Raw genomic sequence first — 55,342 nt, 5'->3', positions numbered from 1 at the left:
CTTCCGCCAGACGCATCGGGTTCCAGCCGCAGACGATGACCGTCGGCCTGTCCGTCGTAACCTCGGCCACGCCGATCTGCAGGAGCGGGAGCCAGAGGTCGCGGATCGCCCGCGGACTGGAGGCGACCGTGCCCAGCTTTGCAAGGAGGCGGCCGTAGAGCTGCCCCTGGATGATCATCTCCCTCGCCGCGAGACCGTCGCCGCTGCGCATGGCGAGGACGGCCTGGCCGTAGGCGATCCGGAAGGCCTCGAAGGCGGTGCGAAGTTCCGCGTGCGCCTCGTTGGTGAGGATCCCCTCCGCCAGCAGGTCGTCCAGCGACTTCTCCCAGCGCGCATTGATCACGTTCTCCTCGACCTTGTCGTTGGCGAAGTGGCCGTTGTTGTCGTGACGGGCGTCGTTGATAGAGGACTGATTTTCGAGATCGATCGTCTGGATGGATCCGTGCTTGTCATAGCGGTTGGCCGAAACGACCGACCGCAGCAACGGAACCTTCCCGGTCTTCATCACGACGGCGCCCGTCTCGCAGAGCACCTGCAGGTCGTCGGAGAAGGACAAGCCCATCGCGCCGGCCTTCGGAGACCAGATCATCTGCGCCTTCGGGCAGGAGCGGAGCTGCTCGGCCGTCGGCTTTTTCGAAGCCCCGTCGCCGTCGAACAAATGGCTCTTCGGAACGTGGAACGCTTCGAACTCGAAGCCCGTCGCTGTCTTAGATTCCGAGGTGTTCTCCTTGAAGTCGGGACCGTCCCAATGCGACCAGCAGCGACCGAAGTCGAGGACGATCTCCGGCGAAAGCAGCTTGTCGAGGCCCCGGTAGCGGTCGCGCAGGTAGCGGCAGAGGCGGGTGTTCTTGTCTTCCGTCCAGAAGTTCAGGTCGTCGCCGCGCCGCAGGCGAACGTAGACCGCCGACTTGTCGTCGGCCTCATCCGGGATCGCCATGTTGATCAGCGAGAGGAGGCCCTCCTGCAGGTCCTTCGTTTCGACGGGCTTGCGGTAGACCAGCTTCTCCCAGCGGCGGTAGAGCTTCGGCTCGTCGCCGAGCATCGTCGCAAACTGCGAGAAGAACTGCTGATGGACGTCGTCCGGACGGATGCTGTCGCGCTTGAGCGAGGCGAGCATCTCCTTCTGGGGTTCCGTCAGGGTTCCGGGATGGCGGCGGTCGAAGAAGGCCAGCGTGTCCTCGCCAAAGGTGGCGGAGGTCTTCTGGCGCGCGCCTGAGAACAGTGGTTCGACGAGGTCCCACGAGATGCGGGCGACCGTCTCCTGCTCGGGGAGCCATGCCCCCGCTCCGACGTCCGGATTGGAGAGCAGCGCGCGGATCGAGGCGGCGACCGGAGGAGCGACGTCGTTTGATGCCTCGAGCGCGTCGAGGGTCTTCTTAAGCTCGATGACGTTGAGGCTGTCGTCGCCCTTGCTACGCAGATAAAGGGCCGGGCGATGTTCGTCGAAAACCTTGCGGAAGAAGGCCTCGGCCTTGTCCGACCCCTGCTCGATGGCGATGCGGCGGTCGCCGGCGTTCATCGGCAGCCTGAGCGCGGGAAGCGCACGGCGGACGGCTTCGCCAACGGGAAGGCCTTCCGCTCCCGTCATGAGGTCTCGCACCTCGGCCATGAAGCCGGAAAGCATGGTCACTTCAGAGACTATGCCCGCCCGCTTTAACCCTTCGAGCACGTTCGTGAGCTGGTCCTGAATGGGCTGAGACGCCCTCGGGTGGCCGGCGGCCGCCCATCTGGACATGTCGTCCGTCAGCCAGTCGCTGTTGATGACCGAAACGTGGGCGAGGCTGGCGCGGACGGAGGCCGTGTCGCTCTTTGGCACGGAAAAGATGGTGAGCGCCGTGTCGGCAGTTGTGTTTCCCCGGTGATAGGTCGCGGTCTCGTCGGAGACCTGCGCCTTGCCGATCTCGTGGAGGCCGTCCCCGGCGATCTTAGGATGGACGAAGACTTCGACCCGGCCGTGCTCGGTCGTGACCTCGGCGATCTCGCGGGCGACGGCGCAGGTGACGTCGTCGTCAAGGTCGATGATGCCGTAGAGAATGCGGGTCGGCGGGCCGTCCCCCTCCGCTTCCAACTGCTCACGGATACGGTCGGCGGCAATGCGTCCGATGATCGAAAGATTGCTCATCGCGTGGCGCCCCCTTCGGGAAATGGATTGATGACGAATGCGCAGTCGTCGGACTTGCGATCGATGAAGCCCAGAACGCGCAGTCGCTCCTCGAAGCGCCTTTCATTGGACACGAGGGTCTCGCCTGGTGCGGGCAGGACGTTGGAGGCGGACTTGGCCTCCTCGACCCCGATGACGAAGCCGTAGCGGTCGTAGAGGATGCGCAAGAATTCCTGCAGCTCGATGGTGCCGTCGACGTTGGCGACGACGAGGGCCTCGAGAAGAGAGTCGCTGGGGCTGTACCAGCCGCCGACGCCCTGCTTCAGCGTTAGAAGCCCGAGCTGGCGCGAATGGGCCGTGAACGCCTGGCCGATGGAATGGCTTCTGGTCGCCGCCTTCTCAAGCAGTTCCTGCGCCTGCTCGCCCTTCGACCGCGGGTGGGCGGTGCTGTGTGAAGAGCTGAACAGGAACCTGCTCTTCAAGGCGACCTGTGCCTTGCCGCAGTCGATGGCGCTGTCGTCGAGAGACTGCCATTCCTCGGTCTCGAAGTAGGAATGGATGTACGCCTCGACCGCCTTCTTCACGAGGTCCTTGTGGGAGCGGTAGTTCTCGATGGAGGCCGCGCGGACATGCCCGCCGGAAGACGCTCCCAGCATGTCGAGGTAGAAGATCGGACGCGCCTTCTGCCCGTAGGTGCGGGCCGCCTGCTCGACGATGTAGACGACTTCGTTGAGCGCGGTAATGCGCATCAGGTAGTCGAGGGCGTCCTCGAAGGGCACGCTTCTGCGCCTGAGCACGCTCACCCAGTCCTTGGCGAGATGGTCGTAGCGCTCAAGACGCGGCTGGGGAAGATAGGCGAAGCTGTTGGCGGCCAGCGTACGGGCCTTCTGCAGGTCGGCGTCCGGCCCCTGCAGCTTCTTCGCGATCTTGTTCCAGTGGTTCGCCTTGCCGAAGATCCGCTCCTCAATCAGCTCGGAAAGCACGGTCCTGATCTCCTCTGACGACCGCGACAGCATGAGGTAGTAGACCTCGCCCGTGCGGCGGAAGAACCGCCTGTCCAGCTCGCCGTCCCACCCGTCGGACTTCAGCGCGTAGTCCGGGAAGAGCGCGGCGTCGCCGAGCGGCTGCAGATGGCGGGATGTCCAGCGCTTCGCGTGCATCGGCTCGACTTCCGCGGAGCGCAGCAGGTCGACGGCTTCCGAGAACTTGTTGAAGTCGTCGGAGAAGGCGTCGCGCACATAGCCGAAGTCGAGGTGCGGGAAGTCCTTCTTGACGCGCGCCAGCCACTCGTTCCAGAGCGAGTTCTGGTCGGTGGAGTTGCGCTCCGAAAGCGGCAGGATGTCTTGGTCGCGGAACATCAGGTGGCGCAGGTTGTCGTTATAGTAGATGAGATACTGCACCGTCTCATGGACGGGCCGGCCCTCACCGTCGCGCGGCATGTCCGAGAGCAGCGGCTTGTCGATGCGGCGCTGCGCGGTGAGCACGAGCATCAGCTCGATCAGTGAGAACCAGGTCGGCTGGTTGTCATAGATATCAAGACCCCAGATGGCGTAGTCCGTCCACAGGGTCGTCTGCTTAAGATACTGGGAGGCGGGGACCTGTAGGGCGCCAGAGACCGGCCAGAGCATGTGGTTGTCGTTCATCGTCGGCATCCCCTTAGACGTCCAGGCTTTCAGGCTGCATCTGTCCGGTCCGCGTCAGCGACAGGACGGTCACGAATGCCTGCTCGTCCTCGCCGCCGGACGAACTGCTGTTGAGGAAGGTCGAAGAGACGAGCGCGAAGTGCCGAAGCTCCTGCTGGCACTGGCGCGAGAAGCTCGACGGAAGGCTGCCATCGGCGACGCGCATCAGGTATTCGAACTGAAGCGGCCTCAGGTCGAAGGCGTTCTCGCAGCTCTCCTTGATGGAGCGCATGTGGATGGCGACGCGCATCTGCGGCCGCCCGGTCGTCGCATGCCGCTCGATGAGAATGCGCGCGGTGCCAGCTCCCTTGTAGACGGGCTGCTCCGAGAGAGTGATCCGGCCGACCGCGCCTTCGAGGCGTCCGATGGACCTTGCCAGCCACAGGCGTTCGCCGTCCTCCGTCATCATCCCGGTCAGCGTGCGGTTGATGCCCTTGATGAGGCTACGCACGACGCGCTCCTCGACTGTCTTGTCGCCGGTCGCGAGCGCGCCCGTGAATTCGAGATATCGTCCCGCGTGCTGGAAGATCGTCAGCTTCCACGGCGAGATGTCGTCGGCGTCGCCAAGAAGGAAGAAGAGGCGTCGGCGCTGGGCGCTGATAGCCGCCTCGAAGTCGTGTCCGCCGTTCGTCAGCGACCCGCTGAGATATTCGAGCCTGTTCTGGTCGAAGGTGGAGAACCCGTAAGTCGGATCGGCCGTCTCGAGCTTTTCGAGGAGCGGGGTCTCCGGCTTGTCGATGAGGAAGCGGTCGATCTGGTTGTTGGTCTCCAGGCCGATGCCGAAGCTCTGCATCACCGAGAAAACGGGAAGCTTTTCGAGTTCGCGTGGGCGGAAGTTCAGGCCGAGCGCGTTATTGAACGGGTTCGTGTATCGATAGGCGAGGTCGCGCGCCCTCTTGCGGGCCGTACGGCAGGTCATCAGCGGCCTGTCGAGGTTGGCGGCGTCGCCAAGCAGGATGTTGGAAACCAGTACGAGGATGTAGCGTATCGGCAGGTGGCGGTCGTTCAGGGCCGCGATGCGCATGACCTGCGCGAGCCTGTGCCGGAACGGGCTGTTGGCGCCGCGCAGAAGCTCGCGGTTGAGCCGGATCGGACAGGTCGTCTCGACGGTGCAGCCGGTACAGCCGGCGTCCCATTGTTCGTGCTCGACGACGCTGTCGACGATCTGGTTGAAGACCGTGTCGTCGGCGAGCCGGCTGAGGTTGAAGACCAGCGCCGAGACCCGGCCCTGCGGATCGGCTTCGGCGTCGTCCCGCAGCATCTCCATCACGGTCGCGTAGATGACGCCGTAGCGAGTGCGGTCCGCTTCCGGATAGTCTTCGTTCGACGCCGCGTCTCGCCAGAACTTCAGGAGCTGGCCGTCGTTCGCTGCGATCAGCCATACGTTGTCCGGATTCTCGCCGGAAAGACTGGCGGCGAGGCTGGGAAGGATCTCCGCCTTAACGCTGTCCTTCACCTCCGAGAGGTCTTTTACGACGTGCAGCGTGCGTCCGCCTGACAGGGGAACGGCCAGCGCCTTGCCGCCGCTCGTCTTCCAGTCGTCCTCGTTTCCGGACAGGACGTCGAGGAAGAATTTTCTGATGTGGTAGGTCTTGCCGTCTCCCGCGGTCCCGGTCAGTATGAGATTGACCGGAGACGTACCCAGGAAGTTCTCCTGCATGCGCGCAAGACGCGGAGCGACGGCCTCGATGGGCTTCACCCCGTGGCGCTGCACCGCGATGCGGACGTTTTCGTCAACGAGAGAATCGGACGTCGCCGTAGAGCCATAGGAGCTCAGGAACGGTATCAGCGGATTGTCTGCCATTCGGTTTCCCTGTTTTCATTTGGCACCCCCCTACAGGTGGCAGATCGCGCACCCGTCCTCGTCGGACTTCTGCTTCACCTTGCGCCGCGGCATGTCCGCAATCTCGTCCAGGGTCCGGCCCTGGTTCCAGGTGAACTTGCGTCCGTTCTTACCAGTCTCGTACTCCTTCGCCTTGGCGAAGAGGTCCGGATGATGCTCCTTCAGACCCTGCCACTCGCCCTGCTGCTGGAAGAAGCAGAAGTAGCAGCCGGACCGGGAGCGCCAGTCGTAATAGGCAGGCATGCCCAGACCGCTGTCGGTCAGGATCTGCTGCACATCGTCGATGGTCACGCCCTTGTCTTTGTAGGGGTAGACCGGAGAAATGTTCGGCTCCTCCGAGATCATCACGGGCTTGCCGTTCGCGACGTACCCCTGTCGCTTCTCGTCGGCGCGGATTGCGATATATGAGTAGGCCTTATCTTTCCCCACATAGTTTTCAAAAGGATGAATCTTCAACATCCGCGTGCACCAACGCGATTGCGGGCTCGGAAGAAATCCCGAAAAATGCTCCCACAGGATGACGTCGAAAGGCGTTCGCCCGTGACGCTCGGGCACGTTCAGCATCTCGAGCGCCGTGATCCGGACGATCTTCTTGCCGAGGACGTGCTCGAGGCGGTCGAAGTAATCGTACGCTTCCGGCAGCTCGACGCCCGTGTCCGTCGTCACGTATTCGAAGTCGACGTCGGGATAGTTCATGCTCAGCCAGACGGCGAGGCTCGAACTGTCCTTGCCGCCGGAGAGCGGAACGATCTGCCGGGAGGTGGTGTCGTAAACGGCATCGTCTACATGGGTGGGAACGACGGTCATTGCTTTTCCTTTTGCTGGGACCGCTCAATTCTCTCGAGCTGACTTGCAAGATATCGCATTCTCGCACGAATGATCGGCGCCATCTGGACAGGAGGCTCTTCGGTCGACAGAGACGCCTCCTCGATCCGCGTTCTGGCCTCGCGTAGCTCCTTGCGGAAATGCTCCTTGGTGTCGTCCTGCCACTTCTCGACCCCACGGGTCATGAGCACCGAGCTGACGACGCGGGCGAGCCCCTCGACGGAGTAACGGCCCTTCTTCGTATCCCCGAGCGTTCGCAGCACCGTCTTGTCGGTCATCTTGAGGTCGGCACGACGCTGCAGAGCCTCGCCGTCGAGACAGTCGAACCATTCGTGGACCGCCTCGACGGAGCGCTTCTCGCTCCCTTCCAGCCGCAGCACGTCCTCGATGACCTCGACCGCGTCGCGAAGATAACCGTTGACAAGACCGTCGACGCCGTCACGGGCCTCCTTGAGGGCGCTTATGACGAAGGTCAAGCGGGCGGCGTACGGCCGCTCCTGCGGGCCGAAGATCGATGGGAGCGTGTCGAGGATCAGCTCGGCCGGATCCTGTGCTTGGCTGACGGCGCGCAGAAACTTGCTCGCAGAATCCGACATGCGCCGGGAACTTCTGGCCCCTTGCGCCACCGAAGACCCCCAGGTCTCCAGCGCGAGGTTGGCGAACAGCACCTTCTCCTCGAACCTGCCAGGCCTCTCGTACAGGAAGACGTTAGCGAACTCCTCGAGATACCGCAGGATCTGCGGCGAACTCTGGTGCACCTCGATCTCGACCTCTTCAGGCTGCTCGAACATCTTGACCGAGACGAAGCCCATCACGTCGCGGACGTAGCCTTCCTTGGTCCGGATCGTCACCGCCTTCGCGAAGGCTTTGTATCCGGCCATCACAAAAATCGGCACGAGGCCGGCTGCCATGCCGATCGGAGGCCTGCGTAGCACTTCCACCAGTTCGGAGAGCTTGCGGCGTCCTCGCTGCGTATAGAAGTCCTCGACGCGAGACCACGCGGTCATCAGCCCCTTGTCGGCAAGCTCCGAAGGGTCGGCGAAGACGCCGACGCCATCGCGCTCGAAATGGAGGCCGGTGCGTGCGAGCACGGTACGGTAAATCGACGCTTCGGCTGAGCCGTCGCCCTCGGGATAACCGAGACCGGGCACTCCAGAATGGCTGACGAGCCGGGTGATCATCCGGATACGGGCCGTAGACATGTTACGGGAAATCTTCGTGCGGACGATCTGGTCGTTCACGACCTTGGGGGTCAGCGGATACCATCCGTCCAGAATGTCGGAGACGGCGATGCTCGCTGGGCGATCCGCGCTCACCCTCAGTCGCGCTCCGTCTGTCCACCATTCGGAACTGCTCGGTCGGTCGGTGGTGAGTCGGTGCATGACGACCGTTAGCTGACGACGGGCGATCGCGAGAAGTTCATCGATTTCGCGCACGACAAGCGGGTCTTCGGACAGGAACGCCTCGTCCCGCTTGAGCGAAAGCAGCGCCTCTACCTCGAGCGCGGCCTCCGAGACGGGGACGGCTTCGGTCGGAAAAACGAGGATGGTCCGTGGGGACGGATTCTTTGCCAGCGCGCGGGCGAGGGCCACCTGGTCGGCAGTGTCGGCGAGCACGTAGATAATGCGGCCCCAGTCGGCCTCGAAGGGCGCGTCGAGGGTCTTCTGAAGGTCGCCCGCCCTCACGTAGCCGCCGGTCAGATACCGCGAGACGTTATTACGGACGTTGTGGCGCACGGGCCGGATGAACGGGGCGGCGTGCTGTCTTGCGAGGAACGCCATCAGATCGAAATCCGGCGAAAGCCGGATGCGCTCGTCGCGAAGTCGTGAGGCTACGTCGACGTCCGCTCCGTGCCAGACCGACATTTCGTCGTTCAGCTTGCGGTGGATGACGAGCTTCCGCTTCGCGAGGCTGTCGATGACACGTTCGGCCTCCTCGACGGTCGCGCCCTTGGAGACGAGCGCGCCGACGAGCACCGACCGCTTCAAACGCCGGCGCTCGCCAGACGCTCCCGCCTGCAGGAGGAAAGTCGCGGCCAGCGCCTCGCGTTCGATCTCGCTGTCGGCGCGCGATCGAGCGCTCTCCACCTCGACCCACTGTCTGTGTAGTCCGCCGATGCCGACATCGGACTGAATAGCTTGCGAGAAGGCCTCGTAGACCTCATTCATGCCAACCGGACGGTCGAAATCCGTCTGCTCGATGAACGAGAAGAGAGTGCGTTCATTCTGTCCGACGCGGGCAACGAGACGCGGAAGCGCCTGTAGCGCCGCCGCCGTCAGTGGCCATGCCCGCTCTTGTAGGTTCCGCATCTCGTCGGCGTCGGAGACGTCGTCGAACCAGCGCCCCTCGATCGCGCGGGATACCGCCTCCGCACGCATCACCTCCGGAAGCGGAGCGACGGCGCCTGCGCGCGCGGACACGAGCTTCGCGGCGAGCGCGTAAAGCTCGCGGCTGTCTTCGACGAACATGTGCTGTTCGAAGCGTCCCTCAATCTTGCGCCACTCGTTGCGGCTCGTCTGGTTGAGCGTTTGCGCGTAGGCGAGCAGGTTCTGGTGGAGTAGAAGCGTAAGACTGATCGTCGGCCCCTCTGGTCGGACGACGAGTTCTGACAGGTCCTGGATGGCTTCGAGGTCTCGGGTGCGGGCGTCGCGGACGAGGCCCTCGAGATGACGGCCGAACTCGTCCCAGACGATTGCTACGTGGTCGACGTCCTTGAGCTTCCGGATCGCGGCGACGGCCGAACGGACGGACTTCACATCGCCTAGGTCGAGCGCTTCGGCGATCTGCGCCGGAAGGTCGGACACGTAGCCGGAAAGGACGACGGCCTTGCCGCGGGTCTTCGCTGCCACGCGCTCCCTGATCGCTTCCGCGACCTGCGCGTCGACGCCGACGATTTTGGAGGCGAGGTCGGAGAGGACGCCGGAGGACGCAGGGTCGTTGATGGTCGCCAGCACGCCGATGCCGCCCGAGAGCGATTTTCCACTTCCGTACGAAGCGATGACCATCGTGGCCTTATGTCCGAGAACCGCGGCGATGAGCGGAACGGAACGAGAGGTCGGATGGTAGTGGGAAAAACGCTTGGGATGACCGACGTCGTCGCGGATATTGACGGATTTGAACATCTTGGCGCGCATCAACGTGCTCCGATCCGCCTGAAGTGGAGTGAATACCATTCGGGCGCGGTCATGCGTGGCATCGTGATGGTGCGGGTCGACCCGAGCAGCGATAGCCGGACGCCTCGGTCCCGGTACTCCTCGGCGGCGGCGTGGGCCAGCTCGTTGATGGTGTCGCCATCGACGTTGAATAGACGGGCGGGCGACCCCCGGCGGCTGATGAGGTCGGAAAGCGGCAGGGTCTCTGTGTCTGCATCGGTAACGATCCACTGGACACAAGCGAGAAATGCCTCGACCGGAACCGAGTCGAGCGGGGCGGTCTTTTCGAACCGGCCGGTGTCGGTGTGCTTGACGAGAAGCCCTAGCGTCCGCAGGGGCGAGATCGTGAAGTCTTCGGGATCTTGCGCCTCGCTCGCCGGTAGCGACGCGTAGGTTCCGAGCAAGCAGGCGACCTCACGCTGCAGCACGGTGATCGTCGTCTGGTTGACGGCGTGGTCGCGCACGTGGCGAAGCAGGCCTTCGACGCACGTCTCGCGGTCGAACACCCCAGAGCGGAAGTCGTTGAAGAACCAGTTCCAAGCCGTCCCAGGACGGCGGGCCAGGATCATGTGAACAAACCAAGTCGATACAGAGTATTCGAAATGGCCGTCTAACTCGGAAACCAGTCGCCCGAATGAGGTTGCGGTGAGAGGCGAGTGTCGGCCCTCGGAAACGCTACCTCGGGAGGCTAGACCCGTGGCTTCGACCCAGAACTGGAGCGACTTCGCCATGTTCTTGCCAAGACCAAGCGCGTCCGCGGTCTCGATGTCACCCTTGAAGAAACCAGCAGAGATGATCCGCGATAGGCCCTTGTCCAGCCAACCTTCCCGTAAGGCGAAAGTCTCGTGGCGGCCAAATTCGAACTTAGTTTTGCCGACCATGCTACTTGTAAGCCCTTACGCGGCCGACAGCTTCCACAATCAATGGAATGGCTCGGTCGACCTCTTCAATGGTGTTGAGGACAGAAAAGGAGAAGCGGAGGCATTGAAAAGCCTCCCTCTCGGAAAGACCGACGGCTCGTAGGACTGGCGAGGCAGAAGGTTTCATCGACGAACAAGCGGAGCCATTCGAGCAGATAACCCCCTCGGCATCAAGCTGCGCAAGAAGAGTGTCCGCGTCGGCTCCGCGAAACATGACATTGCTGGTATTCGGCAACCTTGGAGAATCCGAGCAGATGACTTTTGTGTCTGGGATTTCCTTTAAGAGCCTGTCCTCAAAACGGCCGCGCAGCCCAGCCAGTTTGGACACTGCACTGTGGAAGTCTTGCCAGCGCTCAGCCACAGCGACGCCCAAGCCCACTATCCCCGGCACGTTTTGTGTTCCCGAGCGGAAACCTCGTTCTTGGCCGCCGCCTAGTATCGTTCGCGGAAGAACATCAGAGAGTCGGTCCGACATCCATAGGAAACCAGTTCCTGTCGGACCATGCAACTTGTGGCCGCTAAACGAAATGCTGTCGGCAAACTCAGTCGACAGTCGAATGCGTCCAAATGCTTGCGCGGCGTCGACGTGAAGGTAGACTTGCGCCACGGATGCTCGACAAAGAGCGGCCACTTGTTCTAGGGGTTGCAGAACGCCCGTTTCGCTGTTTGCGGCTTGTACACAAACAAGAACGATATCATTCGCTGACCTCTCCGACAAAGCCTTCGCCAAGTCATTTAATTGTATCACCCCATCGGGGCCGACCGGAATTGTCGTGGAACTCCCCGCGGCCAGAGCGGGCGCCGCTATCGATGCATGCTCAACGGCGGAAGTTATAATACTACCGTTTAGCTGGTAAAATCCATTTACTACAATGTTGTTAGCTTCTGTGCCGCTGGATACAAAAATGATGTTTTCTGGATCATCGTACCCGAGCGCCACGCATATAGATTCACGCGCACCGGCTAGGAGTCTGCGAGCGAGTGCACCTTGTGAGTGAGCGCTTGAAGCATTTAGCGGGCCTTTTGCTGCAGCCTCGGCTATCGCAAAAGCTACCGGAGCGAGCATTTCTGTGGTGGCGTTAGCATCAAAGAACATTGTAAACGAAGCCTGCCAAATTGCTCCAGATAAAAAATCGAATCACGCGTCTGAGACACTGGAGGGCGTAATTGTGTAATGCATTGCTTTCTTTAGTTGCAAGTCCAGATCATATCTTTTCCGCGCAGAGCAGCTCCGCTTTGTTTCGCTTCGGGTGTCGAGTGCAATTGTACTCTAGCCTCCATGCGGCCAATCGCTTAGCCAATGGTATTTCTATCGCAACTCGGACGCGAAGCATCTCACAAAATCTTCCTGGAATCTCGCCCGTGCTTGTCTTCCAACCAATGGAGGATCTCAGGACCAAGCGAGATATTGTCGACACTGGAAAAGACAAGCTATCGCCAGAACGTGGATTTTGTAATCATTGCCAGGGAACGAGGGATTACCAAAGTGCCACGGTTTGATGGCGCCGTGTGCATTTCAGGAATGGTGTCCACGAGAGGATTCGAACCTCCGACCCCAGGATTCATACCACTTCGGCTTTCGCCGCCGCTTCCGCGTTCGTGGTCTGGACTGTCCCTTCACCATGGGCATTGAGCCGTTAGGTGCCGCCCGTCCAGTCTCTACACACTTCCCCGGATTTCTCCGGGGTTTGGCTCGGGATTGGCATGCTGAAAGGTCAGCGAAGCGTCCCCCGACTTTGAGCGGAATGACTATATAGGTTTCCCAGTACAGCCCCCAATTGAGGAATCCTGTGCTCTATCCTGCTGAGCTACGTGGACCCACAGGCATTTGCTCGATCTGGATAACCGATCCGATGGTGCCGAGCAACTTCAAAATTGAGCTAAGCTGGCGACAGTGTATCACGACGGGCGCATCAAGGAACCGCGCTCCCGATCCAGGCCTACCTGAACCCCAGGATTTCGAAGACCCGCTGGTTTTGTTCGCGGTTGTCTTTTATCGCTAGGTCAAGCATTTCGCAGAGACGTTTGACTTCGTCGTGGCTCGCGGACGCCGCTTGTAGGTCATCGAAATCTCCGAGCATGTCGACTACTGTGACACGCAGGGCATGCCCGCAGGCACGTACTGTTTGAATTGACAGCTTTAGGTTCCTTATCAAGCGTCCGAGCTCGTCTTCCGAAAGCATTTATGAAAGCCCTTTCATAGTGTTGCGGCGAACGGTCGCTTAAGCCGCGAATTAACCCGGCAGCGTTGGGTAGCTTTTGCTTACCCGTAACACTTCGGTGGGAATGAAAAAACGATATGAAGCAATGGCGAAAATTGCAGTCGGTTGAAAATAAATCAACTGTGGTGCTTGTTTCAGCGTCCAGTGACCTGCGGATTTACCAGCAGGTTGATAGTCACAATAGACGGGCTACGCCGCTGGGATCATCGCAAACGTACCCGTGAACCCGACTCTGATATCGGCAGCTTAATGGGCGACAGGCTTTCTTTTGCATCCTTGGCGCGAATCCTCTAATTGATTACATCAAGAATGGGGGGGTGCTCGTCATGGAAATCAGGAATTGCGGCGACGGTGTGCATCCGCGCGAAGTGGCAGGGGTTGAGCGGTTCAAGGCTGAGCTTCCCCACGGTTGGTATGCATTCACTAATCTCGACTTGGTGCTCGGGGCCGGCAAGGCCCGCGAGATCGACATGATCCTGGTCACAGAACACCGGATATTTCTGATCGACATCAAGGACTGGCATGGGAAAATCGAAGAGCGCGGCGGTCGCTGGATCCAAAATGGAAAGGACAAAGACAGTTCACCTGTCCAGAAGATCAATGGCATCGCCCGCGACATCACGAATCGGTTGATGGCAGAATTAAAGAAGCGACCAGAAACCAAGACTCAGCCGACGCCTCTGATCATCGGCCTTGTTGTATTGACAGCAAAACCAGACATAAGTTCGCTTGGGGGGCTCGAGGCCTCGAAGGTGCTCTACATTGACGAGTTCATCAAGGCGTCGCGATCAGAAGCGAAGTTGAAGGAGCGCTTCGGGGAGGCCTATTATCTTTCGAAGCCCCTTACGGACCCTTTTTGGAAAGACAAACTAAGTCGGTTTTTCAACACCGGCACCAACTCGCCGTTCAAAGGCGGGCGAAAGCGTTTTCAGCGTTTTCTTGCCGAAGAGCATGAGGCGTACGTACACCCAAGCGAGATTTATCGGGAGTTCAACGCCGAGGAGGAAGGCAACAAGGCAAGCCTAGGCGTCGTGCGTATGTGGGACTTTTCGAAGGCGCCAGACGGGCGATTTCAAACGAAAGAGGGTAGGCTCGAGATCGCTGGCCGGGAGCAGCAGGTTTACCATTGGCTTCGAGATCGTAACGGGCAAATTGAGCGTTCGCTCGTCGCTCCGCGAGCCGACGATCCTGACAGAGGACCGGACTACTGGGAGGTTTACGACCGGCAGCGACGCACCAAACGATTGGGCGATTTCGTAGCGAGCGAAATACCCCGGCTTCTTCTGACTGAGCGAATTGAACTTGCACGACAGCTTCTCCGTGCGGTCTCGGGGATGCATGAACAAAACAGTTCCCACTTGGACCTCGGCTCGCACAGTATCTGGCTTGAACTTCCTACTTCTGTTCGCCTTTCGCATCTCATGTCTGCGCGCTTCCCCGAAGGCAAGTCTCTTGGGTCCTCGAGATATCAATTCCTTTCAAGCTCCGCTGTGCCCGAAGACATTTTCGACATGGATCAGGGCCCTAAGAGAAAAGATGTCTATCTCCTTGGTCTCGCTGTTCACCGCCTAATATTTGGCATGGCTGCCAGTGGCGAGCCCGCAGAGTGGCGATCCGACATAGATGCGGAGGGAAAGGTCTCCGTGTTGCACCCATGGTTCGCATCAGCCCTCGCTCTCGACCCTGCGGATCGCTTCGAAGATGCCACCCAGGCACTCGCGACTTTCAACAGGCTTACTGCTTCGAAGCCAAGTTCGACGGCGTCTCTTGCGCGCCTGGAAACGTACCGAGGTCGCATCAAGTCTCAAAGGGAGTTCTTCAGGGCCTATCCTGAAGAAGGAGACCTCCTGTCTGAGAGTGGTAGGTTGGACGCTTGGCGCACGACGACGGATGCCGGACAGGCGGTTGCAAAGCTTTGGAAGCAGCCAGCCTGGGGCGACATTTCGCGAGAATCTGGATCGGTCGAAGCCTTCCTTCGGCGCGCACGTGCGCTACAGGCAGATAGTCTCCCAGGACTCGCCACGGTTCGGGAAGCGCTTTGGCTCGGCGACGCCGTCGGTATTGTTCAAGACTGGGTGGATGGGCGCAGTCTGGACGACGAGCTTTCTGACGTCGCCGAAGCATGGCCGGCAGAAAAAGCCCTTACGCTTGTTCAGCGAATTTTGCGAAATGCGCAGACGCTCCACGACCGAGGTTTCGCGCATGGCGATCTAAAGCCAGCAAACATCGTGTTAAGTCACGGCGCCGAACCGGTCTTGATCGACGCGCTAGATTACTCCCCCTCAATCGACGGCGAGATGGTCACGTCTGAATATGCGCCCGAGATTGGAACAGCATACGAGCGTGACCGCTTTGCCCTCACTAAAATTACCGAAGAAGTCTTGGGTAAGTCAGATATTGCACCTCAACTCGCGGCTGATATTGCCAATGCGATAGAGGAGATCCGCGAAAAAGCGCCCACCTTGTCGACACTCGCTCCGCTCGCTGAGAGCGTTGAGCGGGCAATAGCGACATTAATGGCCCCCAATCCCCGCGAACAAGAGCGGCAGACCATCTCCATATCATGCGTGGGCGCGAAGCTTGGTGAGTTGGAACCTGACGAAGGCTATTTTTTCCTTCGCTTTCACCGCGACCGAGCCGGCCGGCTGATCTTTGCCATACGAGGAGCCGCGGAGGAATTGTCTTTCCGGTTGGACATTGATGGGCGCCCAGTCATAGGGCGCCGTTCAGAACTTGAGCAAGGTTTCATTGCAAGGATTTCAAAGTTCGAGTTCCACATGATCGAAGACGGGTTGGCCGTTACCGATGATCGGACGAACGATTTTTCCGATATCGAGGCATTGCTCGCAGACGCCGATATCGCGGCGCGACTACAAGGGGAGCTCGGCGGGCAGGGACCCGCCAATTCTCCGGCTGAGGTAGCGGCGGAGAATGGCGAGCTGCCACCCCAGGGCGACGAGGCTGAGGACGGGCTTGCCGAAGAAATAGGCGGTGAGGCAAGCGATGAAGGCCTTGCGATCGACGTACCGACGCTTTGGAAAGCGTTGATGGACGCCGAGCAGGAGCTAACGACAGAGGGCGCCGCCACTCTCGACAGCGTGTACAACCGGACGACAAACAGACATGCCGTAGCCATTCGTCTCGATGCCGGCGATTTTGAATTTTCTCGAGAGGACAGGGTCGCTGTGGAGCGCCTGGACCGAAAGGGCAACTGGCGCCGCATCGGCCGGCTCGATCTTGATCGGTCCAAGCCTGATTACGCTGTGATACTTGCAGATGAGACCTCTTCATTTCACGATGGAAGATTGGTCGAGGACGGCCAGCGACTTCGCTTTTTAAGTCACTTCGAGGTTCAAAGTTACAAGCGAAGATCGAGCGCAGTAGAGCGCGTGCTCGAGGGCCTCGCGCGCGCGCCGAACCTTGTGTCTGTTTTCGACACCCGTACAGGCATACTGCCAACGGAGACGTCGGTCGACATTTCTGACGAAAGCCTTAACCTCTACGGATTTAACGACGACCAGCTCGCAGCCTTTCGAAAAGTCGTCTCGATGCGTCCGATCGGATTGCTCCAGGGGCCACCCGGAACCGGAAAAACAAGGTTCATTGCGGCGCTTGCCCATTTCGCGCTGACAAGAGGCCTCGCCCAGAATGTTCTCTTGTCAAGTCAGTCTCACGAGGCTGTAAACACTGCAGCAGAGGCCGTCCTGAAGCTTTTCAGAAGCACCGGAATTCAGCCCGACCTGCTTCGGATCGGCATGAGCGACGGCCAAGTTTCGGAACCTCTCCGACCTTATCACACCGCACATGTCGAGCAAGGATACAAGGATCGCTTCAGCGCGATGTTCGCTGAGCGGCTGGGAATAGCGGGTGCGTCGCTTGGGCTACCGCGAGAGCTCGTCGCGGAAGTGATTGTGCTCGAAAGCCAAGTACATCCCCTCATCGAGGGTCTCGCGGACATTCTCGACAATGATGAGGGCGATACTCAACGTATCAATAGCTTGATCGAGACATTGCGGCAGCACCTCCTAGCGCTCGACGTTGAGATCGAATTTCCTAGCAACAATGGAACAGGGCTGGAGTGGCGAAATCTCACAGGCCGACTTGCTTTGGCGCTCTCGCGGCGGGCCACGAAGCTTCATGGCGTCGGCCTGGACAAGGTGGACAATCTCCGAACTGTAGCGGGCATTGCGAGAGATTTCATCGGAAGTGTATCCCGCGTAAATCGCAGCTTCGATACCTTCCTAGCTGGAACCCGTCAGATTGTGGCCGGCACCTGTGTTGGTCTTGGGCGAAGCTCATTAGGTCTGACCACTACACCCTTCGATTTAGTCATCGTCGATGAAGCGGCTCGCTGTACCGCGGGCGAACTGCTTGTCCCACTCCAGGCGGCACGCTGGGCAGTTCTTGTCGGGGATCAAGCGCAACTCGAACCCCAGCACGACGTAGACGTCGTGACCATGGTCTCGAACCGCACGGCGATCCAGAGGGCCGAAATTAAGCGAAGCGACTTCGAGCGCGTGTTCAACTCTGCCTATGGAAGAGCGGCTGGTGCCAAGCTTCAGATGCAGTACCGTATGCTGCCCCCCATCGGTCAGCTAGTATCCGAGACGTTCTATGGAGATCTCAAACTCTCTGCAGGCCGAACGGCGCCGGAAATCCCACCTGACATGCTGCCGCCCACCCTGGCTTCTCCGTTGACATGGATTTCAACGGACGCTCTTGGGAACCACGGTTTCGAGAAGTCGGCGGCTAGCAGCAAACAGAACCGGGCAGAAGCTGACGCGATCGTTGCCTCCGTTGAAGATTGGTTGAACCATGAACCCTTCCGGGAGTGGCTTACGACGCAGACTACTTACCCGATCGGTATCGGCATCATCTGCATGTATGCCGCACAGCGCGACCTTGTCGAAGCCAAGCTTCGACAGTCCTTGGCCGCTCAGTTCCTAGACCGCCACATCAGAGTTGGTACGGTCGATAGCTACCAGGGCAAAGAAAACCCGATCGTGGTCGTATCGCTGGTTCGAAACAATCTTGACGGCCGCGAGAATGCGGCCGGTCGCAAGACTATTCGAGATGGCTTCCTCAAGATCCCGAACAGGGTGAACGTTGCGGCAAGCCGAGCTATGGATAGGCTAGTTTTCGTCGGAGCGTACCGAAATTGGCATGCCGAGGGACCAATGGGGCGTCTTGTCGCGAGCTTTGCTGACCAGCTTAGCGCCGGGGAGGCGCGAACGCTTGATGCGGAAGAAGTCATCGAGATGTCCAAGAGGCCGGCCGAAGTCTCGCAGCGAGCATCAGAGCAAAAGCCTAAAGCTGGTAGGAGGATGAACTGATGAGCTTAGAAAAGCGATCGACGTTGACGCTGCCCCCACGTGATCAGAGAGTTTCAGAACCAGCAACGTCTGAAATACGCGTTGAGATCGGGACCATCGACGTTTTGCTCCCATGCCGCACTTTTGACATCGCATACAAGGTCGCCGAGCTTGGGGTGGTTAGCCCCACACTCGAGTTCTTGCTAAGACTGGTGAAAGTTGTGCCAGGCCTCGAAGAGGCAGAGATCGCGCAGTTCTTTGGCTTCAGTCTGAACGATTTGAGCTACGTGCTTAATGAGGCGACTGAACCTGGTTATGTTGAGCGACGCAATGGACGCGTGTGGCTAAGACCGTCAGGAGAAGAGCTGTTTCGCGGGGACAGCGACGAACCAAAAATATTTTCCGTACAGGAGCGTCGTCGGGTCGTCGGCTTCGATCTTATGTCCGTCGCACCTCAGACGCAACGTAAGCTGGACAATGTCGAGATGGCGCTCCCTGAATTGGCACTCCGCGATGGTGCCGGCCGCGCCGGCGAAAAGGTCCGCGACAGGTTCAGGCTATTCTTCCGTCAGATAACTGAAAGATCTGACAGATCCCGTAGCGACGAAGTTGACTTATATTCGATCGATCGCATCACTCCCCATGCACGATTTCGAATGCCGGTGCGTATTCGGCTACATTCCACCCTTGAAGATCCAAACTCAGCGGACATCGACCTCTCGTCCTGGCGAGACGCTCATGAAGTTGCTGATCGCAAAGAGGTAGAGAGTGCAGCCGCAGTTTTCGCTAAGTCATGCGAAACCACAACTGCGGCCTCTGAGGCGCCGTCGGCCTACGATCTTCTTCTCGAGTTCGCACCCGATTTCCTGAGGGAGTACACGACACGTAATGGCCTGTCGGTGCGTCGGTATTGGCGAGAGGCGGCAACCCGTGCCGGCGAAGCTCGCGTCGACCGCAAGACGATCCCGATCGCTGGTGCACTTCATCTCCGGGAGAATGCAGAACGTTTGCTCGCTATGCTCGACTACGGCATGCGAGAGAATCCTTCTGATCAGAAACAAATTGTGGTGGTTGCGCCGCAGGTCGAGCATTGGGGCGCAACGTTGGAAAACCGCGAACTGCTCGAGGTCCTGAAGACTAGGCTTAAGGACGCCGGGGGTGAAGACCCGCGTTCTTTATGCATGGCAGCAGGAAGGCCACCGTATTATATTCGACGGACCTTCGACGAGGTGGCATGTGCCGACACTCCACCCTATCCGCGGGCCGTTGAGATACTACTCATTCCTGGGACGATGTGCGCGGTCGTAGTACATTCACCTATCGGTGATGCAGCAGGATATCCTGTTCCGCTTGGGTTTGGGTCGTTCGATCAGAAGGTCGTTCAAGTGGTGACGGACCATGTCGAGGAACGCGAACTGAAATATACTAAGCAGGATGCACTGTAGAAATGGAGTGAACCTCGACGCGGCCCACACCAATCGGAGCCGCGGAACGCGTCGCCTGCAGAAGGCAGAACGATCGATGGCTTGCCGCACTGCCCTGGTGTCATTGAGGTGGCCCTTTGGCTTCGAGGCTCCCGGTAAGAAATCTCACTCACAGGCGCAGTCGGCTGCTTTGATGCATGTCCAGGAGAGACATCGCGTAAGCCTCCGGTGAAGGTGGCAGATCAGGCCGCTTGAGCGTCGACGGTCGGCGGCGTCCAATTCCACAAAGCAACTGCTCCAGCCTGGTAATCGGCGTGTCAGCGGTGCGGGCAATAACGTCGGCCAGCCATACCTGCGAATCGACGGCGTTGAGTTTGCACTCATGATTTGAGTGACCCTAAAGGCTGGATGTTGAGGATGTTCGATGTGGAAGCTAGCGGAGCTGTGCTTAAGGCTCGACACTAACGGGCCTTCCTAACCTTATCACCGACAAACTCGTTGAAAGAAGCCTAGTCTGCGCGTCGCTAGCGCAGCGAACGAAACCCTCTAGGTCGGACACCAGGTGAGCTACCGATATCGGTGTTGTCGGGGCACGTCTTCGACGTCGTAATGCTCCGAGGCCAAGGAGTCGGCTTCCTCCTCGAGATAGGTCTCAGCATCCTCGTATGGCTGAGGAAGTGGCACGGCTCGGCGTCCACGCGAATGGTTCGCACGCGTTCGCCTGTTGTGAAGTTCGAACCTTTTGCCGCCGCGATTTCGCTCATGCGGTAAACTTACCGACCTCTGCAGTCCCTTGTGATCTAGGGCGGATAGACGAACCGGTAAACTCGCCGCCCTTAAAGGCGCTCTATCCTGCTGAGCTACGTGGACACACCATCCCTCCAATAGCCCAGGCCTGCAGTCCCGGCAACCGCTCATTTCTGTAAATCAACATCGACAGTTGCGCATTTCAACAATACGGAAGGAAGCATAGTGGATCTACCAAATGGATGCCTCTCGGTTTTCAGCGGGCACCTCGATCGAGACACTGCTGAATACCTGGCTTTGTCCCATCCCTACGACTGGCCATTTCCAGGAGGACAGTATGGCCGGTTCAGGGGCTGGCTTTGCAAATGTGAAACCATTGAGTTCGAACCAGATGAATACCCTGTCTTAGGGCAGGAGATCGAGGCGGTGTTCGATTTCGCCAGATCGCTCGGATATGGGTGGGTAATGTTTCACGAGTCCGGAAAACGGCACCGCGGGCTTAAAATACACAGAAAGCTCCGAGAGGGCTTCGATCCGTTTCTCTACGGGCTCTTCATGAAGCGCGATCACGAAGACTGGCGCCGAAAAACCAAAGATTGGCTTTGGTCAATCTCGCACAAGGACGACATCGAGTTCTAGGACATCTTCGAAATTTCCGACGGATTCCGTCGATTAATCGCTACGTTTATGTAGCGGTAACGAATGTCATTGTCCATCGTATCTCTTGGTAGGTAATCGGGAAGAATGTCTGTTTCGGTCACAACAACGAGGTAACGAATGCCATGTAGTTCAGCCCCCGAAAGGACACCTGACTCGTATTCCTTCGCTTGAACAAAAGCCTGTTTAAACATTTCGGTGAAGTTGGACTCATCCGCGACCTTCCACTCTGTGAGAACAAGTCCCTCGGACGCCCGATGGTCCGGTTCTTCGAGGGGCTCACCAAAGACGAGATCAGTACGGCCGCGGGCTCCATTGGCTTTGAACGCCATGATGCCGTGCCATAACAGATGGGTAGCGCCGAGTTTTTCGCACTCTGGCTCACCTACCCTGGTCTTGGTGAATGCATCGAGCCATCTCTGTCGGTAGTCAACGTCGACCGCCAGTAGTCGGTTTAGATGCATGAACGCACGTTCGGTACGGCTTCTCAGCAACTGGTCGCGATCTTCAAGAAGGAAACTGATTTCTGTCTCAATCGCAGCAAGCATTATGACTGCCGTCATGGTCTTGCGACGATCGTAAGGCTCTTTCAGCCGACAGAAAGCTTCCTGAAAATCCTCAATTTTGGCCACTGCGAATGGGGGGAGAGCCGTCTTATGGCGATCCGCAAACGCTAAGATCGCATAGCAGCTACTGCGACTCATTGAGGCAAGGTGCTGGTATGCCCCGTTAAGTGTCCTTTTGATCGAACTCTCCGGAATACAATTCCGCCGTCGACCTGAGCCCGGAGACTCCTGCCGATATGGCAGCCCATTCCTGCGAGAAAGACATTTCTTGCCCCTTGTGAAGTCCCGAATTTTATCTGGTAGATTTACCTGTCGCTGAACACATTGCGACGCATGAGGTTTCCGACAAATCGGTAGGTTTTTCGCCCTTAAAGACGCTCTATCCTGCTGAGCTATGGGACCACGTGAGGAATTCCATACAAAAGGCGAGGCGTTTAGCCAAGCCTTTTCCTCTCCTTCATTCCGTCAACCGCTGTTCGGCGAGCCGAACCCAGTATGAAATGCCGTAGGAAATCGCTTCGTCGTCGAAATCGTAATGCGGATTGTGGAGCGCTGCCGTATCGCCGTTGCCGATGAAGATGAAGGCGCCGGGGCGGCGTTTCAGCATGAAAGCGAAATCTTCGCCGGCCATGGTCGGCTCGACATTGGTGTCGACATTCGAGGCGCCCACCACTTCCGTCGCGACGCCGATCGCATGCTCCGTTTCGAGGTCATGATTGAAGGTAACCGGGCACTGGCGGTAATAATCGATCTCCGCCTCGGCGCCGTGGGCACTGACGATACCCTCGACGATCTGGCGGATGCGGTTTTCGGCAAGGTCGCGGGTCGCCTCGCTGAGCGTCCGGACCGTGCCCCAGAGCGTCGCCTGGTCGGGAATGATGTTATAGGCCGTGCCGGCGTCGAAGCGGGTCACCGAAATGACGACCGAATGGACCGGGTCTGCGTTGCGGGCGGCGATCGCCTGCAGGCTGCCGACGAGCTGCGAGCCGATAAAGATCGGGTCGATGGTCTTGTGCGGCTGGGCGGCATGGCCGCCTCGGCCCTTGATGGTGATGGTGAAGCGGTCGGGTGCTGCCATGATGCCGCCCTTGCGGATGGCGAACTGGCCGAGCGGAATGCCGGGCATGTTGTGCATGCCGTAGACTTCCTCGATGCCGAAACGCTCCATCATGCCGTCGTCGACCATCGCCAGCGCGCCGGCGCCGCCCTCTTCGGCCGGCTGGAAGATCAGCGCCACGGTGCCGTTGAAATTGCGGGTTTCCGCGAGGTATTTCGCCGCACCCAGGAGCATCGACGTGTGGCCGTCGTGGCCGCAGGCGTGCATCTTGCCGGGCGTCTTCGAAGCCCAGGGTTTGCCGGTGATTTCGGTGAGCGGCAGGGCGTCCATGTCGGCGCGGAACCCGATCGTGCGGCCACCTGGGCCTTTGCCGCGAATGATGCCGACGACGCCGGTGCGGCCGATGCCGGGCACCACTTCGTCGACGCCGAATTCCTTCAGCTTCTGTTCCACGAAGGAGGCGGTGTTCTCGACCTCGTAAAGAATCTCAGGATTTTCATGAAGATATCGTCGCCACTCGCTGACTTCGCCCTGAAGTTCGGCGGCTCGGTTCAAAATCGGCATAATGTTCCCTGTTGCTGGCTGGTCACGCGGTTATGACAAGTCCTCCCGGCCGGAGTGTGCCTGTCATGATTGACGTAATCAATCTTCTTTGCCATTGCTTGGCCACATACGCCGCATATGCGCCGCACTCGTTAAAGCCGTAACAACGAGGGAAACCCTTGCCGACTTCAAGCCTCCGATCCATGTCTGCCACCCGGTTGATTTCTGCCGTGACGGCCATTGGGCTTTTCGTATCCGCGGGCAGCGCTGCCGCCAATCCGAAGATCGTTGTCGATGCGAAGACCGGCAAGGTGATTGCCCATGAGGACGCCTTCCTGAAATGGTATCCGGCGTCGCTGACCAAGCTGATGACCGCCTACGTTGCCTTCAAGGCCCTGAAGAGCGGCAAGCTCTCGCTCGAGACGCCTGTGGTGATGAGCAAGTGGGCGACCGACCAGCCGGCGAGCAAGATGTATTTCACACCCGGCACGACGATGACGATGGACAACGCGCTGAAGATGATGCTGGTGAAATCGGCCAACGACATGGCGGTTGCGGTGGCCGAGGCCGTCGGGGGCACGCAGGAGCAGTTCGTGGCGATGATGAATGCCCAGGCCAAGGCGCTCGGCATGAGTTCGACCCAATACATCAATCCGCACGGCCTGCCGGGCAAGGGGCAGTTCTCGACGGCCCGGGATCTCGCGCTGCTGACGCTGAGGCTCAAGCAGGATTTCCCGGAATACCAGAGCTATTTTTCGCTTGAGGGCATCGATACCGGCTCCAAGCAATATCCCAATTTCAACACGCTGATCGGCCGGTTCGACGGCGCCGACGGCATGAAGACCGGCTTCATCTGTGCCTCCGGGTTCAACCAGATCGGCTCCGCCACGCGGGACGGTCGCTCGGTGATATCCGTGGTGCTGGGTTCGGACAGCCTCGCCGGCCGAGCCGACGACACCGCCAACCTGCTGCAACAGGGACTGACCTCGACGACGGCCGGGGGCGTGGCACTGCCGGCGCTTGCGCCCTATGGCGATACGGCTGAGGTCAACGACGTCAGCGCCGAGATCTGCAATCCGAAGGCCGCAAAAGTGCGCAGCGAAACGCGTGACGATGCGGGCCGCACCATCCAGCATTCGCCCTATATCCATGAAATGGTCCGGCCGCCCGTCTATGCGCTGCTCGCCCTGCTTTCCGGCGGCGAGGCTCCGCCACCGCCGCCGAAGGGCGCCAAGAAGGCAGCGGTCGCCGCCAATGCCCTCAATGTGCCGATCCCGCAGCCGCGTCCGACATTCTGAACGAGAATAGATCATGTCCTCTGCCCGCAACCGGATTCCCGTCTCCATCCTCACCGGGTTTCTCGGCGCAGGAAAATCGACCCTGCTGAACCGCATCCTGAAGGATCCGAGCACTAGTGATACGGCTGTGATCATCAACGAGTTCGGCGAGGTCGGGATCGACAACTTCCTGGTCGAAGCGTCCGGCGATGCGCTGCTGGAGATTGCCAATGGCTGCCTCTGCTGCACGGTGCGCGGCGAACTGGTGGATTCGCTCGCTTCGATCATGGATGGCATCCAGACCGGCCGTCTGAGGCCGATCCGCCGCATCGTCATCGAAACGACCGGCCTTGCGGACCCGGCGCCGGTCATGCAGTCGGTGATGGGTAACCCGGTCATCGCCCAGAATTTCGAGCTCGACGGCGTCATCACCGTGGTCGATGCGGTGAACGGCGTCTCCACGCTCGACCGTCATCAGGAGGCGGTGAAGCAGGTGGCGGTGGCCGACCGGCTGATCATCTCCAAACAGTCAATGGCGGACGCTTCCCAGTTGGCGGCGCTGAAAAGCCGGCTCGCCGCGCTCAATCCGCGGGCGCTGGTCGTCGATGGAGACAGCGGGGAGGCCGGCACGGCTGCCATTCTGGTGAACGGCCTCTATGACCCGGCGACGAAGATCGCCGATGTCGATCGCTGGCTGCACGACGAGATGGCGAGCGATGCCGAAGAGCATCATCATCACGATCATGACCACGATGATCATCACCACGGGCATGACCATCACCACCATCATCATGACGTGAATCGCCATGGCGACGACATCCGCTCCTTCTCGATCATCCACGACAAGCCGATCGATCCGATGGCGATCGAGATGTTCATCGACCTGCTGCGCTCGGCGCATGGTGAAAAGCTGCTCCGGATGAAGGCGATCGTGGCGCTGTCGGATAATCCCGATCGTCCGCTGGTGCTGCACGGGGTGCAGAGCGTCTTCCATCCGCCGCAGCGCCTGCCGAAATGGCCCGACGGCTCCGACCGGCGCACCCGCATGGTGCTGATCACTCAAGGGTTGGAAGAAGCTTTCGTCTCGGATCTTTTTGCGGCATTTACGGGCCGGCCCCGCGTCGACCGGCCGGACCGCGCGGCGCTGGAGGACAATCCGCTTGCCGTTCCCGGCCTTCGGATGTAGGCCCGCTCAACCCTTGCGGATCAGAAACCGGTGTCCCGTCTCGGTTTTTTCCGAGCGGACCAGTTCGTGGCCTTCCTGATTGCAGAAATGCGGGATGTCGATGCCGGCCAGGGGATCGGTGGTTTCGATCGCAAGCTCTGCGCCGCTTGGCATGCCTTTCAGCCGGCGCCGCGTCTTCAGCACGGGCAGGGGACACTTCAGGCCTCTCAGATCGTAGAGGCCTGCGGTCTCAAAGCTCATTCCTGGCTCCAGAACTTCCAGAACGGCTTTTTCTTTTCTTCGCTGATCGGCGGTGCCGCATAGGCGAGCGGGTTCTGAGCCGGGATCGGAACCGTGGCGGTGGTGCCCTGCGCCGTCGTGACGGTCGGGACCGTACCGGTGCTCTGTGCGCCCGCTGCCGGCAGGCGGTCCTGCTTCATGCGATCGGCGGCGGAACCGGCGCGGAAGGTGACAGGCGAGGCGGAGGCAAGCACGGTATTGGCCGGCTTGTTCTGGGAGGCCATCCGCTTTTCCATCATCTGCTGGAATTCCGACTGGCTCAGCAGCTTGCCGGCTTCGAGCGAGGTTCCGGTCGGCGCATAGGCGATATCGCGGCCCTTGCGCTTGTCGGCGACGACTGCCTTGCGCTCGGCTTCGGTCGGCTCGTACCAAACCTTGCCGTCGAACTTCTCCAGCGCCTTCGCGTAAGTCACCTGGTAGGTCTTTTCGTAGGAGGTCAGCGCAGCCGAGAGGGCCGGCGGAGTGGACATGGGCGGGCAGGCTGAGGCGGGAGCGAAGGTGCCGTTGCTATCGGCCTGCTGGTTGAAGACATACTTCTTTTCGCAGACGTTGACTTCCGGCGGACGCTTGGTGACCTCGAAATGATCGTAGCCGGTCTTCAGCATCTTCCAGAAGTCGAAATTCTGGCTGTCGCGGTGGCGCGCCATGTTCTCTGCCGTCATCCGGAAGGGAAGAGCCTGGAGCTGCACGGAGGTCTGTCCACCCTTGAAGGCGTCGCGGGCGAAGGCGTAGATTTCCAGGACCTGTTCGTCGGTCATCGAGTAGCAGCCGGAGGACGAACAGGCGCCGTGGATCATCAGGTTCGATCCGCTGCGGCCGTTTGCGGCATCGTAGCGGTTCGGGAAGCCGGTGTTGATGGCGAGGTAATATTTGGAATTCGGGTTCAGATGCGCCGGCGTCAGGTTATAGAAGCCTTCCGGAGCCTGGCGGTCGCCTTCCTTGACCTTGGGGCCGAGCTTCCCGGACCAGGCGCAGATGTCGTAGCTCTTAATCACCTCGAAGCGGTTGTCGGCCCTCGCCTTCCAGACTTCCAGCTTGCCCTCTTCCTTGAGGATGCGGATCATGATCGGCGAATTGCGCGGCATGTCCTTCTTCTGCATCTCGGCGAGAATGCTCGAAGGCAGGGGCTGCTCGACCTTGTTCTTGACGCTCTTCAGGTCGACGCTCGCGGAATCGAGCGTATCGTTGCAGCCCGTCAGGGCTGTTGCCACGAGGAGGGCGAAAGCGATGTGTTTCAGGCGCATCGAGACGGACCACATAGACTTGGAACGACGAACGAATTCGGTACAGGACTTCTAGGAATAAAGCGGTAATCTTTACATATTCTTAACCGCTTGCGCCGGCCTGTCCAGCAAAACCGCCCAGGCCCCAATGTTATCAGCAATATGGCCAAATTTGGCTATTTGAGCGGCGGACAGCCGGAGATCACAGATTACGGCCGATATCGAGGAATTTCTGCCGGCGTGCAGCCCGGACTTCCTCGCCCGAAAGCCTGCCGAGATCTTCCAGCGCCGAAGCGATGACCTTGCCCGTCGCGGTGATGACGGCCTCGGGCTCGCGATGCGCCCCGCCGACTGGCTCCGGGATGATGTCGTCGATGATGCCGAGACCCTTCAGGTCTTCGGCGGTGATCTTCATGTTGGTCGCAGCCTCGCGGGCGCGGGTCGAATCGCGCCAGAGGATCGATGCCGCGCCTTCCGGCGAGATGACCGAATAGATCGAATGTTCGAGCATGTAGACGCGGTTGCCGGTGGCAATCGCAATCGCGCCGCCGGAGCCGCCTTCGCCGATCACGACCGAAACCATCGGAACCTTCAGGCCCAGGCACATTTCGGTCGAGCGGGCGATCGCCTCCGCCTGGCCGCGCTCCTCGGCGCCGACGCCGGGATAGGCGCCTGCAGTGTCGATGAGGGTGATGACCGGCAAGTGGAAACGATCAGCCATTTCCATGACGCGGATTGCCTTGCGATAGCCTTCCGGACGCGCGCTGCCGAAATTGTGCTTGAGACGCGTCTTGGTGTCATGGCCCTTTTCCTGGCCGATGACGGCGACGGGCATGCCGTTGAAGCGGGCAAGGCCGGCCTGGATGGCGGCGTCCTCGCCGAAATTGCGGTCGCCGGCGAGCGGCGTGAAATCGGTGAACAAGTGGGCGGAGTAATCGAGGAAATGCGGTCGCTGCGGATGGCGCGCGACCTGCGTTTTCTCCCAGGCGCCAAGCTTGGAATAGATTTCCCTTGTGGCTTCCCTGACCCGGGTCTCCAACCTGCCGATTTCCTCGGACGTATCGATGCTTTCGTCCTCAGAGGCGAGCTTTTTAAGCTCGTGAATCTTGCCTTCGAGATCCGAGATTGGCTTTTCGAAATCGAGATAAGTCTGCATGAGAGCCGGTTTCCGGTTGTTTTATCTCAGGAACACGGAGTTCCCATTTTGTGTTTGGGGCCTCTAATCCCGGTTTTTGGCCTGTTTTGCAAGAGGGTGGTGTGTTTGAACCAGCTCTCGCAGCCTTTCTTCCAGTACATGCGTGTAGATTTGAGTGGTGGAAATGTCGGAATGGCCGAGCAGTTCCTGCACAACGCGAAGGTCTGCCCCGTTCTGGAGGAGGTGGCTTGCGAAGGCATGGCGCATCACATGGGGAGATATCGTGGCAGCCCTAAGTCCGGCGCGCGCCGCCAGACCCTTGAGGTCGCGGGCAAACACCTGCCTCGGCAGATAGCCCCCTTTGCCGGCCGAAGGAAACAGCCACGGGCTGTCGCCGGTCTTTGCGAGTGCCAGCCGCCGGACCTCGCCATAGGATGCGACGGCCGCGATCGCAGAACGGGAAAGCGGCACGAGGCGCTCCTTGTTGCCCTTGCCGCGGATGATCAGGAAACGGCCCTCCTGGTCGAGAACCTTGATCGGCAGCGATACCAGTTCGCTGACGCGCATGCCGGTCGCGTAGAGCAGTTCGAGCAGCGCCAGCATTCTGAGACGCCCGAGCTGGTCCGGCCCGGGTTCGCCGGCCTCCCTGGCAGCGAGGTCAAGCAGGCGCGTCACCTCGTCCTCGCTCATGATCTTCGGCAGTGAACGGCCTTTTTTCGGCGCGTCCAGGATCGCGGTCGGGTCATCGCCGCGCAGGCCCTCGGCATAGAGGAATTTGTAGAACTGCCGCATCGCCGACAGTTTTCTTGCCTGGGACGAAGCGGCAAAACCCTGGGCGCCGAGATGGGCGAGATAGGCGGAGAGACTGGCGCTTTCAGCCGTCAGGGCCGAGGTGTTGCTGGCAACGAGGAAGGACTGCAGATCTTCGAGGTCGCGTTCGTAAGAGGTGAGCGTGTTGCCGGCGGCTCCCCGCTCGGCGCTCATCATTTCGAGAAAGGCTTCGATATGAGCTCGGGAAAGATCGGCCATGTTCCCTGCCGTTATTGTTTCGGCGCTGCCGGGTTCAACCTCTCGGAAGGAATGCGCACCGTCACATCGCGCTCGTGCGGGTCCACCAGCATGACGAGAGCCACCATGCTTCCATAAACGATGCCTGCGATCGCCGCCAGCACGAAGAGGAAACGGAAAAGGGTGGGCATTCACGACTCCTGGGGTTGCGTCGCAATATATCGATAAAGGTTTACATATCGGCAAGAACAAACAATCCCCCGCATTCTTTGAGGGTTGCGACGGCTTGACGCTGCCGATGCATTTGTCGATACCGTTTTCTCGAAACGGACTTAACGATGACAGAAGCCGCAACCTCCGCCGCACCCGTCCTCAGCGAAAAGGCGCGCGCCGTTCTCGGCAAGCGCAACCTGATCTTCGTCGGGCTGATGGGGGCGGGCAAATCGGCTATCGGCCGGCTGGTGGCGCAGAGCCTTTCGATTCCCTTCATCGATACAGATGCGGAGATCGAGAAGGTTTCCCGCATGACCATCAGCGAACTTTTTGCGGCTTATGGCGAAACGGAGTTCCGGGCATTGGAAACTAGGGTCATCGAGCGGCTGCTGAGGGGCGGCCCGCGCGTGGTTTCGACCGGCGGCGGCGCCTTCATCAATGAGAACACCCGCCACCAGATCAAGATCGGCGGCATTTCCATTTGGCTGAAGGCAGATCTCGACGTTTTGTGGGAACGGGTGAACAAACGCGACCACCGGCCGTTGCTGAAGACCGAGAACCCCAAGCAGACGCTCGAAAATCTGATGATCCAGCGTTATCCGATCTATGCCGAGGCCGACGTAACGGTGCGGTCCGAAAATGTCCGCAAGGACGTAGTGGTCAACGAGGTGCTCTCCGCGGTGGCCAATCTGTCCGGCGAAGATGAATTGCCCAGCGAAGGTGAATTGCAATGAACATGTCTTCCCGATCCGAGGGCCGTAACGCCGAGCGTTTGGTGCACGTGCCGCTCGGCGAACGGGCCTATGACATCCTGATCGGCCCCGGCCTGATCACGCGTGCCGGCGGCGAGATCACCGCGCGGCTGAAGGGCCGCAAGGCAGCCATCGTCACTGACGAGCACGTCGCGCCGCTTTATCTCGAAGCGCTGATGGACAGCCTGCAGACGGACGGGATCGAAGCCGTGTCGCTGACGCTTCCGGCCGGCGAAAAGACCAAGAGTTTCGAACATCTGGCAACGGTCACCGACATGGTGCTGTCGGCCCGTATCGAACGCAACGACGCGGTCATAGCGCTCGGCGGCGGCGTGATCGGCGATCTTGCCGGTTTTGCGGCCGGCATCGTCCGGCGCGGCGTACGCTTCGTGCAGATCCCGACCTCGCTTCTGGCGCAGGTCGATTCGTCGGTCGGAGGCAAGACCGGTATCAACACCCGCCACGGCAAGAACCTGCTCGGCGTCTTCCATCAGCCGGACCTCGTTCTCGCCGATACCGCGGTGCTTGATTCGCTCTCCCAGCGCGAATTCCGGGCCGGTTATGCGGAAGTAGCGAAATACGGACTGATCGACCAGCCGGATTTCTTCGCGTGGCTCGAAAAGAACTGGAAAGCCGTATTTGCCGGCGGCCCGGAGCGGATCGAGGCGATTGCGATCAGCTGCCAGGCGAAATCCGACGTGGTGGTCGAGGACGAGCGTGAGACCGGCCGGCGGGCGTTGCTCAATCTCGGCCACACGTTCGGCCATGCGCTGGAAGCGGCGACCGAATATGACAGCCGCCGCCTGGTGCACGGCGAGGGCGTGGCGATCGGCATGGTGCTGGCACATCAGTTCTCGGCGCGCCTGAACCTTGCAAGCCCGGACGACGCGGCGCGGGTGACGGCCCATCTCAAGGCCGTCGGCCTGCCCACGTCGATGAGCGATATTCCCGGAAAACTGCCGCCGACCGAAAAGCTGCTCGATGCGATTGCGCAGGACAAGAAGGTGATGAGCGGCAAGCTCACCTTCATCCTCACCCATGGCATCGGCCAGTCCTTCGTCGCCAACGACGTGCCGTCGTCCGAAGTCTTGAGTTTCCTGGAGGAAAAGCGGCCGAAATGACGTCCAAACAGGGCCTCAAGTCGCGTGCTGTCAACGCGGTGATCCGCGGGTTTCTTCGTGCGCTCGGCGTTTCCCTGTCGGAACAAACCCTGGCGCTTTCCAGCCATGACGATCTGCACGCCGCTCTCGATATCGTTCATCGCGACGGAAATTTCGAAAAGCAGGACCGTGACCGGCTGAACGGCCTCTTCGAACTCGAGGAGCTCGAAGTCTCCGACGTGATGCGGCACCGCACGGTTATGCGGGCGGTCAATGCCGACGACCCGCCGGAAGTGGCGGTGCGCACCGTGCTTGAAAGCCCCTATACGCGCATGCCGCTCTGGCGCAATTCGACCGAGAACATCATCGGCGTCGTCCACGCCAAGGATCTGCTGCGGGCGCTCGCCGAGCCGAATGTCGAGCCGGAAAACCTCGACATCGTCAAGATCGCCCAGAAGCCGTGGTTCGTGCCGGACAGCACCAGCCTCAAGGACCAGCTCAGCGCCTTCCTGCGGCGCAAGGGGCATTTCGCGGTCGTCGTCGACGAATATGGCGAGGTGCAGGGCATCGTCACGCTCGAAGACATTCTTGAGGAGATCGTCGGCGATATCGCCGACGAGCACGATATCGAGATCCAGGGCGTGCGCCAGGAAGCGGACGGTTCGATCGTCGTCGACGGTTCGGTGCCGATCCGCGACCTGAATCGGGCGCTCGACTGGAGCCTGCCGGATGCGGAAGCAACCACGATCGCCGGCCTCGTCATCCACGAGTCGAAGCTGATCCCGGAAGAACGGCAGGCGTTTACGTTCTATGGGAAGCGTTTCACGGTGATGAAGCGGGAGAAGAACCGGATTACGCGGCTAAGGATCAGGCCTGCGGAAGATGTGACGCTGCCGGCGGAGTAGTCGTCCGTTTCGCGACAGCCTTTCAGTCTAGCGCTGAGTTGGCGGTTTTCGGCCCGAAGCGGACATCAAATACACCCGGTTTTGCATCTGCGAGATATTGAGAGCGCCAGCTCGCTGTGGATCGCAAATCTGACCCTATTGACCGCACATCACCGAAACCGGAGGTTGATATCCGGGGACGAATCAGCCGCGCAACGCTGCGCGTTTTTAGATGTGGGGCTTTTCATGAAGGTAATTCTCGAAAGACTTTTGAGCCTGCTGCTCGCATGCAGCATCGTACTGGGGTTTTTCGGATCAGCCGCGAATGCACGATTTATCTCGCCTGACCCCATGGACCCGACCATGCTGGGTGTAGGCACAAACCGATACGCCTATTCGGAAAATGACCCGATCAACAAAAGTGACCCAAATGGTCACGCGGCGGGAGCTGCTGCGGCCGGAGGGTTCTTTGATGCAGTTGGAGCAGCGATAGGCGGTTTCCTCTCATCATTAGGATTCAGCAGCGGAACCACTGCGGCGGTAGGAGCGGGAATCGCGACGACAGGTGCAGTGCTCGGTGTTGTCGCCATCGCTGCCTATCCTACAGAGATGGGCAACGGGGAAATGAGGGATGATGCCAAGGCAAACACTCAAGGAGCCGTTACCGGAACGCCTGATCCCGATGACGACAAAGATAAAGATAAAGATAAAGATAAAGATAAACAGGAGGCAAAGGCTGAAAGCTCTAACAAATGGCAGGCCGATTCGATAAAAAATCAAGAAAAGCTTGAGAGGCAAATGGAGCAACGAGGATGGACGCATAAACAAATTGATGAGGCTGTACAAAACGGAAAGCAGCATCCAGCCACTAATTATCAGACGGGTGGAGCAGCAACCCGCTATGAGCACCCCGAAACGGGCCGCTCAGTAATTATTGACAATACAACTAAAGGCGTAATTCAGGTTGGCGGCGATGGCTTCAAATTCTAAAAGCGACTTGTTTGTTATTCACGTTAAGCTAACGGATGAACCTGTCCCGGTGTGGCGGCCCGTAGAGGCAACGAAAAATCCTGATGGCAGCTATTTAATTACCCCACAGACTATACCGGATTTTGAAGAATGGGAATTTTTACCCGGTGATAGTGTAGCTGTTGAAGAGCGGAACAATGAACAGGGCCGGTACTTTATCGCAACGCGATTGCGCGATAAAATCTGAAGTAGTCATCAATCGAATATCGTTCCATTATGGGCGGTTATCTGATCCGTGACCGCTATTGGCTCCAAACGGCCGCTACACCCCCAGCTATTGGAAAAACGGCCGGGCTGGTCAAGGCGATTTCCCACAATGAGCGATGCCCCTACCTTGGCCTCTCACCCCGCCATCCCTATCTAAGCCCAGCTACCAGCGTGTCGGCTCGCCCGGTGCCGCAGCCTCCACCGCGAGCGCATGCAGCCCGGCGTCGAGTTCCGGCTTCAGCAGGGCATTCACCGTCCGATGCCGGTCGAGCCGGCTCATTCCGGAGAACTTTTTCGAAACGATGCGGACCCGCATATGGGTCTCGCCGGTTCCGGTGATGTCGGGCTGATGGCCGGCGTGCTGATGGCTTTCATCGATGACGACCAGCCGTTCCGGTTCGAGATTGTCGGTGAGCGTGATTTCGATCCGGGATTTGACGGACATTTCGGTCTCCGTTGCGACGCAAAAGGGGCATCCCACAAACCAGTAAGAAAGAACTTTGTCAATTCTTGCCGCGCCCTGTTCGTCGCCCCATAATGAGGGCCTTATGAAACTAGATTCCAAATATTTCGACCGCATCCGGACGCGCAAGAACAGGCAGCAGGAAGCTGTGCCTGAAGCGCCCACTTGCCAATGGGACGGGTGCGACAAACCCGGCGTCCATCGTGCACCCGTTGGCCGCAACGCGGAAGGCCAGTTCTTTCTGTTCTGTTTCGAACACGTCAGGGAATACAACAAGGGCTATAACTATTTCTCCGGCCTCTCGGACAGCGAGATCGCCCGTTACCAGAAAGAGGCGATCACCGGCCATCGCCCGACCTGGACTGTCGGCGTCAACAAGGCCGCCAAGGATGCCCCGCTTCATTCGACGGCGCGTTCGGGGGCTGCCGGCGCCACCGGCGCCCAGCAGCGCTTCAGGGATCCGTTCGGCTTCGTGTCCAGTGCGCGGGCGGCCGGCCCCCGTTTCCAGACGCAGGGGCGCAAGCTGAAGACATTGGAAGCCAAAGCCTTCGATACGATGGAGTTGGCGGCCAATGCGTCGGCTGCGGAGATCAAGACCCGCTACAAGGAACTAGTCAAGAAACATCATCCGGATGCGAATGGCGGCGACCGCGGTTCGGAAGAACGTTTTCGTGCCGTCATTCAAGCATATCAGTTGTTGAAGCAGGCGGGTTTCTGCTAAGCCGTAAAAATTATGGCAGTAAGGATGACGGCCGGGCGGCGGCTCGCGCCTTGGAGAGACGATGAGTAAGATTGATCTAGATATTTCCAACCTTCCCGACACCACCGTTTCGGTCAGGGAAGTCTTCGGCATCGACAGCGATATCAGGGTTCCGGCATATAGCAGCGGCGACCCCTACGTACCGGATCTCGACCCGGACTACTTGTTCGACCGCGATACGACGCTCGCCATTCTCGCCGGCTTTGCACATAACCGACGCGTCATGGTGTCCGGCTTCCACGGCACCGGCAAGTCCACCCATATCGAGCAGGTCGCAGCTCGCCTCAACTGGCCGTGCGTGCGTATCAACCTCGACAGCCATGTCAGCCGTATCGATCTCGTCGGCAAGGACGCGATCGTCCTGAAGGATGGCAAGCAGGTCACCGAATTCAAGGACGGCATCCTGCCCTGGGCCTACCAGCATAATGTCGCGCTCGTCTTCGACGAATACGATGCCGGCCGCCCGGACGTCATGTTCGTCATCCAGCGCGTTCTGGAATCCTCCGGCCGCCTGACCCTGCTCGACCAGAGCCGTGTCATCCGTCCTCACCCGGCATTCCGCATCTTCGCGACCGCCAACACGGTCGGCCTCGGCGATACGACCGGCCTTTATCACGGCACGCAGCAGATCAACCAGGCACAGATGGACCGCTGGTCGATCGTGACGACGCTGAACTATCTGCCGCACCAGAAGGAAGTCGACATCGTCGCCGCCAAGGTCAAGTCCTTCGGTCGCACGGCCGAGGGCCGCGAGACGGTGTCGAAGATGGTGCGCGTCGCGGATCTTACCCGTTCGGCCTTCATCAACGGCGATCTCTCGACCGTCATGAGCCCGCGTACCGTCATTACCTGGGCGGAAAACGCCGAGATCTTCGGTGACATTGCATTCGCCTTCCGCATCACCTTCCTCAACAAGTGCGACGAACTGGAACGCACGCTGGTCGCCGAACAGTACCAGCGTGCCTTCGGCGTCGAGCTGAAGGAAAGTGCCGCCAACATCGTCCTCGGAGCCTAAGCGGAGACGAGATCATGGCAGGTCGCGGAGACAATTCGAAAGCCAAATCCGGCGGTCCGGTCGATACCGAACCGTTGCGGCGGGCAATTACCGGCTGCGTGCGTTCCATCGCCGGTGACGCGGAAGTCGAGGTCACGTTCGCCAACGAGCGTCCGGGCCTTGCCGGCGAGCGCATCCGCCTGCCGGAAATCTCCAAGCGGCCGACCGCACACGAGCTCGCGGTGACCCGCGGGCTCGGCGATTCCATGGCGCTTCGGATCGCCTGCCACGATACCAACGTGCATGCCAGCATGTCGCCGCAGGGCGCCGACGCACGCGTCGTCTTCGACGCCGTCGAGCAGGCGCGCGTCGAGTCGATTGGCGCATTGCGGATGGCCGGCATGGCGTCGAACCTCAGTTCAATGCATGCGGAAAAATACTCGAAGGCGAATTTCTCTGGCGTTGAACGGCAGGAAGACGCGCCGATCGGCGAGGCGGTCGCCATGCTGGTGCGCGAAAAGCTGACCGGCATCAAGCCGCCGCCGAGCGCCGGCAAGGTGCTCGATCTCTGGCGTCCGTTCATCGAGGACAAGGCGGCTGGCGATCTCGACAACCTCCGCAACGTGATCGAGGACCAGCAGGCGTTCGCCAAGCTGGTGCGGCACATGCTGACCTCCATGCAGATGGCGGAGGAGTTTGCCGACGACGATACCGATCCGGAGGAGATGGAGAACCCGGACCAGGAGGACCAGCCGCGCAGCAACGAGACCGAGAACGACGAGGTCGAGGAAGAGGCCGGCTCCGACGCTGCACCTGCCGAGCAGAGCGACGCTTCCGACGAGGAAATGGACGACGGCGAGATGGACGGCGCGGAAATGTCCGACGACGACATGTCGGACGATAGCGACGAACATTCCGAGACGCCCGGCGAGACCCGGCGGCCCAACAGTCCGTTCGACGATTTCAACGAGAAGGTCGACTACAAGATCTTCACCCAGGAATTCGACGAGGAAATCACGGCCGAGGAGCTTTGCGACGAAGCGGAGCTCGACCGGCTGCGGGCCTTCCTCGACAAGCAGCTTGCCCATCTCCAGGGTGCCGTCGGCCGGCTTGCCAACCGCCTGCAGCGCCGCCTGATGGCGCAGCAGAACCGCTCCTGGGACTTCGATCTGGAAGAGGGGTATCTCGATCCGGCCCGTCTGGTGCGCCTGATCATCGACCCCATGCAGCCACTCTCCTTCAAGAAGGAGCGCGACACGCAGTTCCGCGATACGGTCGTGACCTTGGTCATCGACAATTCCGGCTCGATGCGCGGCCGGCCGATCACGGTCGCTGCCACCTGCGCCGATATCCTGGCCCGCACGCTGGAGCGCTGCGGCGTCAAGGTCGAGATCCTCGGCTTTACCACCAAGGCCTGGAAGGGCGGGCAGGCGCGCGAAAAGTGGCTGGCGAGCGGCAAACCGCCGACGCCCGGCCGCCTCAACGACCTGCGCCATATCGTCTACAAGTCGGCGGATGCGCCGTGGCGCCGTTCACGCCGCAATCTCGGCCTGATGATGCGCGAAGGCCTGCTCAAGGAAAACATCGACGGCGAAGCGCTGATGTGGGCGCATAACCGCCTGATCGCCCGCCGCGAGCAGCGCAAGATCCTGATGATGATTTCGGATGGCGCGCCGGTCGACGATTCGACGCTGTCGGTCAATCCGGGCAATTATCTCGAGCGGCATCTTCGCGCCGTGATCGAGCAGATCGAGACGCGCTCGCCGGTGGAGCTGCTGGCAATCGGCATCGGCCATGATGTGACGCGCTACTATCGCAAGGCCGTGACCATCGTTGATGCGGACGAGCTTGCCGGCGCGATGACCGAGCAGCTCGCCGAACTGTTTGCGGAAAACGGCAGGCAGCAGGGCCGCATGCGACGGGCCAGCTGAGGTCGGCCGCTTGAAACTTTCCCGCCTCGTCGTCTGGGCCGGCCTTTTTGGCGCCATCGCTTCCCCGGTGGCGCCGGCTACCGAAAATATCTCGGTCAGGGCGCGCGCGATCACCGAATTCAAGCGTGGTTCGGCGGAAACACGCTTTGGATCGCTCGAATTTCTCGGTGGAATCGAATTTTCATCGTCCGATAGCCGGCTGCAGTCGTTGTCGAGCATCCGCTTTCGCGCCGATGGCGAAAGGTTCGTGTCGGTGCTTGATACCGGTTCGTGGCTGACCGGCCGCATCGAGCGGGATGCCAAGGGGCGCCTCGCCAACCTCGCCGATCTCGCCATCAATCCGATCCTCATCCGCGGCGGACGGGTCGGTTCGAAATATACGTCCGACGCCGAGGGTCTGGCGCTGAGGGATGGCCAGGCGATCGTCAGCTTCGAGCAGCTGCATCGCGTCGATGCCTATCCCGATCCGGGGTTCGAGATCTCTGTTCCCCTGAAAAGCCTCGATCTGCCGATCCCCCGCCACGAGTTCCGGATGAATGCGGGCATGGAGACGGTGGCGGTCTCGCCCCAGGCCAGTCCGCTCAAGGGATCGCCCATCGTGGTCACCGAGCATAGCCTCGATGACCAGGGGAACCTTTTCGCCGCGATCCTGGAAGGGCCGCTCAAGGGCGTGTTCACGGTGGTGCGGCACGATCCGTTCGACGCGACCGATGGCGCCTTCCTGCCGAACGGCGACTTCCTGCTGCTCGAACGCCGCTTCAGCTTTCTCGGCGGTCTCGGCATGCGCATCCGCCTCATCAAGGGCGACAGCATCCGCCCCGGCGCCGTCGTCGACGGCGAAGTGCTGGTCGATGCCGACATGGGTTATGCCATCGACAACATGGAAGGGCTCGACGTCATCACCGGGCCGGAGGGCAAGCCGCATCTGATCCTGATTTCGGATGACAACGGCAATCTGCTGCAGCGTAACGTGATGCTGGAATTCCGCCTGACGCAATGATGCCAGGCGGAATGTCGGCGCTTGAGTTTTAGCGGGCCGGAGCGACCTGCGGCATCGGCTTCAGCACGTTCATCAGTGCGCCATAGGGCAGAAGCAGGACGACGCCGACCAGAATCTTGACCACGAGGTCGCCGAGCGCCCAAGAGATCCAGCGCGGGGCCACTGCGGCAAACGCGCCGAGGATTGGTGCAGACTGGATGGCGAAATCCTCGTTCGGGCCGATGAAGGCGAAGAGCGGGGCGAAGGCCAGCGAGAAGAACAGGATCGTATCGATCACGGTGCCGATCAGCGATGCCGCCAGCGGCGCCTTCCACCAGGTCTTGCGGCGCAGTTCATTGAACACCGAGATGTCGAGAAGCTGGCCGATCAGGAAGGCTGTGCCGGATGCGATGGCGATGCGCGGAACGGAAATCCAGAAGGACAGCGCGACGCCGACGACGAAACCGACAAGTACGACGCGTCGCGCAATCGAGGGACCGAACTGGCGATTGGTGAGGTCAGTGATCAGGAATGCGACGGGATAGGTGAACGCGCCCCAGGTGAGGAGATCGCCAAGGGCGATGCCCCAGAGCGTTCCCGTGACCGGAAACTGCACCAGGAAATTCGAGGCGCCGACGATGGCCGCCATCAGCAGGGCATAGATGAAAGTATAGCGTGAGTTCAGCATTTTTTTATCCTGGGTGATGCCACCAGTTGGAGTTTTATGAAGGCCAAGAGAAAAGGCCTGGCCGGTATTACCCGTTCAAGCCTTGTTCAAAGCCGGATGATTTGTCGTCAGACCGATTAGGCCGCAGCAGCGACTTCGGCGGTCTTCTTGACGATCTGGCGGCGCAGCAGGCGAGCGCGCATCGACAGTTCGGTCTCGTCGGACTTCAACAGGAAGGCATCGAGGCCGCCACGATGTTCGACGGAGCGCAGAGCGTGCGCCGAAACGCGCAGGCGATAACGCTGGCCGAGAGCGTCGGAGATCAACGTGACCTGGCACAGGTTCGGCAGGAACCGACGGCGGGTCTTGTTGTTGGCGTGGCTTACGTTGTTGCCGGTCAGAACGCCCTTACCGGTCAGTTCGCACACACGAGACATGGATACACCTTTGTTCTTCTGCAATCGGATGGTACTTCCGGACAATGTCCGGTGCGCCGATCCAACTGGTCCTGAGTGGAAAGTTGCGGTTCTATAGTCAGTGGGGCTCGTCGCGTCAAGCCAAAACCTTGGCCTAACCCTAAGAGAATCCGCTGCCAGTGCCCTGGCGCCGCTATTTTCTTGCCATGATGCACCGTCTATATGTCTCCAGGAAGACGCTTTTCGGCGTCCTCATCGGTCAGGGCAGAATCATGAACCTTCACGGCTGTTTCGTCAGTGCCTTCGTGCTCGTCTTCGGGTTCACGACCGTTCCGCTCGGCTCGGCGGAAATCCGGCATGTCAGCGAATACGATATTTCGCTCGGGATACTGCCGATCGCAAAGGCGTCATTCGCGAGCGAATTCAACAGCAGCGATTACAAGATCACCGGCACGTTCAAATCGGCCGGGATCGTCAACATCATCAGCCGCATCTCCGCCGAGACCAGCGTCAGCGGGCGAATGCAGGCCGACAAGCTGCAGGCCGATCGCTACAACCTCGTCTACAGCGCCGGCCGGCGCACGCGTGTCTACGACGTCGAGTACCGCAACGGCAATGTCACCGAGACGACTGTCAAGCCCGAGCCGACCCGCAATCCGGAAACCTGGATTCCCGTGACGGACAAGGACCTGCACGCGGTTCTCGACCCGTTGAGTGGCCTCATCTTCCCGGGCGACGCCAAGGTCTGCCCCAGTCGGCTGCCGATCTACGATGGCGAGTCGCGCATGGACCTGGTGTTGACGCCGAAGGGCACCAGGCCGTTTTCGACTGACGGTTTCAAGGGTGAGGCGATCGTCTGTTCGATCCGCTACCTTCCGAGGTCGGGCTTCAAGCGCGGGCGCAGCGATATCGAATATTTGCGCAAGACGCCGATGGAAATCTGGTTTGCCAAAGCGCAATCGGTAAATGTATATGCTCCAGTCTACGCCGTCATCCCGACAAGGATGGGGCAGGTTTACGTGACGGCCGTCAAGTATGGCGGTTGAATAAGGCGCCCGCCCGGGCGCCCAAGGGGGCAGGGGTGAAAATCCGGGGAACGTTGATCGGTTTTACGGCGATCCTGATGTGGTCGCTGCTGGCCCTGATGACGGCTGCATCCGGAAAAGTGCCGCCTTTCCAGATGAGCGCGATGACGTTCGCGATCGGCAGCCTGCCGGGCATCGTGCTTTTTATCGTCAGGCCCGAGCGTATCGCGCTCCTGAAGCAGCCGCCGAAGGTTTGGATCACCGGCATCGGCGGCCTATTCGGTTATCATTTTCTGTATTTCACGGCGCTCCGCAACGCACCGGCCGTCGAGGCGGGGCTGATCGCCTATCTCTGGCCGCTGTTCATCGTCGTCGGTTCGGCCCTGCTGCCGGGAGAAAGGCTGCGCTGGTATCACGTGGCTGGTGCGGTCGCCGGGCTCTGCGGCACGATCGCCATCGTTTCCCGCAACGGACTTGCCTTCGACGACGCCTATCTCATGGGTTATGGCGCCGCCTTTCTCTGCGCCTTCACCTGGTCGGGCTATTCGCTGCTGACGCGGCGCTTCGACCGGGTTTCGACCGATGTCGTCACCGGTTTCTGCCTCGGCACCTCGCTGCTGTCGCTGATCTGCCATCTGGCGCTTGAGACAACCGTCTGGCCGGCTAATGGCGGCGAGTGGGCGGCGGTGGTTGGGCTTGGTCTGCTGCCGGTCGGCGCGGCCTTCTATGCCTGGGACTACGGTGTCAAGAGTGGGGATATCCAGATCATCGGCGCGGCCAGTTATGCGGCGCCGCTGCTGTCGACGCTGATCCTGGTCGCATCGGGTTTTGCCGAAGCGAACTGGAACATCCTGTTGGCCTGCCTGCTGATCACCGGAGGGGCGGTGCTGGCGGCGCGGGATATGTTCCGGCCGAAGCCAATTGCGGAAGCCGCGGCCGAATAGGCGTTCCTGAAAGGGTCGGGGACGTGGGGGAAGAGATGTATCTGTCGTTATGGGCGGTGCTTGCCGCCTCGATCGCGCTTGCGATCCATTATTTCCGCTGGCTGAAAAGGCCGGCGAGCCATCTTCGTGCGGTGTTGAAGACCATACCGGTCCTGCTGCTTGTGCTCTACGCCGGTCTTTCCGGCGCCCCGGCGCTGTTCGTCGCAGCGCTGGCGCTCGGTGCACTCGGAGACGCCTGCCTTGCCTACGAGGGAGAGCCAGCCTTCGTCGCCGGGCTCGCGGCCTTCCTCGCTTCGCATATTGCCTATGCGGCGCTGTTCTGGCCGTCGATAGAACCGAGCCTACTCGTCGCCTCCGCATGGCGTTATACGGCGGCATGGATCTTCGTGGTGCTGACGGGCATGACGTTTTTCATGCTGTGGCGCCCTGCCGGACGGCTCGCCATCCCCGTCGCCGCCTATGGGGTCGCGATCCTCGCCATGGCACTTTCGGCGCTGGCGGTGAAGCCGATCCTGCCGGCGGCCGGTGCTGCGCTGTTCGTCATGTCCGACACCGCACTGGCGGTCCAGAAATTCCTGGTCAAGCCGGATGCGCCTGTCATGGCGAGGCTGAAGCCATTCGTGTGGGGCACTTACTTCACGGCACAGCTGATCTTTACGTTGGCAATTGCCGGCCTGCCGTTGTCTTAGACCGACGGTTCCCATCCGGGCGGAGCCATCTCGAAGCTCGAAAACTGAAAGCCTGGCGCGACCGTGCAACCCACCAGCGTGAACCGGCCAAGCGGTTCCGCCGCCTGCCAGGCGTTCGCAGGGACCACGGCCTGCGGCCGTTCGCCCCTGGCGAGATCGGTGCCGAGCCTCACCTCTTCGACCGTCTCGCCCTCGGAAATCCGCAAGAGCAGCGGATCGCCGGCATAGAAATGCCAGGTCTCCGCCGCATCGCGAACCCGATGCCAGTGGGAGCGTTCGCCGGCTTCCAGCAGATAATAGATCGCCGTCGAGTGGCCACGCGAGCCACCCTCAGCGTCACGAAACGTCTCGACGTACCAGCCGCCTTCCGGATGCCGCTGCATGCCGAGCGTGGTGATGATCTCCTCCGGCGTCATTCAGAAGTTGTCCTTGCGCTTGCGGATTTCGGCAAACACTTCCTCGTTGGATTTGCCCTCCATCAGGAGGTTGCGGCGGATGGCCGGGTCCGATGCGCGCAGGAAGGGATTGGTTTCCTTCTCCAGCCCGATCGTCGTCGGAATGGTGAACCGGCCGGCCGCGCGCTGTGCCTCGATCTCGCTTGCGCGCGCCTGCAGGCGTTCATTGTCCGGATCGACGCTCAGTGCGAACTTCGCATTCGAGAGCGTATATTCATGACCGAAATAGACGGCCGTCTCGTCCGGCAGGACGGCGAGCTTCTGCAGAGAATGCCACATGTCGGCTGCCGGGCGTTCGAACAGCCGGCCGCAGCCGAGCGCAAACAGCGTGTCTGCCGCAAACAGGATCTTGTCATCCGGGAAATGGTAGCAGATATGGCCGGCCGTGTGGCCCGGCGTCTCGATGACGCAGACGAGATGTTCGCCGAACTGGAATTCGTCGCCATCCGCCATGGTCTTGTCGAGGCCGGGGATCGCCACGGCCTCGTTGAACGGGCCGATGATCTCCAGCCCGAACTTTTCCTTGAGCGCCAGGTTGGCTTCCACGTGGTCGCCATGGTGATGGGTGGTGAAGATGTGGGTGATCTTCCAGCCGCGCCGGGCCGCCGCGTCCAGGATCGGCTTTTCCTCCGGGGCATCGATCGAGGCCGTCAGGCCGCTTTCCGGATCGTGCACGAGGACGCCGTAATTATCGCTGCGGCATGAAAAAACTTCGAGTTCCAGTGGTCTCATAACATAACCCCATTGCTGAAAGTGTTTTGCGTCACAATGTAGAGACTGGTCCCTTGAAGTCCAACCACCGTCTGGTACCAAATCACGCATGCATACGGATATCGTCGATCTTCGCGAATTCTATCACTCGCCCCTCGGCCATCTCGCCGAGCAGTCGATCACGTTCGCGCTGTCTTCGCTCTGGGCGCGGCTGCCGGAGGAGCGGCTGGTGGGCCTTGGTTATGCGGTGCCCTATCTCGACCGTTTCCGCGCCGATACGGAACGCACTTTCGCCTTCATGCCGGCGGGGCAGGGGGCGGTGAACTGGCCGGTCAGCGAGCTTTCCTCGACGGCCCTCGTCTTCGACGAGGAACTGCCGCTGCCGGACTCTTCCGTCGACCGCGTGCTGATGGTGCATTCGCTGGAGTTTGCCGAAAATCCGCGGGAGACCTTGAAGGAACTCTGGCGGGTGCTGGCACCCGGTGGGCGGCTGGTCATCGTCGTGCCCAATCGGCGCGGCGTCTGGGCGCGCATGGAACACACGCCGTTCGGCTCCGGCCGGCCCTATTCACGCGGGCAGCTCACCTCGCTGCTGCGCGAGACCAATTTCACGCCCGGTGCCAGTGCCGAGGCGCTGTTCTTCCCGCCGTCGAAGATCCGCGCCGTGCTGAAGCTGCGCCAGGCCTTCGAGCGCCTGGGGCGCCGCTTCTGGCCGGTGTTTTCGGGGGTGATCGTGGTGGAGGCCCAGAAGCGGCTCTACCAGGGCCTGCCGGTCGCCGCCCGCGCCTCCCGGCGCGTCTTCGTGCCGGTGCTGGCACCTCAAGGCGTGCCGACGACGCGGACGCGGTGAGGATCGTCCCTCATCTGGCTGCATTCTCCGGCCCTTGGCTTTGGCTCAGGGCGTTCGTCATTCGAAACGATTGACTGGATCGTTTCGTCGGCTGCGCCGACCATTCCTCACCCCTCGACAAAGCCGAAATTCGGCTTTAATCCCACTGGATCACACCCGCCGTTTAAGGCTTTCCAAAAAGGTTGATCCGATGAGCATCGTCACGAGTGAGCCCGTTCCGCGTCCCGGCATCCTGGATATCGCCGCCTATGTGCCCGGCAAGGAACATGCTCCGGGCGTTGCGCGGGTCTTCAAGCTTTCGTCCAACGAGACGCCGCTCGGCGCCAGCCCGAAGGCGATCGACGCTTTCAAACAGGCGGCCGGCCATCTCGAACTTTATCCGGACGGTCAGGCAATGGCGCTGCGCGAGGCGATCGCCTCGGTGCACGGGCTCAATGTCGCGAACATCATGTGCGGCAACGGCTCCGACGAGTTGCTGGGCCTGCTCTGCCACGTCTATCTCGGTGCCGGCGACGAAGCGATCATCACCCAGCATGGTTTTCTCGTCTACAAGATCCAGATCATGGGCGCCGGCGCCACGGTCGTCGAAGTGAAGGAGAAGGATTGCACCGTTGACGTCGACGCGATCCTTGCCGCCGTCACCGACAAGACGAAGATGGTGTTCATCGCCAATCCCGGCAATCCGACTGGTACATATGTCCCGGTCGCCGATATCCGCCGCCTGCATGCCGGCCTGCCGAAGAGCGTCATCCTCGTGCTCGACGCCGCCTATGCGGAATACGTGCGCAAGAACGATTACGAGGCCGGCCTCGAACTGGTGTCGTCCAACAGGAACGTCGTGATGACCCGCACCTTCTCCAAGGTCTACGGGCTTGCGGCGCTGCGCATCGGCTGGATGTATGGCCCGGCCGGCATTCTCGACGCGCTGAACCGCGTGCGCGGCCCGTTCAACATGAACGCCCCGGCGATTGCCGCAGGTGCGGCCGCGATCCGCGACCAGGCTTTTGTCGAAAAAGCGGTCGAGCACAACAATCTCTGGCAGGGCAAGCTTACCCACGCGCTGGAGGCGATCGGCCTCAAGGTGACGCCTTCGGTCGCCAATTTCGTGCTCATCCATTTCCCGGATGTCGACGGCAAGCGGGCGCCGGAAGCGGATGCCTTCCTCACCAGCCGCGGTTACATCCTGCGCGCTGTCAAAGGCTACGGTTTCCCGAATGCGCTGCGCATGACGATCGGGTCGGAGGAGGCCAATCGCGGCGTCATCGAAACGCTCGGCGAATTCATGGGCAAGAGCGCATGAGCACGCCGCTTTTCGACAGGATCGCGCTGATCGGCATCGGCCTGATCGGCTCCTCGATCGCGCGGGACGTCAAGGAACTGGGTCTGACCCGCGATGTGGTGATTTCCACACGCAGCGCTGAAACCCTGAAACGTGCCGAAGAGCTGACGCTCGGCACGCACTATGTTTCCTCAGCTGCTGATGCGGTGAAAGATGCCGATCTCGTCATCGTCTCGGTTCCGGTCGGTGCATCGGAGGCGGTCGCCAAACAGATCGCCGGCAGCTTGAAGCCCGGCGCGATCGTCACCGATGTCGGTTCCACCAAGGCCTCCGTCATCGCGCAGATGGCGCCGCATATGCCGGAAGGCGTGCATTTCATTCCGGGCCATCCGCTGGCGGGCACCGAAAAATCCGGCCCGGATGCCGGTTTTGTCGGTCTGTTCCGGGACCGCTGGTGCATCTTTACGCCGCTCCCGGATACGGATCAAGGCGCGCTCGATAAGCTGAAGTCCTTCTGGATGGCGCTCGGCTCGCGCATCGACGAAATGGACCCGCAGCACCACGACAAGGTTCTGGCGATCGTCTCCCACCTGCCGCATATCATCGCCTACAACATCGTCGGCACGGCGGACGATCTCGAGACGGTGACCGACGCGGAAGTGATCAAATATTCCGCCTCCGGTTTTCGCGATTTCACCCGTCTTGCTGCGTCCGACCCCACCATGTGGAGGGATGTGTGCCTGCACAACAAGGATGCGATCCTGGAAATGCTGGCGCGGTTTTCGGAAGACCTCGCCTATCTGCAGCGGGCGATCCGCTGGGGTGAGGGCGACAAGCTGTTCGAGCTCTTCACCCGCACCCGCGCCATCCGCCGCTCCATCGTCCAGGCCGGCCAGGATGTCGACGCTCCGGATTTCGGCCGCCATTCACTCGACGCCAAAAAGTGACCAGGGTTAGATCGGCGGAATTTCGCCGATCTGGATGAAGCCGCCGGCGAACACCTTACCGCGGTTGATGGTGAGGTCGAGCGACGCGCTCTTGCCGCGGCCGAGCGCGGACAACATGTTGGCGGCGCTCTTCAGCGTCGGGGCGATCTGCGGAAAGGCCTGGCTGAGGCTGTCCCGCCAGGCATCGATCCGCTCGATCCGGAGCTTCAGCTTGCCAGACAGATAACCCTGTTCATCGAAGGAAAACGGACCGGAAACGGTGATCAGCTTGCCGTCGCCGAGATCGGCCGAAAGGCTGCGCATCTGGCCCTGTGTACCGTAGAGAGCGGTTCCATTCGGATCGGTTCCGTCGATCATGCCGGCGCGGCCGGTCAGGGTCAGGTCGAGATTGGTCGTAAACCGGGGCAGAAGCTGCGGCAGGTCCTTCATCACCACATCGGTGTTTTGCAGCGTCATGGCCGCGTCGAGGTCGTTGCCGTTCTGGCGCAGATGGATTTCGGTGTGACCGGCGCTGATATTGAAGGCCTGGCCGGTTGCCGACGATAGGATGTTCGTCTTCGCATTCTCGATCACCGTCGAGGTGCGCTCCACGCCGCGAAACCGGGTGATGAGGCTCGACTGGAAATTTTCCCAGGTGGTCGAAACCGAAAGCCCGTGGCCGGTGCGGATCTCGATCGGTGAATCGAGTTCCCAGACGATATGGCCGGGATTGTAAACCTGGGCGGCGGACCGCAGCGCTCCGAACGTGGCGGAAATGCCGTTGGTGCGGTCGTCGACCGAGACCTTCGAGCAGAACAGGCCGATCCGGAAGGGATAGCCACGATAGTCCGCGTCGGCGCATTCGGCCGAGATGCCGCGGCTTTCCTGGCTGCCGAGCAGGGCCAGCGTCCGCTCCTTCAGCGTCGAGGCGCCATAGAACCAGCCGGCGGTGTAGAGCGCGATTACCAGCACCACGCCGGAGGCGAGTAGCCACAATTTGCCGCTGACGCCAGTTCGGCTTGACGCTGCCATGATGTTCTCCAATGGTGCTGAAAACTTGGGGCGGGATGCTTCAATTGGAATGGTGTGGCGCGGGATATGGACGAATTTTGGGTGTTTGGCTACGGGTCTCTGATGTGGAATCCCGGTTTTACGTTTGAGGAAAGACTGCCCGCACGTACTTTCGGCTTCCGCCGCTCCCTCTGCGTCTGGTCTTACGTGCATCGCGGCACGCCCGATCGTCCGGGGCTCGTCCTCGGTCTCGACCGCGGCGGTTCATGCCGCGGCGTGGCCTTCCGGGTGAGCGAGGAGAACCGGGCGGACGTGCTCGACTACCTGCGCCGGCGCGAACTCGTTACGAACGTCTATCTGGAAAAGATTCTGCCCGTCTCGCTCGGCGACGGGCGGCAGGTGAAGGCAGTCGGCTATATCGTCGATCGCCACCATGTCCAATATGCTGGCGCGCTCGAGATCGAGCAGGCGGCGGAGATCGTCGGCGTCTCCTCCGGCCAGTCCGGGCCAAACGATACCTATGTGTTCAACACATTGGCCCATCTGAAAGATATGGGTATCCGCGATCACTGGTTGGAAGGCGTTGGCGCGGCCGTGACGGCTGGATTTCAGGCCGCCGTCTGAGCTTTCAGCTCCGCAAGCCGCTTCACCGCTGACGGCGGCAGCGGCAGGTGCGGATTGGCGGCCACGGTTTCGACCAGCAGCCTGTCGCTTTCCCGTTCCAGGGTTTCGACCAGATGGGCGTAAAAAGCATCCGGATCCATGCCCGGTGCGATCGGCGGCAGGATGCGGACCTTGAAATGGCCGGGATATTTGATGAGCTTGCGGCGGCCCCAGAACAGGCCCCAATGGGCGACGACCGGCACGACCGGCACCTGCACGTCGCGATAGATACGGGCGATGCCGTAGCGGTATTGCGGCTCGGCGCCCGGCGGGCGGCGCGTGCCTTCGGGGTAGATGATGAGCTGGCGGTTGTTTGCCATCTCCTCCTTCGTCCGGTTCATGACGTCGACCATCACCTTGCCGCGGGCGCCGCGGTTTACCGGGATCATCTTCTGCTTGGCGGCGTACCAGCCGAACAGCGGGATCCACATCAGCTCGCGCTTGAGGATGTAGACCGGGTCCCGCTGCCAGGGCAGCAGTGCGACGGTATCCCAGGCGGATTGATGTTTGGGCGCAAAGATGCAACCGCCCTCCGGCACGTTTTCCAGCCCCTCGATCTCGAAGGTGGCGCCGACGATCTTTGCCATCAGCCAGTTGCAGGAGGCGGCCCAGGCTTTCGGGATGCGGTAGGCCGCCTTGCGCGGCATCAGGAAATAGATCGGGCTCAGCACGATCATGCGGACGATCAGGTTTGTGTAGAAGGCGATGTTGAAAAGAACCGAACGCACCAGCAGCATGGAAGCTTCCTCTTGGACAGGCGTTGCCTACACGAGATCGGGCGGGGAAAAAAGCGTCGGCTCGTCATCCGGAGGGAAAAGTGTCAGGGCGCGGGCTTTGAGGCGGTTTTCGGCGGGTCTTCGTTGCGCAGTCCCGTACCGCGCTCGATGCCGAACCAGTCGCGACAGGTGGCGAGCACGACCTTGCCGTATTCCGAAAGCATGGTGCGCAACACGTCCGGCTCGGCGAACCAGGCTTTTCGGGTGAGATCGGAACTGACCACCGGATAGGGGATGAATTCGGTAACCGGGTCGGCGCGCCGCAATTCGTGCAGGCTGCGCAGCATGTGATAATTGTTGGTGACGACCAACACGGACCTGTATCCGTGGTCGTGGATCCAGCGGGTGATTTCGTTGGCATTGCCGATCGTATCGATCGCATCGTAGCCGATATCGACGCAACAGGCGAAGAGGTCGGGTGAGGCCTGCGTGACCTTGCGGATCTGGGTCGGGCTGGTGGACGGATGCGCTCCCGAGATCAGCAGGCGCTGGCCGGCTCCATCCCGCAAAAGTCCGAGCGCCTGTTCGATGCGCAGATAGCCACCGGTCAATACGACGATCGCATCGGCCTTGACGCCGTCAGGCGCCTTCAGTGACGTCACCGCATTTGCAAACCACAAAAACCCGCCAAAAAGCAGCGCCAGCCCGAGCACGCAGGCCATGATGATGCGCCGGGCGGCCCATCGCAGCCGGCTGTTGCGCGAAAACACTCTCCCGAGCCACCGCCGCGGGTGGCTATCCGCTTCATTTTCGGGTGTGGTCGGAGCCGGTGTCATGATTGTCCATAGCCGGAGATTCGTGGCGAGAACAGGGCCAACCTACAGAGGGACGGCAACCGATTCAAGAAGCTGATAACCCGTCGGAACGCGATGGATCGGATCGGATCAGGTCGATCTCGTCGATGGTGCGCATGACCGTGAACCGGGCCGTGAGCGTCGTCAGCAGCGCGATCACGATCATCGTGGCGAAAATGCCAAGATAACCGCCGGCGCCTATCGTGAAGGAACCGAACAGGGCGCTCGCCTGATCGCTTTCGGGCGTCGCGAGCGAATTCGCCTGCCACATGTTGGCAATGGCGAACATAGCGGCTGCGAGCGCACCGCCGGCGGCGGAACCCTTGATGCTGATCTTCAGGAAATGTTTCTGGAATTCGCCGGCCACGAAAGAGCTTTCGGCGCCGACGAAATGCAGCACCTCGACGATATGGCGATTGCCGGAGAGCGCCCCGCGGGTGGCAAAGATCACCGTCAGGATCATCGCCGTGAAGACGAGGATGAGGACGCCCATGCCGATCAGCACCGTCGTATGGGCCATCGACACCAGGCGGTCCACCCAGGTGCGGTGATCGTCGAGGAAGGCCTGCGGGATTTCCGTCTTCAGGAGATCGCGCATTCCGGCGAAATCGGGTGGGTTCTGTTCGTCAATGGTGACGATGACGAGGCGCGGTATAGGCAGGTCGTCGAAGTTCAATCCGGTGCCGAGCCACGGCTCCAGAAGCCTTGCGGTCGCGCTTTCGTCCATGATCGTGCCTTCGCGGGTGCCGACGAAGGTGAGCGCTAGGTCGCGGGCCTTCTTCAAAGCGGCATCCATGTCGAGCCCGTCATCGGGCTTGATCTGGATGGTGATCTCGCGGGAAATCTGGCTCTGCCAGCTCGACGCCGTGGCCCTTACCATGCTGACCGCGCCAAGCGTCAGACAGGCGAGGAAGGCCATGATGGCGATCACCACCATCAGCGCATTGCCCTGGATGTTGGAGGGCGGCAGGATCGGGGCCGTCGGGCGCACCCGCATCTCGACGCGGCGCGCCTGCTTCTGGCCCGCAGGTTGGGCCTGCCGCTCGCCTTCGGGCCTCTGTGATTGGGCGCTCTTCGTCGCTTCCGGGCGGCTCAGCTCATTCATAGATGTCGAGCCGCCCTTCGGTGAGGATCATCCGCCTTGCATCCACCTGGTCCATCAGCGCCAGATCGTGGGTGGCGATGACGACGGCGGTGCCGAGCCGGTTGAGTTCCAGGAACAGACTGAGGAGCCGGCGCGCCATCGGCGGGTCGACATTGCCGGTCGGTTCGTCGGCGAGCAGGATTTCCGGCTGGTCCATCAGGGCGCGGGCGATCGCGGCACGCTGCTTCTCGCCGCCCGAAAGAACGGCCGGCAGCACGTTGATACGCTCGCCGAGCCCGACCCATTTCAGAAGCTCGATCACGTCGTTGCGGTAGGAGCTTTCCTCCTTGCCGCGCACGCGCAGCGGCAGCGCGACGTTCTCATAGGTGGTCAGGTGGTCAAGCAGGCGGAAATCCTGGAAGACGATGCCGACCCGCCGGCGCAGCATCGGCAGTTCGGCGCGGGGGATCTGCGACAGGTCACGGCCGAACATATGGATGATGCCGCGGGTCGGGTGCAGCGACATGAACAGCAGGCGCAGGAGCGTGGTCTTCCCAGCGCCCGATGGGCCCGTGAGGAATTGGAATGAGCGCTTGGGGATGTCGAAGGTCATATCCCGCAGGATCTCCGGCCCCATCCCATAGCGCAGACCAACGTTTTCGAAATGAATCAACGGATGACCCAGTCCTCGCTCTTTCGACTCTCTGGTGCCCGTCTATCTCTTAACGACCCGGGTAAACGAACGGTAAATCACGCGCGGAAAAGGGCTAATTTCAGGCCGTATTCGCGAAGCGTTAACCATTTCAATTTACGACTGAGGAGGATTCGATTCAATGCCCGCGATCCCGAACAACGGGGAAAACGGGCCGAAGAGGGCCCCATGAGCACGTTTAGCAGCCATCAGGGCAAGACAGTCATCCAGATGGACATCCTGCCGCCGGAACCTTCCGCGCGGCCGACCCGGGTGAACCCCCGGGGCGGCGAAGTGGTCGACGCCCAGTTCGTCCCGGTTCGCGAGACCTTCCGCCGAGGACCGGCGCCGCGCTCGCACAATGACAATCGCACCAGGCGACCTGAAACCACGGTCGTTGCCGCGTCGTTCGCGGAACGGGTTCTCGCCGGAACTGAGCGTGGCCTGATGCGTCTTTCCGCCGATTTCTTCTCGGCAGTGGTGGCCGTCGTCTTCGTTGCCGTCTTCAGCCTCGCGGGCGGCTTCACGTTCCTGTTCGCCGGTTCGGCGACGGCAGGAGCCGGGCCGACGCTCGACATCACCCATGTGACGATGACGCCGCAGGATGCCAACGGCATGCGCGTGCTCTTGATCAACGGCATCGTCGAGAACCGCAGCGGCGACAACCGGGCCATGCCGCAGATCCGCGCCGATCTGATGTCGGGCCAGACACTCATTGCGACGACGCTGATCTCGCCGCCGGTCTCGTCGATCGAAGGCCGCCAGAGCCGAGGCTTTTCGGCGCGCGTGCCCCACCCCGGTGGAAAACTGCCCGATCTGCGGCTTTCCTTTGCGGACCGCGGCGCCTAGAGCTTTCTCTTTCCCGACGGATTGTGGTATCGCGGTTTTTTACGGACACGTAGGAGAACCTCATGCCCGTCGTACGCGGCAAAATCATCGAGCCGCTTTACACCGCCGAACAGATCGCCGAGCGCAACCATGCGATCGCGGCGCAGATCGCCACCGGTCCGACCAAGGACCTGCTGGTCATTGCTATCCTCAAGGGCTCGTTCGTCTTCGCCGCCGATCTGTTGCGGGCGCTGCATGATGTGGGTCTTGCGCCGGAAGTCGAGTTCGTCACGCTGTCGAGCTACGGCGCCGGAACCGTTTCGCAAGGGGTGCGGATCGTCAAGGACATCGACAGCGACGTGAAGGATCGCGACGTGTTGTTGATCGACGATATCCTCGAATCCGGCCGTACGCTGAAATTCGCCAAGGAAATGCTCTATGAGCGCGGCGCCCGTAATGTTTCGGTCGCCGTGCTGCTCGACAAACGCGTCAAGCGCCAGGAGGATCTGGAGGCGGATTACGTCGGTTTCGAATGCCCGGACTATTTCGTCGTCGGTTACGGCATGGACGTCGCCTATGCTTTTCGCGAGCTGCCTTTTGTCGGCGTCGTGACCGGAGACGCCTGACCGATTTGCTTGGCTTGGGGAGACGAGGTGTTAACCATGTCGGCCTGCAATGGGCCGGCGTTTACTCCTCGACAAGAAAACTCTGTTGATTTGCTCCCAGATAACAAAACACGGGAGCGATCACCGCAATGGCAAAAATCCTGATTACCGAGGACGAAGATTCGCTTCGCATGTTCGTTGCGCGGGCGCTTCGTCTCGATGGTCATGAGACCCATGAAGCGGGTGACGGCGCGGAAGGCCTCGAAAAGCTCAGCGAGGGAACCTTCGATCTGCTGCTCTCCGACATCCGCATGCCGGTCATGGATGGCATCGAACTGGTGCACCAGGCTTCCGCAAAATTCCCCGATCTGAAAATCCTGCTGATGACCGGTTATGCCGAGCAGCGGGAGCGTGCCGACGATCTTGCGGCCAAGGTGATCGACATGGTGCAGAAGCCGTTCGCGCTTCCCGATATCCGCCGTGCCGTCGCCTCGGCACTGGCCGCAGCAAGCTCCCGCGCGGCCTGAAAAGTCTTCAGGCCGGCTTCAGGTCAGCGAATATCCAGAAGCCGTTCCAGGTATTGCCGCTCCGCTTCACCGGAAAGCGCGTTGCCGAGTTTTTCGCGGATCGCTTCGAGGATTTGGCGGGCGCGCTGGACATCGATTTCATCAGGCACCTTCACCTGATCGCCGAAATCCGGGCCTGACGTGGCACGCGGGCGCCCAAGCGGGTCGCGGCCGTTCTGGCCGCCTTGCGAGGTCATGTTTTCGCCCGGGCCGCCACGATCCTGGCCTTGGCCCTGGCCCTGCTGTTGCATGGCCTGCATCATCTGCTGCATCATGTTCTGGGCGCCCTGGCGAAGTGCGTTGAGCGCGTTGCCCTGGCCTTGCACGGCCTGCTCGCCCTGGCCATCGCCCAGCGCCTTGCCGGCATTGCCCATCTCGTTCTGCGCCTTGCCGAAACCTTCGCCGGGTTGCATGCCGAGGCCCTTCAGCGCTTGCTGCAGCTCTTCCAGCTTCTTGCCAAGGCCTTCCTGCTGGGCGCGGAGGTTCTTCAGCGCTTCACGCAGCTGCTCGGCAGTCATCTGGTCGGTGTTCTGCAGACCCTGTTGGCCCTGCTGACCTTGCTGCTGTTGACCCTGCTGCTGCTGACCCTGCTGCTGCTGTTGGCCTTCCTGCCCCGGCCGTTCGCTCGGGTCGCCGCGCTGCATGCGGTCGCGGAGCGCCTGGTCCAGCTTGAAGGTCTGGTCCATCAGCCGCTGCTGTTCCTGCATGATTTCGCCGAGTTTGTCGATCTGCTGGCGCATCTGGCCGTTCTGCTGTTGCTGGCCCTGCTGACCTCGCTGCGGCCTGCCGGCCTGCAGGTTGTTCATCATCCGCTGCAATTCGTTGAGCATCTGCTGGGCGGCGTCGCGATTGCCGGACCGGGCGAGATTTTCGATCTGGTCCATCATGTTCTGCAGGTCGCGCTGGCGGATGACATTCTGGGACTGCATGTTGTTGGGCGCCTGCGGAGCGTTCTGCATCCGCTGCGCAAGCTCGTTCATGAACTGCTGCATGGCTTCGCGCAGCTCCTGCATCAGCCGGGCGACCTCCTGGTCGGATGCCTTGTTCTGCAGCGCTTCGGCAAGGTTGCGCTGCGCGTCGCGCAGGCGGCGTTCGGCCTGGGACAGGTCACCATCCTCGATGCCGAGCGCAATTTCCCAGAGATATTCGGCCGTATCCTTCAGCTGTTCCTCGTTGCGGGCGAGCTTCATGCGCTCGAGCGCCGACCTGATCAGCAGGAAATGGCTGAGGTTGGGAATGGTCTCGTCGGGACGGATCGCCAGCGCTTCGTTGAGCTCGATGGCGCGGGGCATCTGGCGGGTATCGAGCGCGAAGACCTGGCGCTCTTCGGCGACGGCGGCCGCCAGCGGCTCGGAGAAGCCGCGCGAGGGCAGCACCATTTCATGGGTCGGGCTGCGGCCGGTCTGGCCGGCGCCATCCTTGGCGATCAGGGTGATCTTGACACGCTTGCCGGCGAGCGGATGCTCGATCAGGCTTCGGCTCGTCAGGCTCTTGACCTCGCGGCTGTTCTGCCGCGGCAGGTCGAGCCGGTAGTCCGGCAGCGGATAAAGCGGGGTCGCGCCCGGAGCCGGCTTGTCGACCGGTTCGATCAGAGCATGAGCTTCGCGGATGCCGTAGTCGTCCTTGCCGGTGTAGCCGATCTCCAGCGCGCCGTTGACGGAACGTTTCGGCTGGCCATCGAAGGCGATTTCCGGCGGCCGGTCCGGGATCACGTCAAAGGCCCAGGTCTGGCCGTTGACGGTCAGGCTGCCGCTTTCGGCGACGTTGAGCGCATAGGTGCGGGGCGGCCGCTGCTGGTTAGGCTGCTGTTGCGATGCGGCCGGTTGAGCCGATGTCTGTGGGGCCGGTGCCTGCCCGGCCGTCTGCTGCCCCTGCTGACCGGCGGCCTGCT

The 55,342-nt window shown here is 60.8% G+C and carries 47 protein-coding genes and 2 pseudogenes; 23 read left to right on the top strand and 26 right to left on the bottom strand.

The window, feature by feature from the left end:
* The 7 genes from MOV61_RS09450 to MOV61_RS09420 all read right to left on the bottom strand — a co-directional run.
* The coding region (locus MOV61_RS09450) for a hypothetical protein (protein WP_247136382.1) at nucleotides 1-2,122 on the bottom strand (2,122 nt) is incomplete at its 3' end.
* Nucleotides 2,119-3,744 (bottom strand): hypothetical protein, encoded by a 1,626-nt coding sequence (locus tag MOV61_RS09445; protein ID WP_247136381.1) that lies wholly within the window; start codon nucleotides 3,742-3,744, stop codon nucleotides 2,119-2,121. The genes MOV61_RS09445 and MOV61_RS09450, both read right to left, overlap by 4 nt.
* A gap of 13 nt (nucleotides 3,745-3,757) precedes the next feature.
* Nucleotides 3,758-5,587 carry a hypothetical protein gene (locus MOV61_RS09440; protein ID WP_247136380.1) on the bottom strand — a complete coding sequence of 610 codons (1,830 nt, stop codon included), beginning with the start codon at nucleotides 5,585-5,587 and terminating at the stop codon, nucleotides 3,758-3,760.
* Nucleotides 5,588-5,617: 30 nt separating this feature from the next.
* Nucleotides 5,618-6,433 (bottom strand): phosphoadenosine phosphosulfate reductase family protein, encoded by an 816-nt coding sequence (locus tag MOV61_RS09435; RefSeq protein WP_017989597.1) that lies wholly within the window; start codon nucleotides 6,431-6,433, stop codon nucleotides 5,618-5,620.
* Nucleotides 6,430-9,585, bottom strand: coding sequence for a hypothetical protein (locus MOV61_RS09430; RefSeq protein WP_247136379.1), 3,156 nt, complete (start codon nucleotides 9,583-9,585; stop codon nucleotides 6,430-6,432). The genes MOV61_RS09435 and MOV61_RS09430 overlap by 4 nt, the downstream gene beginning before the upstream one ends.
* Nucleotides 9,585-10,484, bottom strand: coding sequence for a DUF4007 family protein (locus MOV61_RS09425; protein ID WP_247136378.1), 900 nt, complete (start codon nucleotides 10,482-10,484; stop codon nucleotides 9,585-9,587). The genes MOV61_RS09430 and MOV61_RS09425 overlap by 1 nt, the downstream gene beginning before the upstream one ends.
* Before the next feature lies 1 nt (nucleotide 10,485).
* Nucleotides 10,486-11,619: a cysteine desulfurase family protein gene (locus tag MOV61_RS09420; protein WP_247136377.1), complete on the bottom strand. Its 1,134-nt coding sequence runs from the start codon at nucleotides 11,617-11,619 to the stop codon at nucleotides 10,486-10,488.
* A 1,452-nt stretch (nucleotides 11,620-13,071) separates the two neighbouring features.
* Here MOV61_RS09420 and MOV61_RS09415 point away from each other — a divergent pair.
* Both MOV61_RS09415 and MOV61_RS09410 read left to right on the top strand, forming a co-directional pair.
* Nucleotides 13,072-18,078 carry an AAA domain-containing protein gene (locus tag MOV61_RS09415; protein WP_247136376.1) on the top strand — a complete coding sequence of 1,669 codons (5,007 nt, stop codon included), beginning with the start codon at nucleotides 13,072-13,074 and terminating at the stop codon, nucleotides 18,076-18,078.
* A complete protein-coding gene (locus MOV61_RS09410) occupies nucleotides 18,078-19,502 on the top strand; it encodes a hypothetical protein (protein WP_247136375.1) in 1,425 nt (474 codons plus the stop codon). The genes MOV61_RS09415 and MOV61_RS09410 overlap by 1 nt, the downstream gene beginning before the upstream one ends.
* 221 nt (nucleotides 19,503-19,723) lie before the next feature.
* On the opposite strand, the pseudogene MOV61_RS09405 reads toward MOV61_RS09410, so the two are convergent.
* The 3 genes and pseudogenes from MOV61_RS09405 to MOV61_RS09395 form a co-directional block, all read right to left on the bottom strand.
* Nucleotides 19,724-19,857 (bottom strand): annotated as a pseudogene (locus MOV61_RS09405) (transposase domain-containing protein); the annotation flags it as partial.
* A 1,006-nt stretch (nucleotides 19,858-20,863) separates the two neighbouring features.
* Nucleotides 20,864-21,517 (bottom strand): hypothetical protein, encoded by a 654-nt coding sequence (locus MOV61_RS09400; protein ID WP_247136374.1) that lies wholly within the window; start codon nucleotides 21,515-21,517, stop codon nucleotides 20,864-20,866.
* Nucleotides 21,518-21,908: 391 nt separating this feature from the next.
* A complete protein-coding gene (locus tag MOV61_RS09395; RefSeq protein ID WP_247136373.1) occupies nucleotides 21,909-23,072 on the bottom strand; it encodes a M20 aminoacylase family protein in 1,164 nt (387 codons plus the stop codon).
* A 182-nt stretch (nucleotides 23,073-23,254) separates the two neighbouring features.
* Here MOV61_RS09395 and MOV61_RS09390 point away from each other — a divergent pair, with 182 nt between their 5' ends.
* Nucleotides 23,255-24,349, top strand: coding sequence for a D-alanyl-D-alanine carboxypeptidase family protein (locus MOV61_RS09390; RefSeq protein WP_247136372.1), 1,095 nt, complete (start codon nucleotides 23,255-23,257; stop codon nucleotides 24,347-24,349).
* Nucleotides 24,350-24,362: 13 nt separating this feature from the next.
* The gene (locus MOV61_RS09385) at nucleotides 24,363-25,514 is read left to right on the top strand and encodes a GTP-binding protein (RefSeq protein WP_247136371.1); all 1,152 of its coding nucleotides are present in this window, start codon (nucleotides 24,363-24,365) and stop codon (nucleotides 25,512-25,514) included.
* 6 nt (nucleotides 25,515-25,520) lie between these two features.
* Here MOV61_RS09385 and MOV61_RS09380 read toward each other — a convergent pair whose 3' ends face one another.
* The 5 genes from MOV61_RS09380 to MOV61_RS09360 form a co-directional block, all read right to left on the bottom strand.
* The gene (locus MOV61_RS09380; RefSeq protein ID WP_247136370.1) at nucleotides 25,521-25,754 is read right to left on the bottom strand and encodes a sulfurtransferase TusA family protein; all 234 of its coding nucleotides are present in this window, start codon (nucleotides 25,752-25,754) and stop codon (nucleotides 25,521-25,523) included.
* A complete protein-coding gene (locus MOV61_RS09375; protein WP_247136369.1) occupies nucleotides 25,751-27,037 on the bottom strand; it encodes a murein L,D-transpeptidase family protein in 1,287 nt (428 codons plus the stop codon). Before MOV61_RS09375 ends, MOV61_RS09380 begins: the two co-directional genes overlap by 4 nt.
* Before the next feature lie 181 nt (nucleotides 27,038-27,218).
* Nucleotides 27,219-28,172 carry an acetyl-CoA carboxylase carboxyltransferase subunit alpha gene (locus MOV61_RS09370; protein ID WP_038546395.1) on the bottom strand — a complete coding sequence of 318 codons (954 nt, stop codon included), beginning with the start codon at nucleotides 28,170-28,172 and terminating at the stop codon, nucleotides 27,219-27,221.
* 63 nt (nucleotides 28,173-28,235) lie between these two features.
* On the bottom strand, nucleotides 28,236-29,180 hold the full coding sequence (gene xerD / locus MOV61_RS09365) for a site-specific tyrosine recombinase XerD (protein ID WP_247136368.1): 945 nt from the start codon (nucleotides 29,178-29,180) through the stop codon (nucleotides 28,236-28,238).
* 11 nt (nucleotides 29,181-29,191) lie between these two features.
* Nucleotides 29,192-29,350, bottom strand: coding sequence for a hypothetical protein (locus MOV61_RS09360; RefSeq protein WP_038546390.1), 159 nt, complete (start codon nucleotides 29,348-29,350; stop codon nucleotides 29,192-29,194).
* A gap of 147 nt (nucleotides 29,351-29,497) precedes the next feature.
* Here MOV61_RS09360 and MOV61_RS09355 point away from each other — a divergent pair, with 147 nt between their 5' ends.
* From MOV61_RS09355 to MOV61_RS09335, 5 genes and pseudogenes are all read left to right on the top strand, one after another.
* Nucleotides 29,498-30,106 carry a shikimate kinase gene (locus MOV61_RS09355; RefSeq protein ID WP_247136367.1) on the top strand — a complete coding sequence of 203 codons (609 nt, stop codon included), beginning with the start codon at nucleotides 29,498-29,500 and terminating at the stop codon, nucleotides 30,104-30,106.
* On the top strand, nucleotides 30,103-31,245 hold the full coding sequence (aroB, locus tag MOV61_RS09350) for a 3-dehydroquinate synthase (protein WP_247136366.1): 1,143 nt from the start codon (nucleotides 30,103-30,105) through the stop codon (nucleotides 31,243-31,245). Before MOV61_RS09355 ends, aroB begins: the two co-directional genes overlap by 4 nt.
* 11 nt (nucleotides 31,246-31,256) lie before the next feature.
* Nucleotides 31,257-32,129, top strand: a pseudogene (locus tag MOV61_RS09345) (HlyC/CorC family transporter); the annotation flags it as partial.
* Between the two features lie 225 nt (nucleotides 32,130-32,354).
* On the top strand, nucleotides 32,355-33,098 hold the full coding sequence (locus MOV61_RS09340) for a colicin E5-related ribonuclease (protein WP_247136365.1): 744 nt from the start codon (nucleotides 32,355-32,357) through the stop codon (nucleotides 33,096-33,098).
* Nucleotides 33,082-33,324, top strand: coding sequence for a hypothetical protein (locus MOV61_RS09335; RefSeq protein ID WP_247035195.1), 243 nt, complete (start codon nucleotides 33,082-33,084; stop codon nucleotides 33,322-33,324). The genes MOV61_RS09340 and MOV61_RS09335 overlap by 17 nt, the downstream gene beginning before the upstream one ends.
* 183 nt (nucleotides 33,325-33,507) lie before the next feature.
* On the opposite strand, the gene MOV61_RS09330 is transcribed toward MOV61_RS09335, so the two are convergent.
* On the bottom strand, nucleotides 33,508-33,789 hold the full coding sequence (locus MOV61_RS09330) for a BolA family transcriptional regulator (RefSeq protein ID WP_046605302.1): 282 nt from the start codon (nucleotides 33,787-33,789) through the stop codon (nucleotides 33,508-33,510).
* A 103-nt stretch (nucleotides 33,790-33,892) separates the two neighbouring features.
* Between MOV61_RS09330 and MOV61_RS09325 the strand changes: the two genes are divergently transcribed.
* The 4 genes from MOV61_RS09325 (at nucleotide 33,893) to MOV61_RS09310 (ending at nucleotide 38,492) form a co-directional block, all read left to right on the top strand.
* Complete coding sequence (locus tag MOV61_RS09325) at nucleotides 33,893-34,528, top strand: J domain-containing protein (RefSeq protein ID WP_038546382.1); 636 nt, start codon at nucleotides 33,893-33,895, stop codon at nucleotides 34,526-34,528.
* Between the two features lie 61 nt (nucleotides 34,529-34,589).
* Nucleotides 34,590-35,582: a cobaltochelatase subunit CobS gene (gene cobS, locus MOV61_RS09320; RefSeq protein WP_038546380.1), complete on the top strand. Its 993-nt coding sequence runs from the start codon at nucleotides 34,590-34,592 to the stop codon at nucleotides 35,580-35,582.
* 14 nt (nucleotides 35,583-35,596) lie between these two features.
* A complete protein-coding gene (cobT, locus tag MOV61_RS09315) occupies nucleotides 35,597-37,492 on the top strand; it encodes a cobaltochelatase subunit CobT (RefSeq protein ID WP_247035193.1) in 1,896 nt (631 codons plus the stop codon).
* 10 nt (nucleotides 37,493-37,502) lie between these two features.
* On the top strand, nucleotides 37,503-38,492 hold the full coding sequence (locus tag MOV61_RS09310; protein WP_247136364.1) for an esterase-like activity of phytase family protein: 990 nt from the start codon (nucleotides 37,503-37,505) through the stop codon (nucleotides 38,490-38,492).
* 28 nt (nucleotides 38,493-38,520) lie between these two features.
* On the opposite strand, the gene MOV61_RS09305 is transcribed toward MOV61_RS09310, so the two are convergent.
* Together MOV61_RS09305 and rpmB are read right to left on the bottom strand one after the other, a co-directional pair.
* On the bottom strand, nucleotides 38,521-39,159 hold the full coding sequence (locus MOV61_RS09305; RefSeq protein ID WP_247136363.1) for a queuosine precursor transporter: 639 nt from the start codon (nucleotides 39,157-39,159) through the stop codon (nucleotides 38,521-38,523).
* 116 nt (nucleotides 39,160-39,275) lie between these two features.
* A complete protein-coding gene (gene rpmB / locus MOV61_RS09300; protein WP_151044732.1) occupies nucleotides 39,276-39,575 on the bottom strand; it encodes a 50S ribosomal protein L28 in 300 nt (99 codons plus the stop codon).
* Nucleotides 39,576-39,826: 251 nt separating this feature from the next.
* On the opposite strand from rpmB, the gene MOV61_RS09295 reads away from it, so the two are divergent.
* Genes MOV61_RS09295 through MOV61_RS09285 form a run of 3 tightly spaced genes read left to right on the top strand, consistent with a single transcriptional unit; the run spans nucleotide 39,827 to nucleotide 42,212 of the window.
* Complete coding sequence (locus tag MOV61_RS09295) at nucleotides 39,827-40,600, top strand: DUF3108 domain-containing protein (RefSeq protein ID WP_051900201.1); 774 nt, start codon at nucleotides 39,827-39,829, stop codon at nucleotides 40,598-40,600.
* A gap of 35 nt (nucleotides 40,601-40,635) precedes the next feature.
* Entirely contained in the window at nucleotides 40,636-41,523 is an 888-nt protein-coding gene (locus tag MOV61_RS09290; RefSeq protein ID WP_247136362.1) for a DMT family transporter, read from the top strand.
* Nucleotides 41,524-41,546: 23 nt separating this feature from the next.
* On the top strand, nucleotides 41,547-42,212 hold the full coding sequence (locus MOV61_RS09285; RefSeq protein ID WP_247136361.1) for a lysoplasmalogenase: 666 nt from the start codon (nucleotides 41,547-41,549) through the stop codon (nucleotides 42,210-42,212).
* Here the strand turns inward: MOV61_RS09285 and MOV61_RS09280 are convergent.
* Together MOV61_RS09280 and gloB are read right to left on the bottom strand one after the other, a co-directional pair.
* Entirely contained in the window at nucleotides 42,209-42,628 is a 420-nt protein-coding gene (locus MOV61_RS09280; protein ID WP_247035183.1) for a cupin domain-containing protein, read from the bottom strand. The genes MOV61_RS09285 and MOV61_RS09280 overlap by 4 nt on opposite strands.
* Nucleotides 42,629-43,399 (bottom strand): hydroxyacylglutathione hydrolase, encoded by a 771-nt coding sequence (gene gloB / locus MOV61_RS09275; protein WP_247136360.1) that lies wholly within the window; start codon nucleotides 43,397-43,399, stop codon nucleotides 42,629-42,631.
* Between the two features lie 88 nt (nucleotides 43,400-43,487).
* Here gloB and MOV61_RS09270 point away from each other — a divergent pair, with 88 nt between their 5' ends.
* The 3 genes from MOV61_RS09270 (at nucleotide 43,488) to MOV61_RS09260 (ending at nucleotide 46,454) form a co-directional block, all read left to right on the top strand.
* Nucleotides 43,488-44,228 (top strand): class I SAM-dependent methyltransferase, encoded by a 741-nt coding sequence (locus tag MOV61_RS09270; RefSeq protein WP_038546354.1) that lies wholly within the window; start codon nucleotides 43,488-43,490, stop codon nucleotides 44,226-44,228.
* Between the two features lie 190 nt (nucleotides 44,229-44,418).
* Nucleotides 44,419-45,528, top strand: a complete 1,110-nt coding sequence (hisC, locus tag MOV61_RS09265; protein WP_247136359.1) for a histidinol-phosphate transaminase — start codon at nucleotides 44,419-44,421, stop codon at nucleotides 45,526-45,528.
* Nucleotides 45,525-46,454 carry a prephenate/arogenate dehydrogenase family protein gene (locus tag MOV61_RS09260; RefSeq protein ID WP_247136358.1) on the top strand — a complete coding sequence of 310 codons (930 nt, stop codon included), beginning with the start codon at nucleotides 45,525-45,527 and terminating at the stop codon, nucleotides 46,452-46,454. The genes hisC and MOV61_RS09260 overlap by 4 nt, the downstream gene beginning before the upstream one ends.
* A 6-nt stretch (nucleotides 46,455-46,460) precedes the next feature.
* Here MOV61_RS09260 and MOV61_RS09255 read toward each other — a convergent pair whose 3' ends face one another.
* Nucleotides 46,461-47,465 carry a DUF2125 domain-containing protein gene (locus MOV61_RS09255; RefSeq protein ID WP_038546345.1) on the bottom strand — a complete coding sequence of 335 codons (1,005 nt, stop codon included), beginning with the start codon at nucleotides 47,463-47,465 and terminating at the stop codon, nucleotides 46,461-46,463.
* 54 nt (nucleotides 47,466-47,519) lie between these two features.
* On the opposite strand from MOV61_RS09255, the gene MOV61_RS09250 reads away from it, so the two are divergent.
* On the top strand, nucleotides 47,520-48,068 hold the full coding sequence (locus tag MOV61_RS09250; RefSeq protein ID WP_247136357.1) for a gamma-glutamylcyclotransferase: 549 nt from the start codon (nucleotides 47,520-47,522) through the stop codon (nucleotides 48,066-48,068).
* Here MOV61_RS09250 and MOV61_RS09245 read toward each other — a convergent pair.
* The 4 genes from MOV61_RS09245 to ftsE all read right to left on the bottom strand — a co-directional run bounded on the left by MOV61_RS09245 (nucleotide 48,053) and on the right by ftsE (nucleotide 51,434).
* Nucleotides 48,053-48,844 carry a 1-acyl-sn-glycerol-3-phosphate acyltransferase gene (locus MOV61_RS09245; protein WP_247136356.1) on the bottom strand — a complete coding sequence of 264 codons (792 nt, stop codon included), beginning with the start codon at nucleotides 48,842-48,844 and terminating at the stop codon, nucleotides 48,053-48,055. The genes MOV61_RS09250 and MOV61_RS09245 overlap by 16 nt on opposite strands.
* Nucleotides 48,845-48,927: 83 nt before the next feature.
* Nucleotides 48,928-49,659: a YdcF family protein gene (locus MOV61_RS09240; RefSeq protein ID WP_038546335.1), complete on the bottom strand. Its 732-nt coding sequence runs from the start codon at nucleotides 49,657-49,659 to the stop codon at nucleotides 48,928-48,930.
* Between the two features lie 64 nt (nucleotides 49,660-49,723).
* Nucleotides 49,724-50,674, bottom strand: coding sequence for an ABC transporter permease (locus MOV61_RS09235; protein WP_157885259.1), 951 nt, complete (start codon nucleotides 50,672-50,674; stop codon nucleotides 49,724-49,726).
* Between the two features lie 100 nt (nucleotides 50,675-50,774).
* Nucleotides 50,775-51,434, bottom strand: a complete 660-nt coding sequence (gene ftsE / locus MOV61_RS09230) for a cell division ATP-binding protein FtsE (protein ID WP_038590651.1) — start codon at nucleotides 51,432-51,434, stop codon at nucleotides 50,775-50,777.
* A 207-nt stretch (nucleotides 51,435-51,641) separates the two neighbouring features.
* On the opposite strand from ftsE, the gene MOV61_RS09225 reads away from it, so the two are divergent.
* From MOV61_RS09225 to MOV61_RS09215, 3 genes are all read left to right on the top strand, one after another.
* Nucleotides 51,642-52,301, top strand: coding sequence for a hypothetical protein (locus MOV61_RS09225; RefSeq protein ID WP_247136355.1), 660 nt, complete (start codon nucleotides 51,642-51,644; stop codon nucleotides 52,299-52,301).
* A gap of 62 nt (nucleotides 52,302-52,363) precedes the next feature.
* On the top strand, nucleotides 52,364-52,906 hold the full coding sequence (gene hpt, locus MOV61_RS09220; protein WP_247035170.1) for a hypoxanthine phosphoribosyltransferase: 543 nt from the start codon (nucleotides 52,364-52,366) through the stop codon (nucleotides 52,904-52,906).
* A 128-nt stretch (nucleotides 52,907-53,034) separates the two neighbouring features.
* The gene (locus tag MOV61_RS09215) at nucleotides 53,035-53,412 is read left to right on the top strand and encodes a response regulator (protein WP_247136354.1); all 378 of its coding nucleotides are present in this window, start codon (nucleotides 53,035-53,037) and stop codon (nucleotides 53,410-53,412) included.
* A gap of 23 nt (nucleotides 53,413-53,435) precedes the next feature.
* Here the strand turns inward: MOV61_RS09215 and MOV61_RS09210 are convergent.
* On the bottom strand, nucleotides 53,436-55,342 hold a 1,907-nt coding region (locus tag MOV61_RS09210; RefSeq protein ID WP_247136353.1), incomplete at its 5' end, for a TIGR02302 family protein.

This window comes from Neorhizobium sp. BETTINA12A (genome assembly GCF_023006485.1).
Classification (GTDB): Bacteria; Pseudomonadota; Alphaproteobacteria; order Rhizobiales; family Rhizobiaceae; genus Neorhizobium.
Note: the sequence above shows the minus strand (reverse complement) of the source record. Positions and strands in the feature narration are given on the sequence as shown.

Coding starts and splice junctions, on each gene's coding strand:
- MOV61_RS09445 (WP_247136381.1), bottom strand. CDS start 3,744: ATGAACGACAACCACATGCTCTGGCCGGTCTCTGGCGCCCTACAGGTC.
- MOV61_RS09440 (WP_247136380.1), bottom strand. CDS start 5,587: ATGGCAGACAATCCGCTGATACCGTTCCTGAGCTCCTATGGCTCTACG.
- MOV61_RS09435 (WP_017989597.1), bottom strand. CDS start 6,433: ATGACCGTCGTTCCCACCCATGTAGACGATGCCGTTTACGACACCACC.
- MOV61_RS09430 (WP_247136379.1), bottom strand. CDS start 9,585: ATGCGCGCCAAGATGTTCAAATCCGTCAATATCCGCGACGACGTCGGT.
- MOV61_RS09425 (WP_247136378.1), bottom strand. CDS start 10,484: ATGGTCGGCAAAACTAAGTTCGAATTTGGCCGCCACGAGACTTTCGCC.
- MOV61_RS09420 (WP_247136377.1), bottom strand. CDS start 11,619: ATGTTCTTTGATGCTAACGCCACCACAGAAATGCTCGCTCCGGTAGCT.
- MOV61_RS09415 (WP_247136376.1), top strand. CDS start 13,072: ATGGAAATCAGGAATTGCGGCGACGGTGTGCATCCGCGCGAAGTGGCA.
- MOV61_RS09410 (WP_247136375.1), top strand. CDS start 18,078: ATGAGCTTAGAAAAGCGATCGACGTTGACGCTGCCCCCACGTGATCAG.
- MOV61_RS09395 (WP_247136373.1), bottom strand. CDS start 23,072: ATGCCGATTTTGAACCGAGCCGCCGAACTTCAGGGCGAAGTCAGCGAG.
- MOV61_RS09390 (WP_247136372.1), top strand. CDS start 23,255: ATGTCTGCCACCCGGTTGATTTCTGCCGTGACGGCCATTGGGCTTTTC.
- MOV61_RS09385 (WP_247136371.1), top strand. CDS start 24,363: ATGTCCTCTGCCCGCAACCGGATTCCCGTCTCCATCCTCACCGGGTTT.
- MOV61_RS09380 (WP_247136370.1), bottom strand. CDS start 25,754: ATGAGCTTTGAGACCGCAGGCCTCTACGATCTGAGAGGCCTGAAGTGT.
- MOV61_RS09375 (WP_247136369.1), bottom strand. CDS start 27,037: ATGCGCCTGAAACACATCGCTTTCGCCCTCCTCGTGGCAACAGCCCTG.
- MOV61_RS09370 (WP_038546395.1), bottom strand. CDS start 28,172: ATGCAGACTTATCTCGATTTCGAAAAGCCAATCTCGGATCTCGAAGGC.
- xerD (WP_247136368.1), bottom strand. CDS start 29,180: ATGGCCGATCTTTCCCGAGCTCATATCGAAGCCTTTCTCGAAATGATG.
- MOV61_RS09360 (WP_038546390.1), bottom strand. CDS start 29,350: ATGCCCACCCTTTTCCGTTTCCTCTTCGTGCTGGCGGCGATCGCAGGC.
- MOV61_RS09355 (WP_247136367.1), top strand. CDS start 29,498: ATGACAGAAGCCGCAACCTCCGCCGCACCCGTCCTCAGCGAAAAGGCG.
- aroB (WP_247136366.1), top strand. CDS start 30,103: ATGAACATGTCTTCCCGATCCGAGGGCCGTAACGCCGAGCGTTTGGTG.
- MOV61_RS09340 (WP_247136365.1), top strand. CDS start 32,355: ATGAAGGTAATTCTCGAAAGACTTTTGAGCCTGCTGCTCGCATGCAGC.
- MOV61_RS09335 (WP_247035195.1), top strand. CDS start 33,082: ATGGCTTCAAATTCTAAAAGCGACTTGTTTGTTATTCACGTTAAGCTA.
- MOV61_RS09330 (WP_046605302.1), bottom strand. CDS start 33,789: ATGTCCGTCAAATCCCGGATCGAAATCACGCTCACCGACAATCTCGAA.
- MOV61_RS09325 (WP_038546382.1), top strand. CDS start 33,893: ATGAAACTAGATTCCAAATATTTCGACCGCATCCGGACGCGCAAGAAC.
- cobS (WP_038546380.1), top strand. CDS start 34,590: ATGAGTAAGATTGATCTAGATATTTCCAACCTTCCCGACACCACCGTT.
- cobT (WP_247035193.1), top strand. CDS start 35,597: ATGGCAGGTCGCGGAGACAATTCGAAAGCCAAATCCGGCGGTCCGGTC.
- MOV61_RS09305 (WP_247136363.1), bottom strand. CDS start 39,159: ATGCTGAACTCACGCTATACTTTCATCTATGCCCTGCTGATGGCGGCC.
- rpmB (WP_151044732.1), bottom strand. CDS start 39,575: ATGTCTCGTGTGTGCGAACTGACCGGTAAGGGCGTTCTGACCGGCAAC.
- MOV61_RS09295 (WP_051900201.1), top strand. CDS start 39,827: ATGAACCTTCACGGCTGTTTCGTCAGTGCCTTCGTGCTCGTCTTCGGG.
- MOV61_RS09280 (WP_247035183.1), bottom strand. CDS start 42,628: ATGACGCCGGAGGAGATCATCACCACGCTCGGCATGCAGCGGCATCCG.
- gloB (WP_247136360.1), bottom strand. CDS start 43,399: ATGAGACCACTGGAACTCGAAGTTTTTTCATGCCGCAGCGATAATTAC.
- MOV61_RS09270 (WP_038546354.1), top strand. CDS start 43,488: ATGCATACGGATATCGTCGATCTTCGCGAATTCTATCACTCGCCCCTC.
- hisC (WP_247136359.1), top strand. CDS start 44,419: ATGAGCATCGTCACGAGTGAGCCCGTTCCGCGTCCCGGCATCCTGGAT.
- MOV61_RS09260 (WP_247136358.1), top strand. CDS start 45,525: ATGAGCACGCCGCTTTTCGACAGGATCGCGCTGATCGGCATCGGCCTG.
- MOV61_RS09255 (WP_038546345.1), bottom strand. CDS start 47,465: ATGGCAGCGTCAAGCCGAACTGGCGTCAGCGGCAAATTGTGGCTACTC.
- MOV61_RS09245 (WP_247136356.1), bottom strand. CDS start 48,844: ATGCTGCTGGTGCGTTCGGTTCTTTTCAACATCGCCTTCTACACAAAC.
- MOV61_RS09240 (WP_038546335.1), bottom strand. CDS start 49,659: ATGACACCGGCTCCGACCACACCCGAAAATGAAGCGGATAGCCACCCG.
- MOV61_RS09235 (WP_157885259.1), bottom strand. CDS start 50,674: ATGCGGGTGCGCCCGACGGCCCCGATCCTGCCGCCCTCCAACATCCAG.
- MOV61_RS09225 (WP_247136355.1), top strand. CDS start 51,642: ATGAGCACGTTTAGCAGCCATCAGGGCAAGACAGTCATCCAGATGGAC.
- hpt (WP_247035170.1), top strand. CDS start 52,364: ATGCCCGTCGTACGCGGCAAAATCATCGAGCCGCTTTACACCGCCGAA.
- MOV61_RS09215 (WP_247136354.1), top strand. CDS start 53,035: ATGGCAAAAATCCTGATTACCGAGGACGAAGATTCGCTTCGCATGTTC.